At 68.2% G+C, this 43,361-nt stretch carries 41 protein-coding genes and 1 pseudogene (1 of these 42 only partly in view); 19 read left to right on the forward strand and 23 right to left on the reverse strand.

The window, feature by feature from the left end; genetic code table 11:
- The 5 genes from HWX25_RS25905 to HWX25_RS25925 all read left to right on the forward strand — a co-directional run.
- Window positions 1-294, forward strand: the end of a protein-coding gene (locus tag HWX25_RS25905) for a zinc ABC transporter substrate-binding protein (RefSeq protein ID WP_175911253.1). Its footprint begins 621 nt before the window's first position; only the last 294 of its 915 coding nucleotides appear in the window; the start codon falls outside the window, past its left edge; the stop codon is at window positions 292-294.
- Window positions 295-307: 13 nt separating this feature from the next.
- On the forward strand, window positions 308-1,195 hold the full coding sequence (locus HWX25_RS25910) for an ABC transporter ATP-binding protein (protein ID WP_059820335.1): 888 nt from the start codon (window positions 308-310) through the stop codon (window positions 1,193-1,195).
- The gene (locus tag HWX25_RS25915) at window positions 1,188-1,973 is read left to right on the forward strand and encodes a metal ABC transporter permease (RefSeq protein ID WP_175911255.1); all 786 of its coding nucleotides are present in this window, start codon (window positions 1,188-1,190) and stop codon (window positions 1,971-1,973) included. Before HWX25_RS25910 ends, HWX25_RS25915 begins: the two co-directional genes overlap by 8 nt.
- A gap of 171 nt (window positions 1,974-2,144) precedes the next feature.
- On the forward strand, window positions 2,145-2,567 hold the full coding sequence (locus HWX25_RS25920) for a DUF2778 domain-containing protein (protein ID WP_347879265.1): 423 nt from the start codon (window positions 2,145-2,147) through the stop codon (window positions 2,565-2,567).
- The gene (locus HWX25_RS25925) at window positions 2,564-2,842 is read left to right on the forward strand and encodes a hypothetical protein (RefSeq protein ID WP_175911259.1); all 279 of its coding nucleotides are present in this window, start codon (window positions 2,564-2,566) and stop codon (window positions 2,840-2,842) included. Before HWX25_RS25920 ends, HWX25_RS25925 begins: the two co-directional genes overlap by 4 nt.
- Window positions 2,843-2,870: 28 nt before the next feature.
- Here the strand turns inward: HWX25_RS25925 and fghA are convergent, their stop codons facing one another.
- The 3 genes and pseudogenes from fghA to HWX25_RS25940 all read right to left on the reverse strand — a co-directional run bounded on the left by fghA (window position 2,871) and on the right by HWX25_RS25940 (window position 5,403).
- A complete protein-coding gene (fghA, locus tag HWX25_RS25930; protein ID WP_059690604.1) occupies window positions 2,871-3,719 on the reverse strand; it encodes an S-formylglutathione hydrolase in 849 nt (282 codons plus the stop codon).
- A gap of 15 nt (window positions 3,720-3,734) precedes the next feature.
- A pseudogene (locus HWX25_RS33510) lies at window positions 3,735-3,830 on the reverse strand (alcohol dehydrogenase); the annotation flags it as partial.
- A gap of 136 nt (window positions 3,831-3,966) precedes the next feature.
- The gene (locus HWX25_RS25940) at window positions 3,967-5,403 is read right to left on the reverse strand and encodes an FGGY family carbohydrate kinase (RefSeq protein WP_175911263.1); all 1,437 of its coding nucleotides are present in this window, start codon (window positions 5,401-5,403) and stop codon (window positions 3,967-3,969) included.
- Between the two features lie 450 nt (window positions 5,404-5,853).
- Here HWX25_RS25940 and HWX25_RS25945 point away from each other — a divergent pair, with 450 nt between their 5' ends.
- Entirely contained in the window at window positions 5,854-7,230 is a 1,377-nt protein-coding gene (locus HWX25_RS25945; protein WP_059527937.1) for a nucleobase:cation symporter-2 family protein, read from the forward strand.
- 256 nt (window positions 7,231-7,486) lie between these two features.
- On the opposite strand, the gene HWX25_RS25950 is transcribed toward HWX25_RS25945, so the two are convergent.
- From HWX25_RS25950 to HWX25_RS25960, 3 genes are read right to left on the reverse strand one after another with little or no spacing between them, the layout of a single operon-like run.
- Window positions 7,487-9,010, reverse strand: a complete 1,524-nt coding sequence (locus HWX25_RS25950; protein WP_059527941.1) for an efflux transporter outer membrane subunit — start codon at window positions 9,008-9,010, stop codon at window positions 7,487-7,489.
- The gene (bpeB, locus tag HWX25_RS25955) at window positions 9,010-12,210 is read right to left on the reverse strand and encodes an efflux RND transporter permease BpeB (protein WP_059820341.1); all 3,201 of its coding nucleotides are present in this window, start codon (window positions 12,208-12,210) and stop codon (window positions 9,010-9,012) included. The genes HWX25_RS25950 and bpeB overlap by 1 nt, the downstream gene beginning before the upstream one ends.
- A 15-nt stretch (window positions 12,211-12,225) precedes the next feature.
- Window positions 12,226-13,503 carry an efflux RND transporter periplasmic adaptor subunit gene (locus tag HWX25_RS25960; RefSeq protein WP_175911264.1) on the reverse strand — a complete coding sequence of 426 codons (1,278 nt, stop codon included), beginning with the start codon at window positions 13,501-13,503 and terminating at the stop codon, window positions 12,226-12,228.
- Window positions 13,504-13,901: 398 nt separating this feature from the next.
- Between HWX25_RS25960 and HWX25_RS25965 the strand changes: the two genes are divergently transcribed.
- A complete protein-coding gene (locus HWX25_RS25965) occupies window positions 13,902-14,543 on the forward strand; it encodes a TetR family transcriptional regulator (protein WP_175911265.1) in 642 nt (213 codons plus the stop codon).
- A gap of 119 nt (window positions 14,544-14,662) precedes the next feature.
- Here HWX25_RS25965 and HWX25_RS25970 read toward each other — a convergent pair whose 3' ends face one another.
- Window positions 14,663-15,316 (reverse strand): cysteine hydrolase family protein, encoded by a 654-nt coding sequence (locus tag HWX25_RS25970; protein WP_175911266.1) that lies wholly within the window; start codon window positions 15,314-15,316, stop codon window positions 14,663-14,665.
- A gap of 152 nt (window positions 15,317-15,468) precedes the next feature.
- Here HWX25_RS25970 and HWX25_RS25975 point away from each other — a divergent pair, with 152 nt between their 5' ends.
- On the forward strand, window positions 15,469-16,470 hold the full coding sequence (locus tag HWX25_RS25975; protein WP_175911267.1) for a helix-turn-helix domain-containing protein: 1,002 nt from the start codon (window positions 15,469-15,471) through the stop codon (window positions 16,468-16,470).
- 52 nt (window positions 16,471-16,522) lie between these two features.
- Here the strand turns inward: HWX25_RS25975 and HWX25_RS25980 are convergent, their stop codons facing one another.
- From HWX25_RS25980 to HWX25_RS26005, 6 genes are all read right to left on the reverse strand, one after another.
- Entirely contained in the window at window positions 16,523-17,233 is a 711-nt protein-coding gene (locus HWX25_RS25980) for an SRPBCC domain-containing protein (protein ID WP_175911268.1), read from the reverse strand.
- A 28-nt stretch (window positions 17,234-17,261) separates the two neighbouring features.
- Complete coding sequence (locus HWX25_RS25985) at window positions 17,262-17,621, reverse strand: DUF427 domain-containing protein (protein WP_175911269.1); 360 nt, start codon at window positions 17,619-17,621, stop codon at window positions 17,262-17,264.
- A gap of 136 nt (window positions 17,622-17,757) precedes the next feature.
- A complete protein-coding gene (locus HWX25_RS25990; protein WP_175911270.1) occupies window positions 17,758-18,195 on the reverse strand; it encodes a carboxypeptidase-like regulatory domain-containing protein in 438 nt (145 codons plus the stop codon).
- 94 nt (window positions 18,196-18,289) lie between these two features.
- Window positions 18,290-19,774 (reverse strand): DegQ family serine endoprotease, encoded by a 1,485-nt coding sequence (locus HWX25_RS25995; protein WP_059527965.1) that lies wholly within the window; start codon window positions 19,772-19,774, stop codon window positions 18,290-18,292.
- 100 nt (window positions 19,775-19,874) lie between these two features.
- Window positions 19,875-21,221: an ATP-binding protein gene (locus tag HWX25_RS26000; protein ID WP_059527967.1), complete on the reverse strand. Its 1,347-nt coding sequence runs from the start codon at window positions 21,219-21,221 to the stop codon at window positions 19,875-19,877.
- A 3-nt stretch (window positions 21,222-21,224) separates the two neighbouring features.
- Window positions 21,225-21,887, reverse strand: a complete 663-nt coding sequence (locus tag HWX25_RS26005) for a response regulator (protein ID WP_040141750.1) — start codon at window positions 21,885-21,887, stop codon at window positions 21,225-21,227.
- 183 nt (window positions 21,888-22,070) lie between these two features.
- On the opposite strand from HWX25_RS26005, the gene dacB reads away from it, so the two are divergent.
- The 3 genes from dacB to HWX25_RS26020 all read left to right on the forward strand — a co-directional run bounded on the left by dacB (window position 22,071) and on the right by HWX25_RS26020 (window position 26,113).
- Window positions 22,071-23,603 (forward strand): D-alanyl-D-alanine carboxypeptidase/D-alanyl-D-alanine-endopeptidase, encoded by a 1,533-nt coding sequence (dacB, locus tag HWX25_RS26010; protein ID WP_175911271.1) that lies wholly within the window; start codon window positions 22,071-22,073, stop codon window positions 23,601-23,603.
- A 358-nt stretch (window positions 23,604-23,961) separates the two neighbouring features.
- Complete coding sequence (locus HWX25_RS26015; RefSeq protein WP_059527973.1) at window positions 23,962-24,876, forward strand: sterol desaturase family protein; 915 nt, start codon at window positions 23,962-23,964, stop codon at window positions 24,874-24,876.
- Window positions 24,877-24,970: 94 nt separating this feature from the next.
- Window positions 24,971-26,113, forward strand: a complete 1,143-nt coding sequence (locus HWX25_RS26020; protein ID WP_175911273.1) for an SGNH/GDSL hydrolase family protein — start codon at window positions 24,971-24,973, stop codon at window positions 26,111-26,113.
- An 87-nt stretch (window positions 26,114-26,200) separates the two neighbouring features.
- Here HWX25_RS26020 and HWX25_RS26025 read toward each other — a convergent pair whose 3' ends face one another.
- From HWX25_RS26025 to pyk, 6 genes are all read right to left on the reverse strand, one after another.
- Window positions 26,201-27,229: an L-threonylcarbamoyladenylate synthase gene (locus HWX25_RS26025; protein ID WP_175911275.1), complete on the reverse strand. Its 1,029-nt coding sequence runs from the start codon at window positions 27,227-27,229 to the stop codon at window positions 26,201-26,203.
- An 11-nt stretch (window positions 27,230-27,240) separates the two neighbouring features.
- Window positions 27,241-28,437: a 5-(carboxyamino)imidazole ribonucleotide synthase gene (locus HWX25_RS26030; RefSeq protein ID WP_059527982.1), complete on the reverse strand. Its 1,197-nt coding sequence runs from the start codon at window positions 28,435-28,437 to the stop codon at window positions 27,241-27,243.
- Between the two features lie 88 nt (window positions 28,438-28,525).
- The gene (gene purE, locus HWX25_RS26035; protein ID WP_012364611.1) at window positions 28,526-29,047 is read right to left on the reverse strand and encodes a 5-(carboxyamino)imidazole ribonucleotide mutase; all 522 of its coding nucleotides are present in this window, start codon (window positions 29,045-29,047) and stop codon (window positions 28,526-28,528) included.
- Between the two features lie 17 nt (window positions 29,048-29,064).
- Window positions 29,065-29,955, reverse strand: coding sequence for a phosphoribosylaminoimidazolesuccinocarboxamide synthase (locus tag HWX25_RS26040; protein ID WP_059820348.1), 891 nt, complete (start codon window positions 29,953-29,955; stop codon window positions 29,065-29,067).
- A gap of 235 nt (window positions 29,956-30,190) precedes the next feature.
- Window positions 30,191-31,255, reverse strand: a complete 1,065-nt coding sequence (gene fba, locus HWX25_RS26045; RefSeq protein ID WP_059690613.1) for a class II fructose-bisphosphate aldolase — start codon at window positions 31,253-31,255, stop codon at window positions 30,191-30,193.
- Window positions 31,256-31,566: 311 nt separating this feature from the next.
- Entirely contained in the window at window positions 31,567-33,003 is a 1,437-nt protein-coding gene (gene pyk, locus HWX25_RS26050) for a pyruvate kinase (protein WP_059447904.1), read from the reverse strand.
- On the opposite strand from pyk, the gene HWX25_RS33795 reads away from it, so the two are divergent.
- Window positions 33,002-33,130 carry a hypothetical protein gene (locus HWX25_RS33795; protein WP_256097633.1) on the forward strand — a complete coding sequence of 43 codons (129 nt, stop codon included), beginning with the start codon at window positions 33,002-33,004 and terminating at the stop codon, window positions 33,128-33,130. The genes pyk and HWX25_RS33795 overlap by 2 nt on opposite strands.
- Window positions 33,131-33,287: 157 nt before the next feature.
- Here the strand turns inward: HWX25_RS33795 and HWX25_RS26055 are convergent, their stop codons facing one another.
- From HWX25_RS26055 to HWX25_RS26065, 3 genes are all read right to left on the reverse strand, one after another.
- The gene (locus tag HWX25_RS26055) at window positions 33,288-34,484 is read right to left on the reverse strand and encodes a phosphoglycerate kinase (protein WP_175911276.1); all 1,197 of its coding nucleotides are present in this window, start codon (window positions 34,482-34,484) and stop codon (window positions 33,288-33,290) included.
- 280 nt (window positions 34,485-34,764) lie between these two features.
- A complete protein-coding gene (locus HWX25_RS26060) occupies window positions 34,765-35,088 on the reverse strand; it encodes an AzlD domain-containing protein (RefSeq protein ID WP_059527991.1) in 324 nt (107 codons plus the stop codon).
- A complete protein-coding gene (locus HWX25_RS26065; RefSeq protein WP_059690615.1) occupies window positions 35,085-35,840 on the reverse strand; it encodes an AzlC family ABC transporter permease in 756 nt (251 codons plus the stop codon). Before HWX25_RS26065 ends, HWX25_RS26060 begins: the two co-directional genes overlap by 4 nt.
- A gap of 205 nt (window positions 35,841-36,045) precedes the next feature.
- Between HWX25_RS26065 and HWX25_RS26070 the strand changes: the two genes are divergently transcribed.
- The 6 genes from HWX25_RS26070 (at window position 36,046) to HWX25_RS26095 (ending at window position 40,620) form a co-directional block, all read left to right on the forward strand.
- A complete protein-coding gene (locus tag HWX25_RS26070) occupies window positions 36,046-36,969 on the forward strand; it encodes a branched-chain amino acid transaminase (protein WP_059447778.1) in 924 nt (307 codons plus the stop codon).
- A gap of 50 nt (window positions 36,970-37,019) precedes the next feature.
- Window positions 37,020-37,214, forward strand: coding sequence for a zinc-finger domain-containing protein (locus HWX25_RS26075; protein WP_006749970.1), 195 nt, complete (start codon window positions 37,020-37,022; stop codon window positions 37,212-37,214).
- Between the two features lie 137 nt (window positions 37,215-37,351).
- Window positions 37,352-38,389 (forward strand): lipopolysaccharide heptosyltransferase II, encoded by a 1,038-nt coding sequence (waaF, locus tag HWX25_RS26080; RefSeq protein ID WP_175911277.1) that lies wholly within the window; start codon window positions 37,352-37,354, stop codon window positions 38,387-38,389.
- Window positions 38,390-38,504: 115 nt separating this feature from the next.
- Window positions 38,505-38,951: a nuclear transport factor 2 family protein gene (locus tag HWX25_RS26085; protein ID WP_006749968.1), complete on the forward strand. Its 447-nt coding sequence runs from the start codon at window positions 38,505-38,507 to the stop codon at window positions 38,949-38,951.
- Between the two features lie 33 nt (window positions 38,952-38,984).
- A complete protein-coding gene (locus HWX25_RS26090) occupies window positions 38,985-40,022 on the forward strand; it encodes a hydrolase (protein ID WP_175911279.1) in 1,038 nt (345 codons plus the stop codon).
- Window positions 40,015-40,620 carry a DUF2946 family protein gene (locus HWX25_RS26095; protein WP_175911281.1) on the forward strand — a complete coding sequence of 202 codons (606 nt, stop codon included), beginning with the start codon at window positions 40,015-40,017 and terminating at the stop codon, window positions 40,618-40,620. The genes HWX25_RS26090 and HWX25_RS26095 overlap by 8 nt, the downstream gene beginning before the upstream one ends.
- 31 nt (window positions 40,621-40,651) lie before the next feature.
- On the opposite strand, the gene HWX25_RS26100 is transcribed toward HWX25_RS26095, so the two are convergent.
- Window positions 40,652-42,346 (reverse strand): M48 family metalloprotease, encoded by a 1,695-nt coding sequence (locus HWX25_RS26100; protein ID WP_175911282.1) that lies wholly within the window; start codon window positions 42,344-42,346, stop codon window positions 40,652-40,654.
- A 275-nt stretch (window positions 42,347-42,621) separates the two neighbouring features.
- On the opposite strand from HWX25_RS26100, the gene moaC reads away from it, so the two are divergent.
- Window positions 42,622-43,110 carry a cyclic pyranopterin monophosphate synthase MoaC gene (moaC, locus tag HWX25_RS26105; protein ID WP_175911284.1) on the forward strand — a complete coding sequence of 163 codons (489 nt, stop codon included), beginning with the start codon at window positions 42,622-42,624 and terminating at the stop codon, window positions 43,108-43,110.
- Window positions 43,111-43,361: the final 251 nt, after the last annotated feature.

A 43,361-nucleotide genomic window follows, 5' to 3' on the forward strand; every position in this document is an offset into this window, starting at 1 on the left:
GGCCTCGACATGCGCAACCAGCGCTTCCAGCTCGCGACGATGAACGACACCGAAGCCAGCGCGCAGGACGTCGCCGCGTTCGAGAACGACCTGCGCAAGAAGCAGGTGCGCGTGCTGATCTACAACAGCCAGGCCGAAGCGCCGATGACCAAGCGCCTGCTGAAGATCGCCCGCGACAGCGGCGTGCCGGGGGTGAGCGTCACCGAGACGCAGCCGGCCGGCAAGACCTTCCAGCAATGGATGGCCGGCCAGCTCGACGCGCTCGCCGCCGCGTTGTCCGCCAGCAAGAAATGACTCACGCAACGCCATGACCGACACTCCCCACGCACTCGCACTTGATCGCGTCACGCTCGAACTGGGCGGACGCACGATCCTTCGCGACGTGAGTTTCTCGATCGAACCCGGCGAATTCGTCGGCGTGCTCGGGCCGAACGGCGCCGGCAAGACGACGCTGATGCGCGCAGTGCTCGGTCTCGTGCCCGTCGCGGGCGGCACGCTGTCGGTCGGCGGCGTGCCGGTCGCACGCGGCAACGCGTCGATCGGCTACATGCCGCAGATCAGGAGCGGCCTCGCGAATCGCCGGATGCGCGGCTACGACTTCGTCGCGATGGCCGCCGACGGCCACCGCTGGGGGCTGCCGCACACGAACGCCGCGACGCGGCGCGACGTCGACCGCGTGCTCGACCTCGTCGGCGGCCCGACGCTCGCGCGCCGGCCGCTGTCGGAGCTGTCGGGCGGCGAGCGGCAGCGCCTGCTGCTGGCGCAGTGCCTGCTCGGCAACCCGAAGCTGCTGCTGCTCGACGAACCGCTGATCAGCCTCGACCCGAACCACCAGCGAGGCGTCGTCGAACTCGTGCGCAAGGTGCAGCGCGAACTCGGCATCACCGTGCTGTTTTCCGCGCACGAACTGAATCCGCTCCTGAACGCGCTCGACCGCGTGCTGTATCTCGGCAACGGCGTCGCGGCGCTCGGCACCGTCGACGAGGTCATCACCAAGCCCGTGCTGTCGCGGCTCTACGGCTCGCCGATCGACGTGATGCGCGTGAACGGCAAGATTTTCGTGATGTCGGGCGACGTCGAAATCGAAAAGCACGATCACGAACACGAGGACGACGACGGCCACTCGCACGGCGGCGGCGGCCACGACCACCACCACCACGGACACGCTCATCCGGGGCATTCGCACGATGTTTGAATACGACTTCATGATCAACGCGTTCGCCGCGTCGGGGATCGTCGCGGTGCTCGCGGGCATCGTCGGCTACTTCCTGGTGCTGCGCGGACAAACCTTCGCCGGCCACGCGCTGTCGCACGTCGGCTTCACCGGCGCGACGGGCGCGGTGCTGCTCGGCATTTCGCCGATCTGGGGGATGGTCGGCTTCACGCTCGCGGCTGGCATCGGCATGGGCGCGCTCGGCGAACGGCTCGCGGGCCGCGACGTCGCGATCGGCGTGATCCTGTCGGGCGCGCTCGGGTTCGGCCTGCTGTTCCTGCACTTCTACACGTCGTTCGCGACGCAGGTCACCGCACTGCTGTTCGGCAACGTGCTCGCGGTCAACCACGACACGCTCGCGGTGCTGGCCGGCATCGGCGCGGTGAGCCTCGTCGCGCTCGCGCTGATCGCGCGGCCGCTGCTGTTCGCGTCGCTGCAGCCCGAACTGGCCGAAGCCAAGGGCGTGTCGCTGCGCACGGTGTCGATGCTGTTCCTCGCGGTGTGCGCGCTCGCGGTGGCTGCGGCGACGCAGATCGTCGGCGTGCTGCTCGTGTTCACGCTGCTGGTCGGGCCGGCCGCGGCCGCGCAGAACGTGTCGACGCGGCTGTCGACCGGCGTGCTGCTCGCCGCGCTGTTCGCGCTGTTCGAAGCGTGGGCCGGGATCACGCTCGCGTATCACACCGACTGGCCGACGAGCTTCTGGATCACCGCGCTGTCCGCACTCGTGTATGGCGCGAGCCTGTTGCGGCGACGCACATGACGTTCAGCCGGTTCTCGGCATGCCTCGCAACCGTGCACGTCGGCGCACCCGATATTTTCGGACCAATCCGATCGCGCGCGCCACATTGACCATGGCAGGATGTTCAGCCCCCACTCCGGCTGAGCCATACCTGCCATGCTCGAATGCACATTCGATCTGAACGATCAGGACATGAGTCGTCTGCAATGCGGCGCCATGTCCTTTCCAGCCTTTTCGGGCAGCACGCGTCACCGCAATCGCCGCTCGTCGTCGTGCCTCGTCGGTGAAGGCGCCATTCCGCCAGGCCGCTACTACATCGTCGATCGACCAACCGGCGGCATGCTGGGCCCGCTGCGAGAACTCTTCAGCGACAAGAGAGACTGGTTTGCGCTCTACGCCGCCGACGACAACATCGACGATTACGTACTTTGCGACGACGTCAGACGCGGAAGTTTTCGCCTTCACCCCAAAGGCGTGCAGGGAATCAGCAGGGGATGCGTGACCATCGAATCGACGATCGATTACGCACGACTGAAAGACTTGCTGACCGCGCAGAAGCCCATTCCGATCGCCGGCTCCTCCGTGCGGGCATACGGCACGATTACCGTCAAATGAAGCGAATCGTGTACCGAGCCGCAGTCACCGCGTGGGTACTCGTGGCATCCGTGTCGCTTGCGAGGCTATGCCTCACTCACGCGTCGTTCGCACTACCAATGCCCGATCGCGCGTGGGTTTGGCTCTTCACGCATGTTCCCGGTTTCTGGGACGGCGAGGCGGGCGATGATCTCGTCATCGTCGTGCATTTGCTGATAGCGCTTGCGGTGGTGATACCGGCGACATGGCTCGCCTTGCGCCTGCTGCGAAAGTCGGAGCGCCACGCCACTCGCTGATGCGGGATAGCGTGGCCGGTTCGCCGCACTAACGTGACAACACCCGCGCATGATGCGCGACGTGATCGGCGATGAACGTCGAGATGAAGTAGTAACCGTGGTCGTAGCCCGCATGACGGCGCAGCGTCAGCGGCTGACCGGCCTTCGCGCACGCGGCTTCGAAGACGTCGGGGTTCAGCTGGTTCGCGAGGAACTGGTCGGCGAGGCCCTGGTCGACGAGGATGCCGTCCGCGAACTTCGGCGCATCGGCGCGCGCGACGAGTTCGCTCGCGTCGTGCTGCTTCCACGCTTCGCGATCATCGCCGAGGTACCCCGAGAACGCCTTTTCGCCCCACGGGCAACGCGTCGGCGCGGCAATCGGCGCGAACGCCGACACCGACCGGTACAGGTCGGGGTGACGCAGCGCGAGCGTCAGCGCGCCGTGCCCGCCCATCGAGTGGCCGAAGATCCCGAGCCGCGCGCCGTCGATCGGCAACTCGGCCGCGACGAGCTCGCGCAGCTCGCCCGTCACGTACGACTCCATCCGGTAATGCGTCGACCACGGCGCTTGCGTCGCGTCGACATAGAAGCCCGCGCCGACGCCGAAATCCCACGCATCGGCCTCGCCCGGCACGCCCGCGCCGCGCGGGCTCGTATCGGGCATCACGAGCGCGAGGCCGTGCTGCGCCGCGTACTGCTGCGCGCCGCCCTTGATCGCAAACGTCTCCTCGGTGCACGTGAGCCCCGCGAGATAGAACAGCGCCGGCACGCGACCGTGCGCCGCCTGCGGCGGCAGGTACACCGAGAACTTCATCGGCAGGCCGATCGCCTTCGAATCGTGGCGATAGAAGCGTTGCTCGCCACCGTGGCAAGCATGCGAAGAAACGAGTTCGAGCATGGGGTTCCCTTCCGTTCAATACAGCACGATCTGGCGAATCGATTCGCCCTTCTTCATCGGGTCGGCGGCGCCGTGGAGCGTCTCGAGCGGCAGCACGTGCGTGATCAGGTCGAGCCGCGCCGCGTGACACGGCGATACCGTGGCGTGCCCGTCATGATCCCCGATCCCGCCGCCCGTCGCGTGCTGGAAATAGCCGCCGCCTTGCCGCGACGCGTCACCGCTGTCCCGACAGGACACGTGCCCGAGTTTAAACGCCGGTCGTGAACCACGCATCCGTTCGCGCATACAGATCGACGAAACGCGCATGGCGTGCGGCCAGCGCGCGCTCGTCGTGCGGGGCGGCGACCGGCGACGCGGTCGGCGCCAGCGTACGCAGCGCGTCGTCGCGCCAGTGTCCGATCGCGCCCCCCGCGAGCAGCGCGGCACCGCGCGTCGCGGCATTCGGGCAATCGACCGCGTCGAGCGACGCGCCGAGTGCATCCGCGAGCAACTGGCGCCAGCGCGGATCGACCGAGCCGCCACCGGCGAGGCGCAACGTCGTCACCGGATCGGCCCGATTCGCATCGCGGATCGCATCGAGCCCCGCGCGCAACGCGAACGCGACGCCCTCGAACGCGGCGCGCATCATCGCGCCGCGCGTGTCGCCTAGGCCGAGACCGAGCCAGCCGCCGCGCGCGTCGGGATTCATCCACGGCGAACGCTCGCCCGTCAGGTACGGCAGGAAGCAGAGCCGCGCCGACGCCGGCTGCGCAAACGCGTCGTCGTACGCATCCGGCCAGCGCGGATAGCCGAGCCAGCCGCGCACGGCTTCCAGCGCGAGCCCGACGTTCTGCATCGCGGCCATCGTGTAATAGCCGCCGCCAGCCGCCGTGCGATAACGGTGCAGCCCGCGCCGTGCGGGCGGCAACGCATCCGCGAGCACGACGATCTGGCCGCCGCTGCCGGTGGTCAGCAACGCGTCGCCGGCCGCGACGAGCCCGCTGCCGAGCGCCGCGCACGCGGTATCAGCCGCCCCCGTCGCGAGCGGCACGCCGGCCGGCAGCCCGAGTGCCGCCGCCGCCTTCGCATCGAGCACGCCGCAGCGCGCACCCGACGCCCGCACCGGTGCGAACCGGTCGACGGGCAAGCCGAGCGTGTCGATCAGCGCCGTGTCCCACGCGCCGTCCGGCGTCGCGAGCGCGGTCGCGCATGCGTCGCTCGGATCGGCCGCGACCTCGCCGCCCAGCGCGACGCGCAGCCAGTCCTTCGGCTGCACGGCCCAGCGTGCGTCCCGCAACGCCTGCGGTTCGTGTGCGGCCACCCAGCGCAACAGGGGGCCCCCCATGCCGGGCGCGACGGGATTCGGCGCGCCCGGCCAGTCGGCCGCGTCCGCTTCGCGCGCCGCACGCGTATCGGGCCACAACAGCGCGGGCCGCACCGGCTGCCCGGCCGCATCGATCAGCACGACGCCATGCATCTGGCCGGAGAAGCCGATCGCCGCGACCTGCGCACGCTCATCGGCCGGCAGTCGCGCAGCGGCGCGCACGAGCGCCTGCCACCACACGTCAGGGGCAATTTCAGCCCAGCCGGGTTGCGGCGACGACAACGCATAGGGTTCGCTCGCAACCGCGCGCTCGACGCCATCGGCATCGAGCGTGACGAGTTTGACGGAGCCGGTACCGAGGTCGATTCCGAGCAGGCGCATGACGGGTTGGCGTATTCGAATAAACGGATATCGATGATAGCGGGATCGCGACATGCGGCTCGATTTGCGCGGCGATTTTGACGCGCTGGCGACGCGATAAAACGAAGCCGCGCACGCCCGGTTTCACCCGGCCGCACATAGCGTGCCAAAACGCCCGCCAGCGGGTTAACCCGGCGCGATTTTCCGCCGGTCGTTTTTTCCACTATGCCGCGGTCGCGATACACACCATAAAGCCGCCGATATTTGACATGGGGGCCTGCACTATTTTGAAGGGCTATAAAACCGGGGAACCTCACTCCAGCGGCGTTTCCCGATGATCGACACCCTGTTTCATGCCGAAATGGCATATCGAACCAGCAAAGAACGGAATAGAACCCAGCGCTCTTGTTGCGATGTTCCATTCCGCATAACTTCGTATCACCCCGAAAACAAGATCATGGAGTGAGACAGATGCAATCGAACACGGTCCATCCGTGCGATGAGGTGCTGCCGACCGGCAAGCTTGTAACGCTTGGTCTCCAGCACGTCCTCGTCATGTACGCCGGCGCCGTCGCCGTGCCGCTTATCGTCGGCGGCGCGCTGAAGCTGCCGAAAGACCAGATCGCGTTCCTGATCAGCGCCGATCTGTTTTCGTGCGGCATCGCCACGCTGATCCAGACGCTCGGCCTGTGGATCTTCGGGATCCGCCTGCCCGTCATCATGGGCTGCACGTTCGCGGCCGTGGGCCCGATGATCGCGATCGGCACCAACCCCGGCCTCGGCATTCTCGACATCTTCGGCTCGACCATCGCGGCCGGCATCATCGGCATCGTGCTCGCGCCGATGATCGGCAAGCTGTTGCGGTTCTTCCCGCCGGTCGTCGTCGGCACCGTGATCGCGGTGATCGGGCTGTCGCTGATGGAAGTCGGGATCAACTGGGCGGCGGGCGGCGTCGGCAATCCGGAATACGGCAGCCCCGTCTACCTCGGCCTGTCGCTGCTCGTGCTCACGCTGATCCTGCTGATCAACAAGTTCGGCCGCGGCTTCCTCGCGAACATCTCGGTGCTGCTCGGCATCGTCGCCGGCTTCGTGATCGCGTTCGCGATCGGCCGCGTGAATACCGACGGCGTCGCGCACGCACCGTGGGTCGGCTTCGTGATGCCGTTCCACTTCGGCCTGCCGCACTTCGACCCGCTGTCGATCGCGACGATGGTCACGGTGATGTTCGTCACGTTCATCGAATCGACCGGCATGTTCCTCGCGGTCGGCGACATGGTCGATCGTCCGGTCAACCAGGAGCGCCTCGTGCGCGGCCTGCGCGTCGACGGCCTCGGCACGCTGATCGGCGGCATCTTCAACTCGTTTCCGCATACGTCGTTCTCGCAAAACGTCGGCCTGATCGGCGTGACGGGCGTGAAGAGCCGGTACGTCTGCGCGACGGGCGGCGTGATCCTGGTACTGCTCGGCCTGTTCCCGAAGATGGCGCAGGTCGTCGCCTCGGTGCCGCCGTTTGTGCTCGGCGGCGCGGGCATCGTGATGTTCGGGATGGTGGCCGCGAACGGCATCAAGGTGCTGTCGAAGGTCGACTTCGTGAACAACTCGCACAACCTGTTCATCGTCGCCGTGAGCGTCGGGATGGGCCTCGTGCCGGTCGTGTCACCGCACTTCTTCTCGAAGCTGCCGCCCGCGCTCGCACCGATCCTGCACAGCGGCATCCTGCTTGCGTCCGCCTCCGCCGTGATCCTGAACATCGTGTTCAACGGCGTGAAGGGCGAGAAGGATGCACGTTGCGAAATCCGCCGCGCAGGGCACGACTTCGACGGACGCCCGGCCGACGCGCATCACTGATCGATCCGACCCGGATGCGCCGGAGCATGGCGCGATACGGGAGAGGAAAAACGCCACGGCTTGCCGTGGCGTTTTTCTTTGTGGCGAGTGATTGGGCGACGATAGCGGTAGCGCCGGCGATGACGATCCGCGGTCGCTGCTTACCCAAACCGGCCGAAAAAAAACGCCACGGACTTTCGTCCGTGGCGTCGTCGCATCCCGGAGACCGCGACTTCAGCGAACCGGAGCAGTCGCCCGCCCCTGCCCGCCTTCGTGCTTACCCGTTCGTCGCCGCTGCCGACGCAGGCGCCGGTGCGGCCGCTTTGTCGTAGTCGACCGTTTCGTCCGGTGCGCGCGGCGTCTCGCCGGCGCGCTGGATCCAGCCGCCGCCCAATGCGCGGTACAGCGTAACCAGGTTCGTCCAGCGTGCCAGACGTGCGCTGATCAGCGACTGCTGCGCCGAGTACAGGTCGGTCTGCGCGGTCAGCACCGACAGATAGCTGTCGACACCGTTCTTGTAGCGCAGGTCCGACAGGTCGAAGCGTCGCTGCTGCGCGTGCTCGTTGCGCTCGAGCGCGGCGATCTGCTGATCGTACGTGCCGCGTGCAGCCAGCCCGTCCGACACTTCGCGGAACGCCGACTGGATCGCCTTCTCGTAGTTGGCGATCTCGATGCGCTTCTGCACGTTCGCGAGGTTCAGGTTCGCGATGTTCTGCCCGCCTTCGAAGATCGGCATCGTGATCTGCGGCGCGAACGACCACGCCGCCGTGCCGGCCTTGAACAGGCCGCCGAGCGTCGGGCTGCCGGTGCCGAATGCGCCCGTCAGCGAGATGCGCGGGAAGAACGCCGCGCGTGCCGCGCCGATGTTCGCGTTCGCGGCCAGCAGCGTCTGCTCGGCCTGCATCACGTCCGGACGACGCGTCAGCAGGTCGGAAGGCAGGCCGGCCGGCACGTCCGTCAGCAAGTTCTGCGCGTCGAGCGGCATGCCGGGCGGCAGGTCGTCCGGCAGCGGCTCGCCGATCAACAGCACCAGCCCGTTCAGCGCCTGCGCACGCGCACGCGCCTGCGCCTGCTGGTTCGCGAGCGCCGTCTCGACGACCGTCTGCGCCTGACGCAGCTCGAGCTCGGAGCCCGTGCCGTTGTCGAACTGCAGCTTCGTCAGGTCGTACGACGCCTGTGCCGTCTTCAGCGTGTTTTCCGTGACCTGCAGCAGATCGTCGGTGGACAGCAGCGTCAGATACTGGTCCGCGACCTGCGACACGAGCGAGATCTCGGTCGCCTGCCGCGCATACGACGTCGACAGATACTGCGCGAGCGCCTGGTCCTTCAGGCTCTGCACGCGACCGAACAGGTCGAGTTCCCACGACGCGGAAACGCCGACGTTGTAGGCGCGCGAGATATACGGCGCCCCGGTCTGCGACAGGCCCTGCGGCACGCGCTGGATGCTGCCCGTGCCCGTGCCGTCGAGCGTCGGGAACAGGCCCGCGCGCGTGATCTGGTACTGCGCGCGCGCCGCCTCGATGTTCAGCACCGACACGCGCAGGTCGCGGTTGTTCTTCAGCGCGATCTCGATGAGCCGCTGCAGGCGCGGATCGACGAAGAATTCGCGCCAGCCGATGGCGGTCGCCGCCTGGCCGTTCGCGCTGCGCGCGCCGGCAGCGCCCGGCTGCGTCGCATAGACGCCGCCGGCCGGGTACGCCTGCGCGACGGGCGCGTCGGGCCGCGTGTAATGCGGCGCCATCGTGCAGCCCGTGGCAAAGAGCGCGACCGCGATTGCAGTCAAAGCGTGTTTTTGCATCATCACTGTCCCTTGTTGCCTTCGTCGCCGTTGCCCGGCTTCTCTTCGTGGTGCGAGTGCTCCTGAGCCAGACGCAGCGCCTGGTCGACGTCTTCCTTCTCGCCGCTGAAGATCGCGCGGATCTTCACGAAGAACATCGGGATCATGAAGATCGCGAGGAACGTCGCCGTGATCATCCCGCCGATCACGCCCGTACCGATCGCGTGCTGGCTCGCCGAACCCGCGCCGTTGCTGATCGCGAGCGGCATCACGCCGAGAATGAACGCGAGCGACGTCATCAGGATCGGGCGCAGCCGCAGGCGCGCTGCTTCCAGCGCGGCCTCGATCGGCCCCATCTTCTCCGTCATCTGCAGTTCGCGCGCGAACTCCACGATCAGGATCGCGTTCTTCGCGGACAAGCCCACGGTGGTCAGCAGGCCGACCTGGAAGAACACGTCGTTCTCGAGGCCGCGCATCGTCGCCGCGAGCAGTGCGCCGATCACGCCGAGCGGCACCACCATGATCACCGAGAACGGGATCGACCAGCTTTCATACAGCGCCGCGAGACAGAGGAACACGACGAGGATCGAGATCGCATACAGGATCGGCGCCTGCGAACCCGACTGGATTTCCTGGAACGACAGGCCGGTCCACGAATAGCCGATACCGACCGGCAGCTTCTTCGCGAGCCCTTCCATCGCGGTCATCGCCTGGCCGGTCGACTTGCCCGGCGCGGCCTGACCCTGGATTTCCATCGCCGAGACGCCGTTGTAGCGCTCGAGCTTCGGCGAACCGTACGTCCAGTGGCCGGTTGCGAACGCGCTGAACGGCACCATCCCGCCCGACCCGTTGCGCACGTACCAGATGTTCATGTCCTCCGGCGTCATCCGGAACGGCGCGTCGGCCTGCACGTACACCTTCTTGATCCGGCCGTCGGTGTCGAGGAAGTTGTTCACGTACTTCGACGCCCACGCGATCGAGAACGTCTGGTCGATCGCCTCCGCCGTCACGCCGAGCGCATTCGCCTTCTCGCGGTCGATGTCGACCTTGTACTGCGGCGTGTCGTTCAGGCCGTTCGGGCGCACGCCCTGCAGCGTCGGATCCTTCGAGGCCATCCCGAGCAGTTGGTTACGCGCGGCCATCAGCGCGTCGTGGCCGAGACCGGCATTGTCCGTCAGCTCGAAGTCGAAGCCCGCGGCCGTACCGAGTTCGGGAATCGACGGCGGGTTGAACGGGATCACGATCGCGTCCTTGTAGCCGGCGTAGCGACCGAACATCCGCCCGATCAGCGCCTGGACCTTCTGGTTCGCGTGCTGGCGCTGCGAGTAGTCCTTCAGGCGCACGAACACCAGACCGGAGTTCTGGCCACGGCCCGCGAAGCTGAAGCCGTTGACCGTGAACGCCGATTCGACGATTTCCTTCTCGTCCTTCAGCAGGTAGTCGGAAATGTTCGCGAGCGTCTTCGCGGTCGTTTCCTGCGTCGAGCCCGACGGCGTCTGCACGATCACGAACATCAGGCCCTGGTCTTCATCCGGCAGGAACGACTTCGGCAGGCGCACGAACAGCAGGCCGACCGCGACGATCACGACCAGGTAGATGATGAGCCAGCGGCCCGAACGCTTGATTACGTGGTGCACGCCGACGTGGTACTTGTCGCGGCTGTTGTTGAACGTGCGGTTGAACCAGCCGAAGAAGCCCTTCTTCTCTTCGTGATGCCCTTGCGGGATCGGCTTGAGGATCGTCGCGCACAGTGCGGGCGTCAGAATCAACGCGACCAGCACCGACAGCACCATCGCCGACACGATCGTCAGCGAGAACTGACGATAGATCGCGCCGACCGAACCGCCGGAGAACGCGACCGGCACGAACACCGCCGACAGCACGAGCGCCACGCCGACGAGTGCGCCGGTGATCTGGCCCATCGCCTTGCGGGTCGCCTCCTTCGGTGACAGGCCCTCTTCCGCCATCACGCGCTCGACGTTCTCGACCACCACGATCGCATCGTCGACCAGCAGGCCGATCGCGAGCACGAGGCCGAACATCGACAGCGTGTTGATCGAGAAGCCCACCAGCGACATGATCGCGAACGTACCGAGCAACACCACCGGCACCGCGATCGTCGGGATGATCGTCGCCCGCAGGTTCTGCAGGAACAGATACATCACGAGGAACACGAGCACGATACCTTCGAGCAGCGTCTTGACCACTTCCTCGATCGACAGCTTCACGAACGGGGTCGTGTCGTACGGATACTTCACGACGAGGCCGTGCGGGAAGAACGGTGCGAGCTCGTCGATCTTCGCGCGCACGGCTTTCGCGGTCGCGAGCGCGTTCGCGTTGGTCGCGAGCTGGATACCGAGTGCCGCGGTCGGCTGACCGTTGTACTTCGTGTCGAAGTTGTAGTTTTCGCCGCCGAGGCCGATCTGCGCGACGTCCTTCAGGCGAACCTGCGAGCCGTCCTGGTTGACCTTCAGCAGGATGTTGCCGAACTGCTCGGGCGTCTGCAGCAGCGTCGATTCGGTGATCGTCGCCTGCAGCATGGTGCCCGGCTTGGCCGGCGTGCCGCCGATCTGGCCGCCCGCGATCTGCACGTTCTGCGCGGTGATCGCCGAGCTCACGTCGACCGGCGTGAGGCCGTAGTTCGTCAGGCGGGTCGGGTCGAGCCAGATCCGCATCGCGTACTGCGAGCCGAACAGCGTGACGGTGCCGACGCCGTTCAGCCGGCTGATCGGATCCTTCACGTGCGACGCCACGAAGTTCGCGAGGTCGTACTTGTTCATGCTGCCGTCTTCGGAGTTGAAGGCGAGCACCAGCAGGAAGCTGCTGCTCGACTTCGTCACCGACAGGCCGAGCTGCTGCACGACCTGCGGCAGAACCGGCGTCGCGAGCGACAGCTTGTTCTGCACCTGGACCTGCGCGATGTCGGCGTTGGTGCCCGGCGCGAACGTCAGCGTGATCGTCGCGTTGCCCGAGTCGTCACTGGTCGACGACATGTACAGGAAGTTGTCGAGACCGCTCATCTGCTGCTCGATCACCTGCGTCACCGTGTCTTCCACCGTCTTCGCGGAAGCGCCCGGGTAGTTCGCGGTGATCTGGATCGATGGCGGCGCGATCGTCGGATACTGCGCGATCGGCAGCGTGAAGATCGCCGCGACCCCGGCCAGCATCAGGATGATGGCGATCACCCACGCGAAGATCGGGCGATCGATAAAAAACTTTGCCATGAAACAGGCTCCCTGTTATTGCGCGCTCGAAGCAGCGGCAGCACTCGCCGGCGCGGCGCCCGATGCGGCGGCACCGGACGCGGCGGCGGCGCCGGAACCGGCGGCAGCCGGCGCAGCGGTGGCAGCGGCGACACCCGATGCGGCGCCGGCCGCCGGTGCGAGTTGTGCCTCCACCGACTTCACGGTCGCGCCCGGACGCACCTTCTCGACGCCCTGCACGATCACGTGGTCGCCCGCCTGCAGACCGCCTTCGACGATCCAGTCCTGGCCGCGCATGCCCGACGTCTTCAACTGACGCGGCTCGACCTTGTTGCTCGCGTTCACCACCATCGCGATCGCCTGCCCCTTCTGGTCATGCGTGACGCCGATCTGCGGCACCAGGAACGCGTTCTCGTTCACGCCTTCCTCGATCCGCGCGCGCACGAACATCCCCGGCAGCAGCACGCGGCCCGGGTTCGGGAAGACCGCGCGGATCGTCACCGAGCCGGTTGCCTGGTCGACCGTCACGTCGGAGAACTGCAGCTTGCCGGCTTCCGAATACGTCTTGCCGTCCTCGAGGATCAGCGACACCTTCGCCGCGCCCGGACCGCTCGTCTTCAGGCGGCCGCTCTGCACGTCCTGGCGCAGCTTCAACCCGTCGAGGCTCGATTGCGTGAGGTCCACGTACACGGGGTCGAGCTGCTGCACCGTCGACATCAGCGTCGCCTGGCTCGCCTGCACGTAGGCGCCCGGCGTCACTTGCGAAATGCCGACGCGGCCCGTGATCGGCGAGACCACGTCCGTGTAGCCGAGGTTGATCTGCGCGGTATCGACCGCCGCCTTGCCGGCCGCGACGTCCGCCGCGGCCTGCCCCTGGGTGGCCACCGCGTTGTCGTAGTCCTGCTTGCTGACCGCGTTCGCGGCCACGAGCACCTTGTAGCGCGCGACCAGTGCGTTCTGCGTGACGAGGTTCGCCTGCGCCTTCGCGAGCGTCGCCTTCGCGCTGTTCAATGCCGCGATGTACGGCGCCGGATCGATCTTGTAGAGACGTTGGCCAGCCTTGACGTCGGTGCCTTCGGTGAATTCACGGCGCAGCACGATGCCGTCGACCCGTGCGCGCACCTGCGCGACGAGGAATGCGCTGGTACGGCCCGGCAGTTCGCTGAAGATGGGCACGGCTTGCGGCTGGACGGTGACGACGCCGACTTCCGGCGTTTGCGGCGGCGGTGCCGATTCTTTTTTTCCGCATGCAGCCAGGAAAACCGCGGCTGCCGCGACAGTGATCAAGCGGTATGGAACCCGTTCGACGCGCATGGAGCGACCTCTGTGTGTAACCAATGGAATAAGTGCAGCACCCGACGGGAGCGCAACACGGATGCGCCTCGCGGCGCAGATCGAACACCTGAATTACTGGACTGCTAGATACAGCAAGTCGGCACGAGACCTCCATGCCGACGAGATGCCGCGAACTGCGGACTGGTACTTTGGCGGGAATCAGCAGAGTGGGATATTAACTGATTGCCACTTTGGTCATTCGATCGTAGGGTGGTATTGTATATACATTCACGAATGTATGTAAAAAGCCCGCTCGCCCCTCGCCAACCGCTAGGTCTTACGAATTATTACCAGTCGCAAGCATAGCCCGTCCGCACAGCGACGACGAGGGTTACGGACCCTATATTCATCTACGATCGATTCATTCAGGCCTGCACATGGTCAGACGCACCAAGGAGGAGGCGCTCGAGACGCGCAACCGCATTCTCGACGCCGCCGAACACGTGTTCTTCGAGAAGGGCGTGTCACACACGTCGCTCGCGGACATCGCCCAGCACGCCGGCGTGACGCGCGGCGCGATCTACTGGCATTTCGCGAACAAGAGCGAGCTGTTCGACGCGATGTTCGACCGCGTGTTCCTGCCGATCGACGAGCTCAAGCGGATGCCGCTCGATGCGCCCGGCGGCAATCCGCTGGAGAAAATCCGCAGGATCGTGATCTGGTGCCTGCTCGGCGTGCAGCGCGACTCGCAGTTGCGGCGCGTGTTCAGCATCCTGTTCATGAAGTGCGAGTACGTCGCGGACATGGAGCCGCTGCTGCAGCGCAACCGCGCGGGGATGAGCGAAGCGCTGCACGCGATCGATGCCGATCTCGCGGGCGCCGTGCGGCTCAAGCTGCTGCCCGAGCGGCTCGACACATGGCGTGCGACGCTGATGCTGCACACGCTTGTCAGCGGTTTCGTGCGTGACATGCTGATGCTGCCCGACGAGATCGACGCCGAGCAGCATGCGGAACAGCTCGTCGACGGCTGCTTCGACATGATGCGTTACAGCCCGGCGATGCTGAAGACGAACGACTGACCGGCGGCCCCTCCGCCGGTGCGCCGCGCACCGCGGCATCGCGACCGGCCGGTCGATCCGGCCACGCGCGGGCGGCAGCGCCGCTCCGCCCGGTCGCCCCCCTGCTCTCCCCGATTCGCTCAGGCCGCCTTCGCGCGTTGCGCGCGGGCCCGCCGGTTCGACGCGGCCACCGAATCGCGCGCCGGCATCGCCGCGCCGCCGAGTCCCGCGATCCATGCATCGGTCGACATCACGGCCGCGAAATTCGACTGAAACACCACCGTGTACGCGCGGTGAATCTCTTCGGCGCTCGCCGCACCCGCTTCGTTCTCGTACGGCAACGCGCCGGTCGCGTCCGCCAGATACTCGACGGCGAGCCCCGCGTGCGCCGCGTGATAGACCGTCGACGCATTGCAGTTGTGCGTCATGTAGCCGGCGACCGCGAGCGTGTCGATGCCGCGCGCGTCGAGCCATGCGGCGAGATCGGTGCCGGCGAACGAACTCGCCTGCGACTTCACGATCAGGTGCGCATACGGCCGGTCGGCGACGACCGGATGCAGCGCGACGCCGTCCGTGCCCGGCGCGAAGATCGGCGCTCCCGCCGGCGCGACGTGCTGGACGACGATCACGGGCACGCCGGCCGCGTGCGCGGCGTCGATCGCGCGGCCGATGTTCGCCAGCGATGCGTCGACGGGCGGATATTCGATCGGCAGGTTGCCCGTCACGTATTCGTTCTGGACATCGATCACGATCAGCGCACGGCGGGAAGCGGAAGGCAATTGAGCATTCGACATGGCAGGCTCCGGTTTCGGCGGCGCCGCCCCGCTCCGGAACGGGGCGGCCAGCAGCGCGATGCGATGCATTGTCGGATCGCATCGCGCTGACGGACAGTGGCCCGATAGCCATTCTTCGATAAAATCGGGCCATCGCCATTCCGGAGCCCGTCATGTGCGCCGCCGCGTCGTCCGTTGCCCCCGCCCCGACCGTCGTCGCCGTGATCGCGTACGACGGCATCAGCCCGTTTCACCTGTCGGTGCCGTCCGTCGTGTTCGGCAAGGAACGCGATGCGGCCGCGATGCCCGCGTTCGAGTTCCGCGTGTGCTCGGCCGAGCGCGGCCCGCTATCGACGACGGGCGGCTTCACGATCACCGCGCCGTACGAGCTCGAGGCGCTCGACGACGCGGACATCGTCATCGTCCCGGCATGGCGCGACCCCGACGAAGCACCGCCTGACGTGCTGGTCGATGCGGTCCGCGCGGCCGCCGCGCGCGGCGCGCAGGTCGTCGGCCTGTGCCTCGGCGCGTACGTGCTCGCCGCAGCCGGGCTGCTCGACGGGCGCCCGGCCACGACGCACTGGGCGTGGGCCGACGACTTCGCGCAGCGCTTTCCGCGTGTGAAGCTCGACCCCGACGTGCTGTACGTCGACGACGGCAACCTGATGACGTCGGCCGGCACGGCAGCGGGGCTCGACTGCTGCCTGCACGTCGTGCGGCGGCGCTTCGGCTCGGACGCCGCGAACCGAATCGCGCGCCGTCTCGTGATCCCGCCGCACCGCCAGGGCGGGCAGGCCCAATACGTGCCGCAGCCGGTCGCCGCGCATCCGCGCGACGCGCGGCTCGCGGGTCTGCTCGACTGGGTGCGCGCGCATCTGGACATCGCGCACAGCGTGGATTCGCTCGCCGAACGCGTGCTGATGAGCCGGCGCACGTTCACGCGCCACTTCCGCCAGGCGACGGGCACGACCGTCACCGCGTGGCTGCAGGCCGAGCGGCTCACGCGCGCGCAGCATCTGCTGGAAACCACGGGACAATCGATCGACGCAGTCGCACAGGCGGCCGGTTACGGCTCGAGCGTGTCGCTGCGTCAGCATTTCGCGGGCGCGCTCGGCACGTCGCCGTCGGCCTATCGGAGGGAATTTCGCGGCGCCGCGCCCGATGCGCGGCGCTAATGGCCGCCGCGCCGCCGGCGCTCGACCCGGTATCGCGGTGGGCGCCGGCCGCTCAGACGCCGTTGATCCAGCGCGCCGCATACAGCAGCAGCGCGACGAACACGACGATCGCCGCCCACGCCCAGACGGGCAGCGGGCCGGATTCGCGATGATGCACGGCGCTCGCGACGCGGCCGCTCAGCGCGCCGCCGAGGTGCGGCGGCAGCGGACGCTTCGCCGCGGCCATCAGCGACGCGGGCCGCAGGAACACATGCTGGCGACGCTGCGGGCTCGAACGCGCGCGGTTCGGCACGAGACCGTGCTTCGCCTGCACGACCGCGCAGAATTCCCGGAAGAAATCGTCGGTCCACGCGTGCAGCGCATTCTCGATCTGCCGTGCCGGTAGTTCGGCGAGCGGCCCGCTCGCCGTCGCCCACACGACGTATTCGATGCGCGTCGCGGCCGCGTCGTCATCGTCCGGCCGCAGAACCAGCTCGACCTGCCCGCGCAGCGCGCCGAGGCCGTCGGCCCGCGCCTTGAAGTTGAGCACGCGGCGCGGCTGGCCTTCCGCGTCGTCCTGCTCGCTCGCCAAATGCGCACGCACGTCGTAGCGCGCACGCAGCGGGCCGAGCGGCACGGTGATGGTCAGCGCGAATTCGCCGTGCGCGTGCTTCACGAAGGATTCGCAATGGTCGAAGCTCGCCCGCAGCAACGCGAGATCCTCGAGGGCTTCCCGCACGACGGCCGGCGCGAGCGGTACGCGTAACGTGTCGTTCAGTTCCATGATGCCTCCCCGATGAACGCGCGCCGCATCAGGACGTCTCGATGAGACTGTCGACCCGCGCGACATCGAAGGCGACGTAGTGCGCCAGCGCGGACGCGGTCTCCCCCGGTGCCTCGTAACTCCATGCGGCGTTCTCGATCACGCCGCCTTCCGTCTGCAGGTTGAAATACACGGCACGGCCCCTCAGCGGACAATCCGTCGTGACGCTCGACTTCACGAGCCGGTGCATGTTGACGTCGCCGCGCGGCAGGTAATGGATGTCCGGCAGGCCCGTTTCGCGCACGGTCAGCGCGCCGTGCGAATCGGCATACGTGATGCCGCGATGGATCACGCGCACGCGATGGCGGTTCGGCACGATTTCGAGGCGAAGGTCGGCAGCATCGGACATCGTTTCTCCTCCGGACGGCGGCCCCGGCGGGCAAGCCGGGCGCAGGAAACGAAAAAGCCACGGCACAGGTGCCGTGGCTCTCATTATGGGCGAAACCGCTTCCGATTGCGCGGCCTGGCCGCGCCCGCGCGATACGCTACTGCGCACTCCACTGGAATGCGGCCTTCGCCCCGCCCTTCGCACCGACCGTGACCGCGCGCGATTCGTCGCTGCCCTGGTACGACGCGTGCACGGTGTACCGCCCAGGCGGCAGCTTCACGAGCATGTACGGTCCGCGCGCGTCCGTCGTCAGCAGCTCGGTGCCCTTGCCGTCGACGATCCGCACATGGACGTCGGCCAGGAATTCGCCACCCTTGCCGGTGAAGCGCAGTGCGAGCGGCCACGCCGCTTCGCTCTGCTCGAATGCCGTCGATTGATCCTTGCCGATGCCACCCGACACGTAGCTGACATCGCCCTGCTGGCTCGCCGCGGGCAAGCCGTCCGATTGTGCGTACGCGCCGGGCGCGGTGACGGCGAAGCCGGCGGCCAGCGCCGCGGCGGCGGCAAATCGGGACACGTTGCGTAGATATTGCATGGCTCCCTCCTTTTCGGGTCGGAACACAGCACCACGGGCCGAACGCCGGCAGCGCCCGCCAAGGCCGGCGAAGCCGGCCCGCAGCGGCCGCCGGTCAGCTCAGGTCGACCGGCACGAAGATCTGTGCATTATCGCGCTGGATCAGGAGAGCAAGACTGTTGCCCGCTCCCTTGACGGCGTCGCGCAACTGCTCGGGGCTCGTGACCGGGCGGCCGTTCACCGCGAGGATCACATCGCCGGGCTGGATGCCCGCGCTGGCTGCCGGGCCGCCGGCCTGCTGCACGATCAGCCCGTGCGACAGGCTGGTGGCGCTGCGCTCCTGCGGCGTGAGCGGACGCACCGCGACGCCGAGGCGCCCCTGCTCGACGGGGCCGCCGTCGTTCGAGGCCAGCTTCGCGTCGGACATCGCGCCGAGCGTCACGCTGATCGACTTCTTCGACTTGTCGCGCCACACCTGAAGATCGGCCTTCGAGCCCGGCTTCAGGTTCGCGATCTGCGCGGGCAGCGACGTGGAGTCGGCAACCGGCGAGCCGTTGACCGCGAGGATCACGTCGCCCGGCTGCAAGCCCGCTTTCGCGGCCGGGCCGTTCGGGTCGACCGAGCTGACGAGCGCGCCGTCCGGCTTCTGCAGCCCGAACGAGCTCGCGAGCGTCTGGTTCAGCCCCTGCACGGCGACGCCGAGGCGGCCGCGGCTCACGTGGCCCGTCTTCACGAGCTCGTCCTTGACCTTGATCGCCTCGTTGATCGGGATCGCGAACGACAGGCCCTGGAAGCCGCCCGTCTGCGAGTAGATCATCGAGTTGATGCCGATCACCTCGCCCTGCAGGTTGAACAGCGGGCCGCCCGAGTTGCCGGGGTTCACCGGCACGTCGGTCTGGATGAACGGCGTGTAGTTCTCGTCGGGCAGCGAGCGCGATTTCGCGCTGATGATGCCGGACGTGACCGTGTTGTCGAAGCCGTACGGCGAACCGATCGCGACGACCCACTGGCCGACCTTGCTCTGTGCCGGATCGCCGATCTTCACGGTCGGCAGGCCGCTCGCGTCGATCTTCAGCACGGCGACGTCGGACTGCTTGTCGGCGCCGACGACCTTCGCCTTGTACTCGCGCTTGTCGGTCAGCTTGACCGTGACGACGTTCGCGCCGTCGATCACGTGCGCGTTGGTGAGGATGTACCCGTCCGCGCTGACGATGAATCCCGAACCGAGGCTCGCGCTCGGCTGGTCGTCCGGCTGCGTGTCGCCGCCCATGCCCGGCATCTGGCCGTAGAAGTGCTTGAAGAACTGGTAGAACGGATCGCTCGGATCCATCGGCAGCTGCGGCTGCGGCACGCGCCGCGACACCTGCTTCACGACGTGCTTCGCGCTGATGTTCACGACCGCCGGGCCGTAGGTTTCGACCAGCCCGGAGAAATCGGGAATGCCGGTCTTCGCCGCGGCCTCGGCCGGCATCAGCGCGGCGGCCTGCGCGGGCGTGATGATCTGCGGATCGGCGCGGCGGGTGCCTGCGACATAGCCGGCGGACAGGGCAGCCGCCACGGCGACCGCGACGGCGCCGCGCGCAAGGAATCGGGTGTTCATCGTAGGACCTCCTCTTTGTTAGGACGCAGCGTAACGACCCTGACTTAAAGGAGGCTTAATCGACCTTAAACGGGGCTTAGGCCACCGCCGACGCCGTTCGTCATACGGATTCGGATGCCTGCGGCACCTGCGCCGGCATCTCGGCGTCGCGGAACACGACGCTCACGAGCAGGCCGCCCGCGGCCGCGTCGCCGAGCGTCACCGTCGCGCCCTGCTGCGCCGCGACGCGCTTGACGATCGCCAGCCCGAGCCCGCTGCCCGACACGTCGGCGCGCGCCCGCGCGGAGCTGTCGCGGTAGAAGCGGTCGAACACGCGCTCGCGCTCGTCGGCCGGGATGCCGGGGCCGCTGTCGCCGATCTGCACGCACACGCGGCCGGCCGCGTCGCGAGTCAGCGACACGTCGATGCGGCCGCCGTCCGGCGTGTACTTCACCGCGTTGTCGAGCAGGTTGCCGAACATCACGCGCAGCGCGCCGACATCCGCGACGACGGTCGCCGCGCTGCTTTCCTCGAAGCCGAGATCGATGCTGTGCCGTTGCGCGAGCGGTGCATGCGCGGCCACGCATTCGACGAGCAGCGCCTGCAGGTCGACCGGCTCGCGCATCGTCGCGCCGTCCGGTTCGGCGCGCGCCAGCGCGAGCAACTGCTCGGCGAGGCGCGTCGCGCGCGTGACGCCGGCCTGCAGATCGGCGACCGCCTCGCGGCGCGACGTGTCGTCCTTCGCGCGCGCGACGAGCTGCGCCTGGATCTGCACGGCCGCGAGCGGCGTGCGCAGTTCGTGCGCGGCATCGGCGACGAAGGCCTTCTGCGTGTCGAGCGCCGCCGACAGCCGCGCGAGCAGCCCGTTCAGCGCACGCACGAGCGGCTGCACCTCGAGCGGCAGACGCGCATCGGGCAACGGATCGAGCGCTTCGGGCCGGCGCGCCTCGACCGCGCGCGTCACGCGGCCGAGCGGCGCGAGCCCGCGCCCGACGATCACCCAGACCGCCGCGCCGAGGAACGGCAGCAGCACGATCAGCGGCCACAGCGTGCGCAGCGCCACGTTCGCGGCGAGCCGGTTACGCACCGACAGCGGCTGCGCGAGCTGCACGACGTTGTCGCCGACGATCGCGCCGTACACGCGCCATTCGCCGCGATCGGTGCGCTCGGTCGAGAAGCCGAGCTCCGCGCGCGGCGCGATCGGCGCACGCGGATGCGAGAAGTACATCAGCACACCGTTGCGGTTCCAGATCTGGATCACGATGCCTTCGTCGCCGTTGGTGCGCGAACCGAACACCTGCGAGAACGGCTCGGACGGCAGCGCCGCGGCGATTTCCTGCAGCTGGTAGTCGAACAGCTCGTTCGCCTCGGCGAGCGCCTGCCGATAGATGAGCCAGCCCGCGGCGCCCACGCCCGCGACGACGATCGCGAGCAGCCAGATCAGCAATTGATGACGAATCGACCTCACGCGTCAGCTTTCCTTGACGACCATGTAGCCGAGCCCGCGCACGTTGCGGATCAGGTCCGAGCCGAGCTTCTTGCGCAGCGCGTGGATGTAGACCTCGACCGTGTTGCTGCCGATCTCCTCGCCCCAGCCGTACATCTTTTCCTCGAGCTGGCTCTTCGACAGCACCGCGCCGGGCCGCGCGAGCAGCGCCTCGAGCAGCGCGAACTCGCGCGCGGACAGCGCGACGGGCGCGCCGTCGAGCGTCACCTGATGCGACGCAGGATCGAGCGTCAGCGCGCCGTGACGGATCAGCGACTCGCTGCGCCCCGCCTGGCGGCGGATCAGCGCGCGCATCCGCGCGCCCAGTTCGTCGAGGTCGAACGGCTTGACGAGGTAGTCGTCGGCGCCCGCGTCGAGCCCCTTCACGCGATCGGCCACCGCATCGCGCGCGGTGACGATCAGCACCGGCAACGACAGCCCGCGCGCGCGCAAGGTGCGCAACACGTCGATGCCGTCGCGCTTCGGCAGGCCGAGGTCGAGCAGCAGCAGGTCGTACGTCTCGCCGCCGAGCGCCGTGAGCGCGGCGTCGCCGTCCTGCACCCAGTCGACCGCGAAGCCGTCGGCGCGCAACGCCTTGCGTACGCCCTCGGCAATCATTCGATCGTCTTCAACAAGCAGAATCCGCATCGGAGCTGGAACCCATCGGGCGAGTGAAACATGGCGACCATTGTAGCGCCGCGAATCGCGTGCGCCCCGTGCAATGCAACAGAAAGGCGGATTGCAAGGGGCGTGTGCGCACTTGTCTCTACAATGTGCGCTCCGGCGCCGCGCGCGCCCTGCCCGAATCCCGTGCTTTTCCCGTATTCGCCCATGCCGATTTCCGATCTTTCCGCCCGGTTCGCCCCCCGCGCCCGCCCGTTCCTGCGCGCGGCCGCCGTCGTCGCCACCTGCACGGCCCTTGCGTTCGCACCGTCCGCGCAGGCCCGCAAGAAGCTCCACAAGGAAGCGCGCAAGACTGCCGTCGTGTCGCCCGCCGCGCGGGCGGCCGGCCTGCCAGCGTCCGTGCTCGTCGCGCTGCAGCGCGCGAAGGTGCCGGCGTCTGCGATGAGCGTCGTCGTCGAGCGCGTCGGCGACCCCGAGCCGCTGATCGCATGGAATGCGAACCGACCGATGATGCCGGCGTCGACGATGAAGCTCGTCACGACCTTCTCGGGCCTGTCGATCCTCGGCCCCGACTACCGCTGGCGCACCACCGCGTATGCGGACGGCCCGGTCGATCCGGACGGCACGCTGCAGGGCAACCTGTACATCAAGGGCACCGGCGATCCGAAGCTCGTACCGGAGGAACTGATCGACCTCGTCGACAAGATCCGCAAGGCCGGCGTGAAGCGCGTGGTCGGCGGGCTCGTGCTCGACAAGAGCTATTTCGCCGCGTCGACGCGCGACCTGCCGTCGTTCGACGACGACGCGAGCGCACCGTACAACGTCGGCCCCGATCCGCTGCTGTATGCGTTCAAGGCCGTGTCGTTCACGGTCACGCCGGGCGACGACGGCAAGATCGCCGTCGACGTGCTGCCGCCGCTCGCGAACCTGTCGATCGACAACCAGCTGTACGAAGGCACCGGGTCGTGCGGCGCGGCGGCGGCGGCCGCGCGTCCGACGCTGTCGGCCGGCGGCGGGATCATGACCGCGTCGTTCGCCGGCGACTATCCGCTGCGCTGCGGCGCGCACACGACCAACCTCGCGATCCTCGATCACACGACATTCTTCGCGCGCGGCTTCCTCGCGCTGTGGCAGCAGGACGGCGGCACGATCGCGGGCCCCGTCAGCGAAGGCAAGGTGCCGACCGCCGCGCGCCCGCTCGCCGTCCATCACAGCCCCGTGCTCGGCAGCATCGTCTACGACATCAACAAGTTCAGCAACAACGTGATGGCGCGCAACCTGTTCCTGACGATCGGCGCGGCCGCCGGCAAGCCGCCCGCGAGCCCCGAGCAGTCGAGCCGCGCGATTCACGCGTTCCTGCAGAAGAGCGGAATCGCGATGCCCGACCTCGATCTCGAGAACGGCTCGGGCCTGTCGCGCGAGGAGCACGTGAGCGCGCAGTCGCTCGCCGCGCTGCTGCAGGCCGCGAACGCGAGCCCCGTCGCGCAGGCGTTCATCGATTCGCTGCCGATCGCCGGCATCGACGGCACGATGAAGAACCGCCTGACCAACGCCGGCGTGCTCGGCAACGCGCACATCAAGACCGGCACGCTGCGCGACGTGCGCGCTATCGCGGGCTACGTCGCGGGCGCCGACGGCCAGAGCTACATCGTCGTCAGCTTCATCAACGATGATCACGCGGAAGCCGCGCGCGCCGCGCACGACACGCTGCTCGAATGGATCTACGCGGGCGCGCACTGACGAAGCACGCGCCACGACGCGGCGCGGCGCACGCATGTCCGGCTGTCGGCTTGCGTCGATCGCAGGGAGACACCGTGCGTCGGGCGCCCCGCCGCCGGCGATTTCGCCCCGTGCGGTTTGAAACGACCTCGGCCGCGGCGCGCCGCACACGGCCCGCCAGCCGTGCCCAAAAAACGGGGCCGCACCGCGTAGCCCCGTTGCGCATGACTTCCGTAGAAACCCTGTCCTCTGAGGGAACCCTCTACGCTCCCCCCTCGCCTAGCGCGTGGCGATTGCGTAGGCTGTTGGCCTGACCGATATCTACAACGGGCCGTACGCCCAGCTTCACGGCTTGCAGGGGAAAGGAGGAGACACGTCCATGCGATTCGACGTCGAATTGCTTCTGCTCGCGCTGGCGCCCGTCTTCCTGCTCTGCATCGCGTGGGAAGCCTGGCACCTCGCCCGCACGCGTGCGCAGGACCATGTCTATGCATGGCGCGACACGCTGTGCAACGCGGCGCTCGCACTGATGCACCAGGGCGCCGACAAGCTCGCGTGGCTGTTCGTGATCCCCGTTTATGCGTACTGCTACGCACATTTCCGGCTGTTCACGTGGCACGACGGCTGGCTGTCGTTCGCCGTGCTGTTCGTCGGCCAGGACTTCCTCTACTACGTGTTCCATCGCGCGAGCCATCGCGTGCGCTGGCTGTGGGCCGCGCACGTCGTGCATCACTCGTCCGAGCGGATGAATTTCTCGACCGCGTTCCGGCAGAGCCTGATGTATCCCGTCGCGGGCATGTGGGCGTTCTGGCTGCCGCTCGCGTTCCTCGGCTTTCCGCCGCAGCAGATCGTCGGCATCGTGCTGATCAACCTCGCGTTCCAGTTCTTCGTGCACACGCAGGCGATCGGCAAGCTCGGCTGGCTCGAATACGTGTTCAACACGCCGTCGATCCATCGCGCGCACCATGCACGCAACCCGCGCTACATCGACCGCAATTACGCAGGTGTGCTCGTGATCTGGGACCGCCTGTTCGGCAGCTACGTCGAGGAGTCGCCCGACGATCCGCCGCAATACGGAATCGTCGAGCCGCTCGGCTCGAACAATCCGCTCGTCGCGACGTTTCACGAGTGGGTGTCGATGGCGGCCGACGCGTTGCGCGTCCACGGATGGCGCAACAAGCTGCGCGCGATTTTCGGCCCGCCCGAATGGGCGAGCGCTTATCATGCGCAGATCGCCGAGGCCGCGAATCGCGATCCGCGCACCGTGCCGCTTGCGGCCGTGCGCGACCAATAACCGTTTCAGCCAACGGCCGCCGCGCAGCCCGGATCCGAGCCGGCGCGCGGCAGATGAGAAACACATCGGGCCATATCTACGAGGAGATCGAACGATGCAGTCACAACGACAATTCCCGTCGCGCACCCGTCAACGCCTGCTGCGCACCGCGCAGGTCGCGATCGCGGGCGCCGCGCTCGCCCTGCTCGCCGCGTGCGGCGGCGGCGACGACAACAACAGCAGCGCGTCGAACACGCCGCCGTCCGGCGTGAAGATGCAGGTCGTGTCGTTCGGCGACAGCCTGTCGGACGCCGGCACCTACTCGCAGATCAAGCTCGGCTTCGGCGGCGGCCGCTTCACGACCAACCCCGGCCAGGTGTGGACGCAGGACGTCGCGCAGTACTACGGCGACACGCTGCAGCCCGCGAACCAGGGCGGCTTCGGCATTCCGCTGCAGGCCACGGGAGGCCTCGGCTACGCGCAGGGCGGCTCGCGCGTGACGCTGCAACCGGGTATCGGCCACGCCGCCTCGAGCGTGCCGAACGCCGACTACGCGCAGGCCACGACGACCCCGATCGCCGACCAGGTCAAGCAATACCTGACGCAGCACGGCAGCTTCAACGCCGGCCAGATCGTGCTGATCAACGGCGGCGCCAACGACATCTTCTATCAGGCACAGGTCGCGCAGGCGCAGGGCAACACGCCGGCCGCGCAGCTCGCGGCCGCGCAGGCGATCGGCCTCGCCGCGCAGCAGCTCGGCGGCATCGTCCAGCAGATCGTCGCGGCCGGCGCGTCGCACGTGTTCGTCGCGACGGTGCCGGACATCGGCGGCACGCCGCTCGCGCTGCAAGGCGGCCCGCAGACGCAAGCCGCGTTCACGCAACTGTCGGGGCTGTTCAACCAGACGCTGGTCGGCACGCTCGCCGCGCTGAAGGTCGACACGACGAAGTACGCGGTGGTCGATGCGTTCAAGTGGCAGGACGGCATCGCGGCCAACTACCAGGCGAACGGCTTCAGCGTGTCGAACACCGACACCGCATGCAACCTGAAGGCGATGGTCGCGGCGGCGACCCAGTACGGCGTCGCGGACGCGACCGCCTTCGGCTCGTCGCTGTTCTGCTCGCCGCAGACCTACACGACCGCCAACGCGGACCAGACCTACATGTTCGCCGACACGGTCCACCCGACGACGCGCCTGCACGCGCTGTTCGCGCAGTACGTCGAACAGCAGATCGCGGCCTCGGGCGTCGGCAAGTAAGCCGGGCGCCACGCGCGCAAGCGAAAACGCCCGACCGGTTCGCCGGTCGGGCGTTTTTCATTTCATGAGCGGATACGAACGACTGCGTCAGTCGCGCGCTTCGAATGCGGCGGCCGCACGACCGAGACGATCGTTGACCGCGATCCATTCAACGGTCTCGGGCAGTTTCTCAACGAGGATGCGAGCGACCTGCGCGCGGTCCAGCGCGCGCAGCATGCCGTACAGGTCGCGCGCATACGCCTGCGGATCTTCCGGCGCCGCGACGAAATGCACGCCGTCGGCCTGCGCCCAGCGTCCCGCGCGCGACGCGCGTGCGACCAGCGCGACACGTTCGCCATCGGTCTGCGCCGCCGCGAGCAGCGGCTCGAGCGCATCGAACGGCAGCAGCGCGAGCGGCGTGCGCGGCGCGTAATGCGCCTTCAGCGTGCCCGACGCGCGCGGCGCGGTCGCGTCGCTGCCGTCGGGCAGGCGCGGCGCGCGGCCGAGCACGTCGGCGATCTGCTGCGGCGTCACGTGGCCGGGGCGCAGCAGCGCCGGGAAGCCACGCGACAGGTCGAGGATCGTCGATTCGATGCCGACTTCGGACGGGCCGCCATCGAGCACGTGCACGGTGTCGCCGAATTCGTCGCGCACGTGTTGGGCGGTGGTCGGGCTCACGTGACCGAAGCGGTTCGCGGACGGCGCGGCGACGCCGCCGTGGCCGCCGCGCCGCGCGCTGAACGCGGCCAGCAGCGCCTGCGCGACCGGATGCGACGGACAGCGCAGGCCGACCGAATCCTGACCACCGCTCACGGCGTCCGGAATGCGCGCATGGCGCTTCAGGATCAGCGTCAGCGGGCCTGGCCAGAATTCATCGATCAGCGCCCGCGCATCGGCCGGCAGGTCTTCGACCCAGTAACCGGGATCGCCGCCGGGCGGCAGGTGCACGATCACCGGATGGTTCGCCGGACGCCCCTTCGCCGCGTAAATGCGCGCGACGGCCTCGGGATTCGCCGCGTCGCCGCCGAGCCCGTACACGGTTTCGGTCGGGAACGCGACGAGTTGCCCCGCGTCGAGCAGCGCGGCAGCCGCGTCGATCTGAGCGGGCGTCACGGAGTTCGGGAGATCGATGGACATCGGCTGGCGCCTCAGTCGAGCGGCACGCGCAGCAGCTGCGCGCACGCGGTGGCGGCGGCAACGGCATCGTCGCGCGTCTCGGCCGTGAAGTTCACGTGGCCCATCTTGCGGCCGACGCGCGCTTCTTCCTTGCCGTACAGGTGCAGGTGCGCAGCCGGCATCGCGGCGACCGTGTCCCACGGCGGCGTGACGGCCTCGGCCGCGGCGCCGTTCGGGAACCACACGTCGCCGAGGATGTTCAGCATCGCGGCCGGCGAATGCTGGCGCGGATTGCCGAGCGGCATGCGCGTCATCGCGCGCACCTGCTGCTCGAACTGGCTCGTTGCGCACGCATCGACCGTGTAGTGACCAGAGTTGTGCGGGCGCGGCGCCATTTCGTTCGCGACGAACGAGCCGTCTTCCAGCACGAAGAATTCGACGCAGAGCACACCGACGTAGCCGAGCGTATCGGCGATCCGGACGGCTGCCTGCTGCGCCTCCTCGACGCGCGCGGCATCGGCGGCCGGCGCCGGCACGACGGTCAGCGCGAGGATGCCGTTGTGATGCACGTTCTGCGCGAGCGGGAATGCGGCCGAGCGGCCGTCCGCGCCGCGCGCGATCAGCGCGGACACTTCGTATTTCAGCGGCAGGCGCTTTTCGAGCACGCACGGCACGCCGCCGAGCGACGCATGCGCGTCGCGCGCTTCCCGCGCGGTGTTCACGCGCACCTGGCCCTTGCCGTCGTAACCGAGGCGCGCCGTCTTCAGGATGCCCGGCAGCACCGCGTCGAGCGCGGCATCGTCGAGCGCGGCGAGCGCCGCCGCCGATTCGATCACGACGTGCGGTGCGACCGGCACGCCCGACGCCTCGATGAAACGCTTCTCCGCGATCCGGTCCTGCGCGACCGCGACGCAGCGGCCGGCCGGTGCGACGAACGTCGTGCGCGCGAGGAAATCGAGGCTCGCGGCCGGCACGTTCTCGAATTCCGTCGACACGGCATCGCACAGCCCGGCCAGTTCGGCGAGCGCGGCTTCGTCGTCGTAGGCCGCGCGCAGGTGACGGTCGGCGACCGCGCCGGCGGGGCTCGTCGGATCGGGATCGAGCACGGCGACGCGATAGCCCATCGACTGGGCGGCAAAGCAGAACATGCGGCCGAGCTGGCCGCCGCCGACCATGCCCAGCCACGCGCCGGGCAGGATCGGGGAAACGGAATCAGGAGTTGCGGTCATGTCAGTGGTCGGTCGCGGCGGGCGCTGCCCGCCGCAGTGATGAGGATCAGGCGGCCGCTGAAACGGCAGTGCGGCCGCCGGTGCGCCGTCATGCGAGCGGCGGCAGCACCATCGCGTGCGCGGCTTCGTTCTGGCGCACGCGGAACGCGGCGAGGCGGTTCGCGTAGTCGACCGACGTGCCGGACAGTATCGACACCGCGAACAGCGCGGCGTTCGCGGCGCCGGCCTCGCCGATCGCGAACGTCGCGACCGGCACGCCCTTCGGCATCTGCACGATCGAGTGCAGCGAATCGACGCCCTTCAGGTACTTGCTCGCGACCGGTACGCCGAGCACCGGCACCGTGGTTTTCGCGGCCAGCATGCCGGGCAGGTGCGCGGCACCGCCGGCGCCCGCGATGATCGCGCGCAGCCCGCGCTCGCGCGCCTTCTCCGCGTAGTCGAACATCTCGTCGGGCATCCGGTGCGCGGACACGACCTTCGCTTCGTACGGCACGCCGAATTCCTGCAGGATCGCGACCGCGTTCTTCATCACGTCCCAGTCGGAACTCGAACCCATCAGCACGCCGACGAGCGGCGCGCTGTGCGTGTGGGCAGTCTGGACTTCACTCATTTCGTGCGTTCCTTCCTTCAGGCGAGCGGCTGGCCGGTGATGCGCTCGAGCGCTTCCTGGTACTTCGCGGCCGTCTTCTCGACGACGTCGGCCGGCAGTGCCGGTGCCGGCGCGGTCTTGCCCCACGGCTGCGCCTCGAGCCAGTCGCGCACGAACTGCTTGTCGAACGACGGCGGGTTGGTGCCGACCTGGTACTGGTCGGCCGGCCAGAAGCGCGACGAATCGGCCGTCAGCACTTCGTCCATCAGGTACAGCTTGCCGTGATTGTCGAGGCCGAATTCGAACTTCGTGTCGGCGATGATGATGCCGCGCGTCGCCGCGTAGTCGGCTGCTTCCTTGTACAGGCGGATCGAGATGTCGCGGATCGTCGCGGCCAGCTCGGTGCCGATGCGGCGCTCGGTTTCCTCGAACGTGATGTTCTCGTCGTGCTCGCCGAGCTCGGCCTTCGCGGCCGGCGTGAAGATCGGCTCGGGCAGCTTCTGCGCGTTCTGCAGGCCTTCCGGCAGCTTCACGCCGCACACGGCGCCCGACTCCTGGTATTCCTTCCAGCCGCTGCCGGCCAGGTAGCCGCGCACGACCGCCTCGATCATGATCGGCTCGAGGCGCTTGACGACCACGCCGCGACCCTTGACCTGCTCGACCTCGTCGGCCGAGACGACCGCTTCCGGCGCATCGCCCGTCAGGTGGTTCGGCACGATGTGCGCGAGCTTGTCGAACCAGAAGTTCGCCATCTGGTTCAGCACGCGGCCCTTGTTCGGAATCGGCTCGCCCATGATCACGTCGAATGCCGACAGGCGATCGGTCGTGACGATCAGGAGCTTGTCGTTGCCGACCGCGTAGTTGTCGCGGACCTTGCCGCGACCGAGGAGCGGCAGCGAGCGGAGCGTGGATTCGTAAAGGGTAGACATCGTCTTTTCGCAGATAAGGAGCCAAACAAAAAGGGAAACGCCGTTCCCCGCGGCAGGCGGGAACGGCGGTCTTGCAATGCGTCGGCGAACCGGCGGGCGATCAGGCCCGCCGGCTGCCGGCCGGCCCTTGTTCGGCCGGACGGAACGGCCGTCCCGAGGGCCGGATCGAATCCGGCGCCCGGGCGGCCAGCCCCGGCCCGGCGGCAAGACCGGGCGGGGCAATCGTACTACAGTCTCAGCGCACGACCTGCGCAAGCGCGCCGGACTTGTACTGTTCGGCGATCTTGTCGAGCGACACCGGCTTGATCTTCGCGGCCTGGCCTTCGCAGCCGAACGCGAGGTAGCGGTCGACGCACACCTGCTTCGCCGCTTCGCGCGCGGGCTTCAGGTAGTCGCGCGGATCGAACTTGCCCGGGTTCTCGAACAGGTAGCGGCGGATCGCGCCGGTGATCGCGAGACGCAGGTCGGTGTCGATGTTGATCTTGCGCACGCCGTGCTTGATGCCTTCCTGGATTTCCTCGACCGGCACGCCGTAGGTTTCCTTCATGTCGCCGCCGAATTCGCGGATCTCGGCCAGCAGTTCCTGCGGCACCGACGACGAACCGTGCATCACCAGGTGCGTGTTCGGGATGCGTGCGTGGATTTCCTTGATGCGCTGAATCGACAGGATGTCGCCCGTCGGCTTCTTCGAGAACTTGTACGCGCCGTGCGACGTACCGATCGCGATCGCGAGCGCGTCGCACTGCGTGAGCTTCACGAAGTCGGCGGCCTGCTCCGGATCGGTCAGCAGTTGCTCGCGGGTCATCGTGCCTTCGGCGCCGTGGCCGTCTTCCTTGTCGCCCTTCATCGTCTCGAGCGAGCCGAGCACGCCGAGTTCGGCTTCGACCGTCACGCCGATCGAGTGCGCCATCTCGACGACCTTGCGCGACACCTCGACGTTGTATTCGTACGAGGCGACCGTCTTGCCGTCGGCTTCGAGCGAACCGTCCATCATCACGCTGGTGAAACCGCTGCGGATCGCGCCCATGCACACGGCCGGCGACTGGCCGTGGTCCTGGTGCATCACGACCGGGATGTGCGGATACGACTCGACCGCCGCTTCGATCAGGTGGCGCAGGAACGGCTCGCCCGCGTACTTACGCGCGCCGGCCGATGCCTGCATGATCACGGGCGCGCCGACCTGATCCGCCGCCGCCATGATCGCCTGGACCTGCTCCAGGTTGTTCACGTTGAAGGCCGGCAGGCCGTAACCGTGCTCTGCCGCGTGGTCCAGCAATTGACGCATTGATACGAGAGGCATTGTGGAACTCCTTGGAATGAAAACCGGTGCGCCCTGACGCCGGCGCGGCGCTCGGCCCCGTCGAAACCGGGGCGGCACGGCGCGGCTGAGCGTCGAATAGCCGCATTTTATCGCGAAGCGCCTCCGATTCCGACCGGCCGGTAGCGCGTACTCGCAATTTGTTACCTTCGCACGGCACAATCCGGCCAAAAAACAGAAAAAAAGCCGCGCGGGGCATCAGACCCCGCGCGGCTTTCGTCAAAAAAACGGTGCCCGATCGGCTCGGGCGGCCGGTGGACCGGCCGCCGGGCCGGCCCGGCGCATGCCGGCGCTCAATAATGCTCGCCGACCCGCACAATCTTCAGCGTGTTGGTGCCGCCCGCCTGCCCCATCGGCTCGCCGACGGTCAGCACGACCATGTCGCCGTGCTGCACGTAGCCCTGCTTGACGACGATCTCGAGCGCCGCCTGCAGCGCCGAATCGCGGTCGCTGTTGAAGTCGACGTGCAGCGGCGTCACGTTGCGGTACAGCGCCATCGTGCGCTCGCTGCCGACGCGCGGCGTCAGCGCGAAAATCGGCACGTGCGTGTAGTGACGCGACATCCACAGCGCGGTCGCGCCCGATTCGGTCAGCGCGACGATTGCCTTCGCACCGAGGTGATACGCGGTGAACAGCGCGCCCATCGCGATCGACTGGTCGATCCGCGTAAACGTGCGGTCGAGGAAATCCTTGTCCAGCTCGACGTGCTCGGACTTTTCCGCCTCGACGCACACGGCCGCCATCGTCTCGATCGTGACGACCGGGTACTTGCCGGCGGCCGTCTCGGCCGACAGCATCACCGCGTCGGTGCCGTCGAGCACCGCGTTCGCGACGTCCGACACTTCCGCGCGGGTCGGCACCGGCGCGTGGATCATCGATTCCATCATCTGCGTCGCGGTGATCACGAGCTTGTTCGACTCGCGCGCCATCCGGATCATCCGCTTCTGCAGCGCCGGCACGGCCGCGTTACCGACTTCCACCGCGAGGTCGCCACGCGCGACCATGATGCCGTCGGACGCGTCGAGAATGCTCTGCAGCGCCGGAATGGCCTCCGCGCGCTCGATCTTCGCGATCATCTTCGGCTTGATGCCGTACGGCGCGCCCGCGATGTTCGCGAGCTGGCGCGCCATTTCCATGTCCGTCGCATTCTTCGGGAACGACACCGCGACCAGATCCGCGCCGAGCGACATCGCCGTGCGGATGTCTTCCATATCCTTCGCGGTCAGCGCGGGCGCCGACAGACCGCCGCCCTGGCGGTTGATCCCCTTGTTGTTCGACAGCTCGCCGCCCACCTTGACGATCGTGTGGATCTCGTCGCCGAGCACGCGCTCGACGGTCAGCACGATCAGGCCGTCGTTCAGCAGCAGCAGGTCGCCCGGCTTCAGGTCGCGCGGCAGTTCCTTGTAGTCGAGGCCGACGCGCTCGTCGTTGCCAAGTTCGCAGCCCGCGTCGAGGATGAAGGCCTGGCCCGGCACGAGGGTCGTCTTGCCGTTCTCGAACTTGCCGACGCGGATCTTCGGGCCCTGGAGGTCGGCCATGATCGCGATCTCGCGGCCGACCTTGCGGGCGGCCTCGCGCACCATCTCGGCGCGCTGGCGGTGATCGTCGGCCGTGCCGTGCGAAAAGTTGAGCCGCACGACGTCGAGGCCCGCCTGCATCATCTGCAGCAGAATCTCCGGCGAACTGGAAGCCGGGCCGATCGTGGCGACTATCTTGGTGGCGCGCTGCATGAAACTCCTCATCTGGATCAAGGTGGATGCGCTGGGTGAAACGCTGCGAGAGCCGGAATCGGCGGGCCCAGCGGCGGCCGTTCCGGGGGGCGTGCCGGTGCTTGCGCCCGGCATCGCTTTGTTCTGAATCTCGTGGTGCTGCACGACCGCGTCGCCGGCGGCCGCCGGTGCGCGCGGGGTCGAGTTCGCCCGCGCGGGCGCGCGTTTGCGCTTGCCCGCGCCGGCCGGCTGCTCCGCCTTCGCGGAGCGCGCGGCCCTCGTCACCCCTGCGCGCGCCGCCACGCTCAGGCCGCCCGCGTTTCGAGCACTTCCACTGCCGGCAGCTTCTTCCCCTCGAGGAACTCGAGGAAGGCGCCGCCGCCCGTCGAGATGTAGCTGACCTGGTCATGGATGCCGTACTTCGCGATGGCCGCGAGCGTGTCGCCGCCGCCCGCGATCGAGAACGCGGACGATTTGGCGATCGCTTCGGCGAGCGTCTTGGTGCCGTTGCCGAACTGGTCGAACTCGAACACGCCGACCGGGCCGTTCCAGACGATCGTGCCGGCCTTCTCGAGCTGGCTGGCGAGCGCCTTGGCCGTATCCGGGCCGATGTCGAGGATCATGTCGTCCGCTTCGATGTCGGCGACCTGCTTCACCGTGGCCGCGGCCGTCGGCGAGAATTCCTTGGCCGTCACGACGTCGGTCGGGATCGGCACCGACGCGCCGCGCTCGCGCGCCTCGTCGATGATCGCCTTCGCCTCGGCGACGAGATCGGCTTCCGCGAGCGACTTGCCGATCGACAGGCCGGCCGCGAGCATGAACGTGTTCGCGATGCCGCCGCCGACGATCAGCTGATCGACCTTGCCGGCGAGCGACTTGAGAATCGTCAGCTTGGTCGACACCTTCGAACCGGCGACGATTGCGACCAGCGGGCGAGCCGGGTTGCCGAGCGCCTTGCCGAGCGCGTCGAGTTCGGCGGCCAGCAGCGGGCCCGCGCACGCGACCGGCGCGTACTTCGCGATCCCGTGGGTGGTCGCTTCCGCGCGGTGCGCGGTGCCGAACGCGTCGTTCACGTAGACGTCGCAGAGCTTCGCCATCTTCTGCGCGAGCTCGTCCGAATTCTTCTTCTCGCCCTTGTTCACGCGGCAGTTCTCGAGCAGCACGACCTGGCCCGGCGCGACGTTCACGCCGTTCTCGACCCAGTTCGAGACGAGCGGCACGTCACGGCCGAGCAGTTCGGCGAGACGCTTCGCGACCGGCGCGAGCGAGTCTTCCGGCTTGGACTCGCCTTCGGTCGGACGACCGAGGTGCGACGTGACCATCACGGCCGCGCCGGCGTCGAGCGCGGCCTGGATGGCCGGCACGGACGCGCGCACGCGCGTGTCTTCGGTGATGTTGCCGTGATCGTCCTGCGGGACGTTCAGGTCGGCGCGGATGAACACCCGCTTGCCGGCGAGCTGGCCGGCGGCGATCAGGTCGGTAAGACGCTTGACTTGGCTCATGTTGAACAGATTGAAGTAGTGGATGGGGAAAGGGGGTTCACGCTGGATGTGCGCGGGCTGCCGCGAAAGGGCGCCGGATGCGGCCGTGGCTGGCGGTTCGCATGACGCGCACGGGTAAAAAATCTCGAACGGGCATTCTAGCCGATCCATCCGGCAGACTGACCCGTGCGGCGGCGAATTCCGCCTATTTGGGATCGCGCGCGGCCGTCGACACATTTCCGCAACGCAGCAATACGAGCTCGCCAGCGGCCGACGCCCGGCGGGCGACCACGACGATTCATCAGAAGATCAGCCGCAGCGCGGTGAAGACGAGCATCCCGACGATGATCGTGCCGAGCATGCTGCGCCGCCACAAGAACCACCCGAGACCGGCAAGTGCCGCGTAAAACGGATGGTTGGACAGCGCGAACGACAGCCCGGCCGGCGTTTCGAGCACGTCGGGCAGCACGACCGCGACGAGTGCGGCGGCCGGCGCGTAGCGCAGCGCGCGCTGCGCGCGCTCGGGCAGCACGGTGCGTTCGCCGCCGATCAGGAACAGCGCGCGCGTGACGGCCGTGACGATCGTCATCCCGACGATCACGATCCAGATTTCCGTCGCGCTCATTCGATTTCCTTTTCGTGCACGGTTTCGGTGCGGATGCGGCGCCAGTCGGCGCGTTCGACGAAGAAATCAGCCGTGCACCCGGCCGCGAGCGCGGCCAGTACCGCGATCGGCAGCGCGAGCCGGTACGGCAGGTCGAACGCGATCAGCGACACGATGCCCGCGACCGCGACGGCCGCGAGCGTCGAGCGGTTCGCGACCGCCGACACCATGATCGGGAGCAGTGCGAGCGTGCCGGCCAGCTCCAGCCCCCAGCTCGCGGGAAAGAAGCTCGCGAGCAGGATGCCGGCGAGCGACGACACCTGCCACGACGCCCAGCTCGCGAGCGCCATCCCCCAGAAATACGCCTCCTTGCCCGGCACGTGACCGTATGCGAAACCCTGTTTCTGGAACAGCAGGTAGATCACGTCGCCGTTGAAATAGCCGATCGCGAGGCGCCGCCACAGCGGCAGGTAGGAAAAATGGGGCGCAAGCCCGGCGCTGAAGATCACGAAGCGCATGTTGACCATCGTGGCCGTGAGCAGGATCGTCCAGATCGGCAGCTTCGCGACGAGGAGCGGCAGCACCGCGAGCTGCGACGAGCCCGCGTAGACGAAGATCGACATCGCGCTCGCCTGCCCGAGCGTCATCACCGACTTGCTCATCGCGACCCCGGTGACGAGCCCCCAGGACAGGATCGCCATCAGTGTCGGGGAATAGTCGCGCGCGCCCTGGATCAGCGCGAAGCGGTCGGTGGCGGAGAATCGAGCGAGCATGGGAAGCGGGCCGCGGCGGGCGGTTCGTCGGGCCGCCGGCGCCTCCTGCCGGTACGACCCGTCGTTATTGGAATCGGTACCGGGCGATTATAGCGCCGGCCCCGTGCCGACCGACCGGATCGCCTTCAAATGACGCTAAAATAAGCGTCTTTCCGGCTCAATGCTGCACACAACCCGCTGCACAACTGCTTCCCAGGAGAATCCTATGTCAATGGCCGACCGCGACGGCAAGATCTGGATGGACGGCAAGCTGATCGACTGGCGCGACGCCAAGATCCACGTCCTGACCCATACGCTGCACTACGGCATGGGCGTCTTCGAGGGCGTGCGTGCGTACAAGACGGCCGACGGCAGCACCGCGATCTTCCGTCTGCGCGAGCACACCAAACGTCTGCTGAATTCGGCGAAGATCTTCCAGATGGACGTGCCGTTCGACCGCGAAACGCTCGAAGCCGCGCAGCTCGAAGTCGTGCGCGAGAACAAGCTCGAGTCGTGCTACCTGCGCCCGATCATCTGGGTCGGCTCGGAAAAGCTCGGCGTGTCGGCGAAGGGCAACACGATCCACGTCGCGATCGCCGCCTGGCCGTGGGGCGCGTACCTCGGCGAGGACGGCCTCGCGAAGGGCATCCGCGTGAAGACGTCGTCGTTCACGCGCCACCACGTGAACGTGTCCATGGTGCGCGCGAAGGCGTCGGGCTGGTACGTGAACTCGATCCTCGCGAACCAGGAAGCGACCGCCGACGGCTACGACGAAGCGCTGCTGCTCGACGTCGACGGCTACGTGTCGGAAGGCTCCGGCGAGAACTTCTTCCTGGTGAACAACGGCAAGCTGTACACGCCGGACCTGTCGTCGTGCCTCGACGGCATCACGCGCGACACGATCATCACGCTCGCGAAGGACGCCGGCATCGAGGTGATCGAGAAGCGCATCACGCGCGACGAGGTCTACACGGCCGACGAAGCGTTCTTCACGGGCACGGCCGCCGAAGTCACGCCGATCCGCGAGCTCGACAACCGTACGATCGGCAGCGGCGCGCGCGGCCCGGTCACGGAAAAGCTCCAGTCGGCATTTTTCGATATCGTGTCGGGCAAGAACGCGAAGTACGCGCACTGGCTGACGAAGGTCTGAGTGCGCTGCGCCACCGACCGCCCCACAAAAGAGTGATAAGAGAAAGTCTCATGAGTGAAATCAAGGAAATGCCGCTGGTCGAGCTGACGGCCAAGGATCTCCCCGCCTACTGCCCGAACCCGGCCATGGCGCGCTGGAGCGCGCACCCGCGCGTCTTCATCGACGTGTCGCACGGCGAGGCGCGCTGCCCGTATTGCGGCACGCGCTACAAGCTGCGCGACGGCGAGGTGGTCAAGGGCCACTGAGCCCGGGCCGGGCCCGCGGGCCCGCCGCACGCGAGGCGGCGCAGCCGGAACTCCGGCGCGCCGCCCTTTTCCTGTTCTGACAACCCGAACGCGGTGCATGCGCGCCGTGCTTCATTACGACATCGGAAGTCGACCTGATGCGTCGAGCGCTGGTTATCGCACCGAACTGGATCGGTGACGCATTGATGGCGCAGCCGCTTTTTGCGCTGCTGAAAAAGCTCCATCCCCGCATCGCGATCGATGCCGTCGCGCCCACCTGGGTCGCGCCCGTGCTCGAGCGGATGCCCGAGATCCACGATGTCTACGCGACCGACCTCGCGCACGGCAAGCTGCAGCTGCTGCGCCGCTGGCAGCTCGCGACCGACCTGCGTGACGTCGGCTACGACGCGGCGTACGTGCTGCCGAATTCGCTGAAGTCCGCGGTGATCCCGTGGCTCGCGAACATCCCGCTGCGGATCGGCTACACGGGCGAGCACCGCTACGGCCTGCTGAACGTGCGGCACGCGAACCCCGACAAGTCGGCCGAGCGTCCACCGATGACGACCCACTACGCGGCGCTTGCGTATGCGCCGGGCGCGAAGCTGCCCGAGTCGATGAAGACGCTGCCCGCGCCGCACCTCGACGCCGACCTGAACGAGACTGCGCGCGTGTCCGCACGTTTCAATCTCGATACGCGCAAGCCGCTCGTCGTGTTCTGCCCCGGCGCGGAATACGGCCCGGCCAAGCGCTGGCCGCCCGAGCACTTCGCAACGCTCGCGACGATCGTCCACCAGTCGTTCCCGTACACGCAGATCGTCGCGCTCGGCTCGCAGAAGGACGCCGCCGCCGCGCAGGCGATCGCCGACCACGCGCCGAACGTGCGCAACCTGTGCGGGCAGACGTCGCTGTCCGAGGCGTGCGCGCTGATCGCGCGCGCGAACGCGGTCGTGACCAACGATTCGGGGCTGATGCACGTCGCGGCCGCCTTGCGCCGGCCGCTCGTCGCGCTGTACGGCTCGACGGATCCGCGCCACACCCCTCCGCTGTCGGAGCTGGCGAAGGTACAATGGCTGCATCTCGAATGCAGTCCCTGCTTCGAACGCGAGTGCCCGCTCGGCCATCTGAACTGCCTGCGCCAACTCGGTCCCGAGCAGGTATTCGGCGATTTGCGCGGCATGCTCGTCGGGCAGCGCTGACCCTGGCCGGCAGCGTCGCACGACGCGCCGGGCAATCCGATTCACCGGTGTACGGCGGCTCCATCCGGGCCGCCGTGCTGAATACGGCGCGCGACGCGCGCGAGAGATAACCCCGATGCCACGTTTTGCCCGCCTTTTCGAAGCCGCTGCCGATACGCTGAACGCTTACTACCAGGCCGTCGCCGATGCCAATCTCGACGCGCTGCTGGGGTTGTGGATCGACGAGGACTTCGCCAGCTGCGTCTGGGCCGACGGCGAGCATCTGCACGGCCTCGACCAGATCCGCAGCGGGCTGGCGAACCGCCTCGCGACGCGTCCCGTGACGATCGAACCGCTCGACATCCGCGTATACGATAGTCTCGGCACCGTCGTCTACACGATCGCCGAAGCGCATCAGCAGGCCGACCTGACGGCCGAACCGGACATGGTTTTCGCCACGTACGTGATGATTCACGAACGCGGCGAGTGGCGCATCGCGCATATTCACGCGAGCCCGATTCCCGAACAAGCGGCCGGACAATTCGCCGCGAAGATCCGTCACGGGCAGGGTCCGCTGCACTGACGAAGAACGAAGCAACGCATTAGCGGGGCGATCATGAGTACGGCTTCTCCGCCCACCTCGCCGCTGACCGGGGCCCCGGCCCCCGACGACGATTCATTGCGCTATCGCGCACCGCGCTGGCTGCCGAACAGCCATGCCCAAACCATCGTGCCCGCGCTGTTCGCACGGCGTCCGGCGGTCGCGTACCGACGAGAGCGATGGGAAACCCCCGACCACGATTTCATCGATCTCGACTGGGTCGCGCATCTCGACAGTGCCGCGCCGGCGCCCGACGCACCGCTGTTCGTGCTGTTCCACGGCCTCGAAGGCAGTTCCGGCTCGCATTACGCGCTGGCGATGATGGCCGCCGCGCGCGCGAAGGGCTGGCACGCCGTCGTCCCGCACTTTCGCAGCTGCAGCGGCGAGCTCAACCGGCAGCCGCGCTTCTACCATCTCGCCGACAGCGCCGAGGTCGACTGGATCCTGCGCCGGCTCGCCGCGCAGCATCGCGGGCCGGTCGTCGCGGCCGGCGTATCGCTCGGCGGCAACGTGCTGCTGCGCTGGCTCGGCGAGCACCGCAGCGACACGTCGATCGTGCACGCGGCCGCCGCGATCTCGACGCCGATCGACGTGCACGCGGGCGGTCGCGCGCTATCGCAGGGCTTCGCGATGGTCTATACGCGCAGCTTCCTGAAGACGCTGAAACGCAAGGCGCTCGCGAAGCTCGACCAGTATCCGGGGCTGTTCGACCGCGACGCGATGCTGCGGGCCGTGACGATGCGCGACTTCGACGAAGTCGTGACCGCGCCGCTGCACGGCTTCGCGGACGCCGACGACTACTGGACCCAGGCCACGACGCGCCCGCTGCTGCCCGCGATCGACGTGCCGACGCTGATCCTCAACGCCCGCAACGATCCGTTCCTGCCCGAATCCGCGCTGCCGAGCGCCGCCGACGTGTCGCCGGCCGTCGAGCTCGACCAGCCCACGGACGGCGGCCACGCGGGATTCATGACCGGGCCGTTCCCCGGCCGCCTCGACTGGCTGTCGGCGCGGGTGTTCGGCTATTGCTCGAAATTCGTCGACCATGGATGACATCGTCAGGCAGGCCCTCGCCAAGTGGCCGAACGTGCCGCACTGCACCGGCTGGCTGCTGCTTGACCGGCGCGGCGAATGGCGGCTGCGAGACGACGCCGCGCAGGCCGCGGGAGCGCTCGGCTCGCCGGTCCGGCATGCGGCGCTGAACGCGTTCATCGGGCGCAACTACGCCTGCGACGCGCACGGCCAGTGGTTCTTCCAGAACGGGCCGCAGCGCGTGTACGTCGAGCTCGCCTATACGCCGTGGGTCGTGCGCCTGGCCGAACGCGACGGGCAACTCGCGCTGGCCGACCAGACCGGCGCGCCATTCGAACCGGACGCCGCGTGGCTCGACGACGCGGGCGGCGTGCTGTTTCGCGCGGCCGGCTCGCCGCCGCGCGTCGCGGCGCTGCACGACCATGACCTCGGCCTGTTCGCCGATCACGCGGACTTCGACGCGACGCCGCCCGTGCTGCGCTGGCGCGACGGGTGCACGCTGTCGCTCGGCAATCTCGCCTGCGCCGACGTGCCCGCGACGTTCGGCTTCGTCGCGAGTCCCGCGCAGCGGGCGCGCCGCAGCTCGCCAGATGGCCGCGACGGCAGCGTCGAAAGCTGACGCGCAACCCACCCTGCCCGCCTGACGGCCGTTATCCGCGGCCGTTCTTCTCGTCCTCGCGCTCTTCCTTGTAGCGCGCCTCGAATTCCAGCAGCCGCGCGCCGATGATCGACTGGTCGTAGAACGACACGTCCTTCGCGTCGCGCGCCTCCTTCAGCTGGCGTATCGCCGACGGCCACGCGCCGTCGAGCGCCAGCTTCTCCGCGAGCGCGCGGCGCCGCGCGAGCACGTCGCCCCGGCCGTCGCTCGCCTTCGCGAGATAGTCCCACCAGTCCGGCTGCTCGGGGTCCGCCTGCGCCTCCGTGCGCGCGAGCGTCTGTGCTTCGGCGAAGCGGCGCGCGGCGATCAGCGCCTGCAGGTGCGCGACGATCGCCGCGTGCGACGCCGGCCAGCGCCGCTGCGCGAGCGCCGCGAGCCGCACCGCGTCGTCGGTCCGGCCCGCGCGGCGCGCGATGTCGGCGGCGAGCACGTCGAGGCTCGGCGAACTCGTCTCGGGATTGTCCGCGCGCCGCTCGCGCGCGTCGAATGCGGCACGGGCCGACACGAGCGCCTTGTCGGCCGCGTCGTACTGGCCGAGCAGCATGTTCGCGAGCGCGATCCCGTATTCGTTCGCCGCGACGTTCGGCGCCGTGCGATCGTCGAGCTCGAGCTGCATCCTGCGCGTCTCGGCCGCGATGTCGTTCGGCGCGCGATTCTGCAGGATGCGCAGCCGTGCGCGCACGAAGCCGTATTCGGCCGACTGGCGCGGCTGCCGGTATGGCGCGCGGCGTGCGCGATCTTCCATGTCGGCGATCCGTTCGCCCGTCAGCGGGTGCGTACGCGCATAGGCCGGCACGCCCGCGTCGCCCATCGACGCGCGCTCGAGCCGTTCGAAGAAGCCCGGCATTCCGTACGGGTCGTAGCCGGCGCCGGCGAGCAGCTGGAACCCGACGCGATCGGCCTCGCGCTCCGCCGACCGCGAGAAGCGCAACTGGTTGTCGACCGCGTACGCCTGCCCGCCCATCGCGATCGCGCTGCCGAGATCGCCGCTGCGCGCGAGCACGCCCGCCAGCACGCCGAGCAGCATCGTCGCGAGCGCCGTGTAGCCGGTCTTCTCGTTCGCGCCGATCATCCGCGCGATGTGCCGCTGCAGCACGTGGCCCATCTCGTGACCGACCACCGACGCGAGTTCGGATTCCGTCTGCGTCGTGACGACCAGCCCGCTGTTGATGCCGATGAAGCCGCCCGGCATCGAGAACGCGTTGATCTGCGGATCGCGCACCGGGAACAGTTCGAAGTCCGGCATGTAGCCGCCGATGTAGCGCGCGGCCGCCGCGGCTGCGAGCCGCTTCGCGATCGCGTTCAGGTAGTCGCGCGCGAGCCAGTCGTCGAGATAGTCCGGATCGCGCCTCACCTCGCGCATCACACGCTCGCCGAGACGCCGTTCGGCCCGCGGCGTGAGCGAACCGCCGGAGCCGTCGCCGAGGTCGGGCAGCTCCAGCGCGCGCAGCGGTGCGCGCAGGCTCGCGACCGGCGCGGACGCGCCGTCGGCGCCGGAAAACCGGCTCTCCGCGCCGCCGTAGGTGCCGAATACGCCGGTCGCGATGCCAGACGGCACCGTGGAAATCGACGGTGACGCGCCTGCCGCCGGCTCGAGCGGCAGCGCGGACGTGCGCTGTGCATGGCCGCTCGGCGGCAGCACGAGCGCCGCCGACAGCAACACGGCAAGCAACTGTTTGACACGCATGGCAGGATGAAAGCGACGCCGTCCCGCGCGCCGGGCGCGCATCGCGGCGTTTGGTCTGAATATTCGGGTCATTGTACCGGCGACATCGCGACTGTCCCGCGCGGCAAATGCGCCATCTGCGCGCTCGGCGCCGCGAAGGCCACTGCTATGATAGGCGCCCGTTGAAACGTTGGATCGGATCGGGGTGCGGATACGGGATTCGGCGCCCCCGGCCGATCGCGAAGCCGGATCGAGGGACGTGCTCGCGCGCGCACCCCGTTCCACTGGAGCAAGACATGTCAGGACTCACCCATTTCGACGCCGCGGGCCACGCACACATGGTCGACGTCGGCGGCAAAGAGGAAACGCAACGCATCGCGATCGCGCGCGGCACGATCCGGATGCTGCCGGCGACGTTCGCGCTGATCCGCGACGGCAAGGCGAAGAAAGGCGACGTGCTCGGCGTCGCGCGCATCGCCGCGATCCAGGGCGCGAAGCGCACCGCCGACCTCATTCCGCTGTGTCACCCGCTCGCGCTGACGCGCGTGGCCGTCGACTTCGAACTCGACGACGCCCTGCCGGGCGTGCACTGCGTCGCGCAGGTCGAGACGTTCGGGCGCACCGGCGTCGAGATGGAAGCGTTGACTGCCGTGCAGGTCGGGCTGTTGACCGTGTACGACATGTGCAAGGCCGTGGATCGCGGGATGATGATCACCGACGTGAGCGTCAGGGAGAAACGCGGCGGGAAGTCGGGGGACTGGAAAGCGGAGGACGTAAGGGATTGATTTAATGTAGATTTCCAAATCAAACCAACGCCTCTCCCGCATCGACGGCTGGCTGGTGCCCCATCGCCCCGGTCACCGCGACAAGGTGAAAAATTCGATCTTGCTCCAATCCTGCTCCACTTGGAGTGTTTACGCCGACCGGAAATTGAGCCACTTGTAGGGATCGCGCCGACTGAAAACTGAGCCGGGCAATCAACCTATCCTGCTAGTTTTTCAGGCAGGGTGTTTGGGGATGATCCCGATGACCATGA

The organism is Burkholderia sp. BCC1640 (assembly GCF_902833125.1).
Lineage (GTDB): Bacteria > Pseudomonadota > Gammaproteobacteria > Burkholderiales > Burkholderiaceae > Burkholderia > Burkholderia diffusa.

Excerpts from the sequence above, each read along its gene's own strand:
- HWX25_RS25945 (WP_059527937.1), top strand. The coding sequence starts at position 5,854 with ATGCAATCGAACACGGTCCATCCGTGCGATGAGGTGCTGCCGACCGGC.
- HWX25_RS26030 (WP_059527982.1), bottom strand. The coding sequence starts at position 28,437 with ATGACCGCAACTCCTGATTCCGTTTCCCCGATCCTGCCCGGCGCGTGG.
- HWX25_RS26095 (WP_175911281.1), top strand. The coding sequence starts at position 40,015 with ATGGATGACATCGTCAGGCAGGCCCTCGCCAAGTGGCCGAACGTGCCG.
- HWX25_RS25915 (WP_175911255.1), top strand. The coding sequence starts at position 1,188 with ATGTTTGAATACGACTTCATGATCAACGCGTTCGCCGCGTCGGGGATC.
- HWX25_RS26025 (WP_175911275.1), bottom strand. The coding sequence starts at position 27,229 with ATGTCCATCGATCTCCCGAACTCCGTGACGCCCGCTCAGATCGACGCG.
- purE (WP_012364611.1), bottom strand. The coding sequence starts at position 29,047 with ATGAGTGAAGTCCAGACTGCCCACACGCACAGCGCGCCGCTCGTCGGC.
- fghA (WP_059690604.1), bottom strand. The coding sequence starts at position 3,719 with ATGCTCGAACTCGTTTCTTCGCATGCTTGCCACGGTGGCGAGCAACGC.
- dacB (WP_175911271.1), top strand. The coding sequence starts at position 22,071 with ATGCCGATTTCCGATCTTTCCGCCCGGTTCGCCCCCCGCGCCCGCCCG.
- pyk (WP_059447904.1), bottom strand. The coding sequence starts at position 33,003 with ATGCAGCGCGCCACCAAGATAGTCGCCACGATCGGCCCGGCTTCCAGT.
- HWX25_RS25995 (WP_059527965.1), bottom strand. The coding sequence starts at position 19,774 with ATGAACACCCGATTCCTTGCGCGCGGCGCCGTCGCGGTCGCCGTGGCG.
- HWX25_RS25960 (WP_175911264.1), bottom strand. The coding sequence starts at position 13,503 with ATGCGCGTCGAACGGGTTCCATACCGCTTGATCACTGTCGCGGCAGCC.
- HWX25_RS26020 (WP_175911273.1), top strand. The coding sequence starts at position 24,971 with ATGCAGTCACAACGACAATTCCCGTCGCGCACCCGTCAACGCCTGCTG.
- HWX25_RS25920 (WP_347879265.1), top strand. The coding sequence starts at position 2,145 with ATGAGTCGTCTGCAATGCGGCGCCATGTCCTTTCCAGCCTTTTCGGGC.
- HWX25_RS25985 (WP_175911269.1), bottom strand. The coding sequence starts at position 17,621 with ATGTCCGATGCTGCCGACCTTCGCCTCGAAATCGTGCCGAACCGCCAT.
- HWX25_RS26100 (WP_175911282.1), bottom strand. The coding sequence starts at position 42,346 with ATGCGTGTCAAACAGTTGCTTGCCGTGTTGCTGTCGGCGGCGCTCGTG.
- HWX25_RS25990 (WP_175911270.1), bottom strand. The coding sequence starts at position 18,195 with ATGCAATATCTACGCAACGTGTCCCGATTTGCCGCCGCCGCGGCGCTG.
- HWX25_RS26065 (WP_059690615.1), bottom strand. The coding sequence starts at position 35,840 with ATGCTCGCTCGATTCTCCGCCACCGACCGCTTCGCGCTGATCCAGGGC.
- moaC (WP_175911284.1), top strand. The coding sequence starts at position 42,622 with ATGTCAGGACTCACCCATTTCGACGCCGCGGGCCACGCACACATGGTC.
- HWX25_RS26055 (WP_175911276.1), bottom strand. The coding sequence starts at position 34,484 with ATGAGCCAAGTCAAGCGTCTTACCGACCTGATCGCCGCCGGCCAGCTC.
- HWX25_RS25910 (WP_059820335.1), top strand. The coding sequence starts at position 308 with ATGACCGACACTCCCCACGCACTCGCACTTGATCGCGTCACGCTCGAA.
- HWX25_RS25975 (WP_175911267.1), top strand. The coding sequence starts at position 15,469 with ATGTGCGCCGCCGCGTCGTCCGTTGCCCCCGCCCCGACCGTCGTCGCC.
- fba (WP_059690613.1), bottom strand. The coding sequence starts at position 31,255 with ATGCCTCTCGTATCAATGCGTCAATTGCTGGACCACGCGGCAGAGCAC.
- HWX25_RS25925 (WP_175911259.1), top strand. The coding sequence starts at position 2,564 with ATGAAGCGAATCGTGTACCGAGCCGCAGTCACCGCGTGGGTACTCGTG.
- HWX25_RS25965 (WP_175911265.1), top strand. The coding sequence starts at position 13,902 with ATGGTCAGACGCACCAAGGAGGAGGCGCTCGAGACGCGCAACCGCATT.
- HWX25_RS26005 (WP_040141750.1), bottom strand. The coding sequence starts at position 21,887 with ATGCGGATTCTGCTTGTTGAAGACGATCGAATGATTGCCGAGGGCGTA.
- HWX25_RS25970 (WP_175911266.1), bottom strand. The coding sequence starts at position 15,316 with ATGTCGAATGCTCAATTGCCTTCCGCTTCCCGCCGTGCGCTGATCGTG.
- HWX25_RS26070 (WP_059447778.1), top strand. The coding sequence starts at position 36,046 with ATGTCAATGGCCGACCGCGACGGCAAGATCTGGATGGACGGCAAGCTG.
- HWX25_RS26060 (WP_059527991.1), bottom strand. The coding sequence starts at position 35,088 with ATGAGCGCGACGGAAATCTGGATCGTGATCGTCGGGATGACGATCGTC.
- HWX25_RS26090 (WP_175911279.1), top strand. The coding sequence starts at position 38,985 with ATGAGTACGGCTTCTCCGCCCACCTCGCCGCTGACCGGGGCCCCGGCC.
- HWX25_RS25940 (WP_175911263.1), bottom strand. The coding sequence starts at position 5,403 with ATGCGCCTGCTCGGAATCGACCTCGGTACCGGCTCCGTCAAACTCGTC.
- HWX25_RS26075 (WP_006749970.1), top strand. The coding sequence starts at position 37,020 with ATGAGTGAAATCAAGGAAATGCCGCTGGTCGAGCTGACGGCCAAGGAT.
- HWX25_RS26085 (WP_006749968.1), top strand. The coding sequence starts at position 38,505 with ATGCCACGTTTTGCCCGCCTTTTCGAAGCCGCTGCCGATACGCTGAAC.
- HWX25_RS33795 (WP_256097633.1), top strand. The coding sequence starts at position 33,002 with ATGAAACTCCTCATCTGGATCAAGGTGGATGCGCTGGGTGAAACGCTG.
- HWX25_RS25950 (WP_059527941.1), bottom strand. The coding sequence starts at position 9,010 with ATGATGCAAAAACACGCTTTGACTGCAATCGCGGTCGCGCTCTTTGCC.
- HWX25_RS26015 (WP_059527973.1), top strand. The coding sequence starts at position 23,962 with ATGCGATTCGACGTCGAATTGCTTCTGCTCGCGCTGGCGCCCGTCTTC.
- bpeB (WP_059820341.1), bottom strand. The coding sequence starts at position 12,210 with ATGGCAAAGTTTTTTATCGATCGCCCGATCTTCGCGTGGGTGATCGCC.
- HWX25_RS26040 (WP_059820348.1), bottom strand. The coding sequence starts at position 29,955 with ATGTCTACCCTTTACGAATCCACGCTCCGCTCGCTGCCGCTCCTCGGT.
- waaF (WP_175911277.1), top strand. The coding sequence starts at position 37,352 with ATGCGTCGAGCGCTGGTTATCGCACCGAACTGGATCGGTGACGCATTG.
- HWX25_RS25980 (WP_175911268.1), bottom strand. The coding sequence starts at position 17,233 with ATGGAACTGAACGACACGTTACGCGTACCGCTCGCGCCGGCCGTCGTG.